The sequence below is a fragment of the Streptomyces sp. NPDC001816 genome (assembly GCF_042892235.1).
Classification (GTDB): Bacteria; Actinomycetota; Actinomycetes; order Streptomycetales; family Streptomycetaceae; genus Streptomyces.
Genome location: NZ_JBIATY010000003.1, coordinates 223610 through 278638, shown reverse-complemented (window position 1 = coordinate 278638; position 55029 = coordinate 223610). Strand labels below are relative to the sequence as shown.

General features: G+C 70.6%; 52 protein-coding genes and 4 pseudogenes (2 of these 56 only partly in view). 22 read left to right on the top strand and 34 right to left on the bottom strand.

What is annotated here, in order from left to right; genetic code table 11:
* Window positions 1-973: the 5' portion of an ABC transporter substrate-binding protein gene (locus tag ACFYZZ_RS12315; RefSeq protein WP_389174366.1), read on the bottom strand. 662 nt of this gene lie to the left of the window's left edge; 973 of the gene's 1635 nt are visible here — the first part of the coding sequence; it begins with the start codon at window positions 971-973; its stop codon lies off the left edge, out of view.
* 302 nt (window positions 974-1275) lie between these two features.
* On the opposite strand from ACFYZZ_RS12315, the gene ACFYZZ_RS12310 reads away from it, so the two are divergent.
* Genes ACFYZZ_RS12310 through ACFYZZ_RS12290 form a run of 5 tightly spaced genes read left to right on the top strand, consistent with a single transcriptional unit; the run spans window position 1276 to window position 5053 of the window.
* Window positions 1276-1491, top strand: coding sequence for a hypothetical protein (locus ACFYZZ_RS12310; protein ID WP_386571959.1), 216 nt, complete (start codon window positions 1276-1278; stop codon window positions 1489-1491).
* Between the two features lie 22 nt (window positions 1492-1513).
* The gene (gene recO, locus ACFYZZ_RS12305; protein ID WP_386571960.1) at window positions 1514-2260 is read left to right on the top strand and encodes a DNA repair protein RecO; all 747 of its coding nucleotides are present in this window, start codon (window positions 1514-1516) and stop codon (window positions 2258-2260) included.
* 20 nt (window positions 2261-2280) lie between these two features.
* Window positions 2281-3129, top strand: coding sequence for an isoprenyl transferase (locus ACFYZZ_RS12300; RefSeq protein ID WP_389175724.1), 849 nt, complete (start codon window positions 2281-2283; stop codon window positions 3127-3129).
* A gap of 40 nt (window positions 3130-3169) precedes the next feature.
* Window positions 3170-4495 carry a histidine-type phosphatase gene (locus tag ACFYZZ_RS12295; protein ID WP_389174361.1) on the top strand — a complete coding sequence of 442 codons (1326 nt, stop codon included), beginning with the start codon at window positions 3170-3172 and terminating at the stop codon, window positions 4493-4495.
* Between the two features lie 24 nt (window positions 4496-4519).
* Window positions 4520-5053, top strand: a complete 534-nt coding sequence (locus ACFYZZ_RS12290) for a YcxB family protein (protein WP_145883227.1) — start codon at window positions 4520-4522, stop codon at window positions 5051-5053.
* Window positions 5054-5056: 3 nt separating this feature from the next.
* Here ACFYZZ_RS12290 and ACFYZZ_RS12285 read toward each other — a convergent pair whose 3' ends face one another.
* From ACFYZZ_RS12285 to ACFYZZ_RS12270, 4 genes are read right to left on the bottom strand one after another with little or no spacing between them, the layout of a single operon-like run.
* Complete coding sequence (locus ACFYZZ_RS12285) at window positions 5057-5473, bottom strand: Fur family transcriptional regulator (RefSeq protein ID WP_389174358.1); 417 nt, start codon at window positions 5471-5473, stop codon at window positions 5057-5059.
* A gap of 60 nt (window positions 5474-5533) precedes the next feature.
* The gene (locus ACFYZZ_RS12280; RefSeq protein ID WP_389174355.1) at window positions 5534-6436 is read right to left on the bottom strand and encodes a metal ABC transporter permease; all 903 of its coding nucleotides are present in this window, start codon (window positions 6434-6436) and stop codon (window positions 5534-5536) included.
* The gene (locus ACFYZZ_RS12275) at window positions 6436-7203 is read right to left on the bottom strand and encodes a metal ABC transporter ATP-binding protein (RefSeq protein WP_389174353.1); all 768 of its coding nucleotides are present in this window, start codon (window positions 7201-7203) and stop codon (window positions 6436-6438) included. The genes ACFYZZ_RS12280 and ACFYZZ_RS12275 overlap by 1 nt, the downstream gene beginning before the upstream one ends.
* Before the next feature lie 20 nt (window positions 7204-7223).
* Window positions 7224-8180 carry a metal ABC transporter substrate-binding protein gene (locus ACFYZZ_RS12270; RefSeq protein WP_389174350.1) on the bottom strand — a complete coding sequence of 319 codons (957 nt, stop codon included), beginning with the start codon at window positions 8178-8180 and terminating at the stop codon, window positions 7224-7226.
* Between the two features lie 160 nt (window positions 8181-8340).
* Here ACFYZZ_RS12270 and ACFYZZ_RS12265 point away from each other — a divergent pair, with 160 nt between their 5' ends.
* Window positions 8341-9723, top strand: a complete 1383-nt coding sequence (locus ACFYZZ_RS12265; RefSeq protein WP_389174348.1) for a glycine--tRNA ligase — start codon at window positions 8341-8343, stop codon at window positions 9721-9723.
* A 58-nt stretch (window positions 9724-9781) separates the two neighbouring features.
* On the opposite strand, the gene ACFYZZ_RS12260 is transcribed toward ACFYZZ_RS12265, so the two are convergent.
* Window positions 9782-10894 (bottom strand): endonuclease/exonuclease/phosphatase family protein, encoded by a 1113-nt coding sequence (locus ACFYZZ_RS12260; protein ID WP_389174345.1) that lies wholly within the window; start codon window positions 10892-10894, stop codon window positions 9782-9784.
* Window positions 10895-11087: 193 nt separating this feature from the next.
* Between ACFYZZ_RS12260 and ACFYZZ_RS12255 the strand changes: the two genes are divergently transcribed.
* Entirely contained in the window at window positions 11088-11699 is a 612-nt protein-coding gene (locus ACFYZZ_RS12255; protein WP_389174342.1) for a LysE family translocator, read from the top strand.
* Window positions 11700-11736: 37 nt separating this feature from the next.
* Here ACFYZZ_RS12255 and ACFYZZ_RS12250 read toward each other — a convergent pair.
* Window positions 11737-11964 (bottom strand): annotated as a pseudogene (locus tag ACFYZZ_RS12250) (chitinase); the annotation flags it as partial.
* 701 nt (window positions 11965-12665) lie between these two features.
* On the bottom strand, window positions 12666-13064 hold the full coding sequence (locus tag ACFYZZ_RS12245; protein WP_389174339.1) for a hypothetical protein: 399 nt from the start codon (window positions 13062-13064) through the stop codon (window positions 12666-12668).
* 484 nt (window positions 13065-13548) lie between these two features.
* Here ACFYZZ_RS12245 and ACFYZZ_RS12240 point away from each other — a divergent pair, with 484 nt between their 5' ends.
* A complete protein-coding gene (locus ACFYZZ_RS12240) occupies window positions 13549-13902 on the top strand; it encodes a hypothetical protein (RefSeq protein ID WP_389174336.1) in 354 nt (117 codons plus the stop codon).
* A gap of 61 nt (window positions 13903-13963) precedes the next feature.
* On the opposite strand, the gene ACFYZZ_RS12235 is transcribed toward ACFYZZ_RS12240, so the two are convergent.
* Both ACFYZZ_RS12235 and ACFYZZ_RS12230 read right to left on the bottom strand, forming a co-directional pair.
* Window positions 13964-14602, bottom strand: coding sequence for a hypothetical protein (locus ACFYZZ_RS12235; protein WP_389174333.1), 639 nt, complete (start codon window positions 14600-14602; stop codon window positions 13964-13966).
* 164 nt (window positions 14603-14766) lie between these two features.
* Entirely contained in the window at window positions 14767-14964 is a 198-nt protein-coding gene (locus ACFYZZ_RS12230; RefSeq protein WP_389175722.1) for a DUF397 domain-containing protein, read from the bottom strand.
* A gap of 50 nt (window positions 14965-15014) precedes the next feature.
* On the opposite strand from ACFYZZ_RS12230, the pseudogene ACFYZZ_RS12225 reads away from it, so the two are divergent.
* Window positions 15015-15110 (top strand): annotated as a pseudogene (locus ACFYZZ_RS12225) (LysE family translocator); the annotation flags it as partial.
* A 37-nt stretch (window positions 15111-15147) separates the two neighbouring features.
* Here ACFYZZ_RS12225 and ACFYZZ_RS12220 read toward each other — a convergent pair.
* Window positions 15148-16200 (bottom strand): chitinase, encoded by a 1053-nt coding sequence (locus ACFYZZ_RS12220; RefSeq protein ID WP_389174330.1) that lies wholly within the window; start codon window positions 16198-16200, stop codon window positions 15148-15150.
* 220 nt (window positions 16201-16420) lie between these two features.
* Between ACFYZZ_RS12220 and ACFYZZ_RS12215 the strand changes: the two genes are divergently transcribed.
* Both ACFYZZ_RS12215 and ACFYZZ_RS12210 read left to right on the top strand, forming a co-directional pair.
* The gene (locus ACFYZZ_RS12215; protein ID WP_389174327.1) at window positions 16421-17431 is read left to right on the top strand and encodes an aldo/keto reductase; all 1011 of its coding nucleotides are present in this window, start codon (window positions 16421-16423) and stop codon (window positions 17429-17431) included.
* Between the two features lie 25 nt (window positions 17432-17456).
* Window positions 17457-18056, top strand: a complete 600-nt coding sequence (locus ACFYZZ_RS12210; protein ID WP_389174324.1) for a TetR family transcriptional regulator — start codon at window positions 17457-17459, stop codon at window positions 18054-18056.
* 50 nt (window positions 18057-18106) lie between these two features.
* Here ACFYZZ_RS12210 and ACFYZZ_RS12205 read toward each other — a convergent pair.
* The 3 genes and pseudogenes from ACFYZZ_RS12205 to ACFYZZ_RS12195 form a co-directional block, all read right to left on the bottom strand.
* A pseudogene (locus ACFYZZ_RS12205) lies at window positions 18107-18325 on the bottom strand (serine hydrolase); the annotation flags it as partial.
* Window positions 18326-18406: 81 nt separating this feature from the next.
* Window positions 18407-18631, bottom strand: coding sequence for a hypothetical protein (locus ACFYZZ_RS12200; protein WP_386571974.1), 225 nt, complete (start codon window positions 18629-18631; stop codon window positions 18407-18409).
* Window positions 18632-18744: 113 nt separating this feature from the next.
* A complete protein-coding gene (locus ACFYZZ_RS12195; RefSeq protein WP_389174320.1) occupies window positions 18745-20172 on the bottom strand; it encodes an MFS transporter in 1428 nt (475 codons plus the stop codon).
* Window positions 20173-20274: 102 nt separating this feature from the next.
* On the opposite strand from ACFYZZ_RS12195, the gene ACFYZZ_RS12190 reads away from it, so the two are divergent.
* Window positions 20275-21162: a helix-turn-helix transcriptional regulator gene (locus ACFYZZ_RS12190; RefSeq protein ID WP_389174317.1), complete on the top strand. Its 888-nt coding sequence runs from the start codon at window positions 20275-20277 to the stop codon at window positions 21160-21162.
* On the opposite strand, the gene ACFYZZ_RS12185 is transcribed toward ACFYZZ_RS12190, so the two are convergent.
* Window positions 21159-22610, bottom strand: coding sequence for an MFS transporter (locus tag ACFYZZ_RS12185; protein ID WP_389174314.1), 1452 nt, complete (start codon window positions 22608-22610; stop codon window positions 21159-21161). The two genes, ACFYZZ_RS12190 and ACFYZZ_RS12185, sit on opposite strands and share 4 nt — an antisense overlap.
* 82 nt (window positions 22611-22692) lie before the next feature.
* Between ACFYZZ_RS12185 and dusB the strand changes: the two genes are divergently transcribed.
* Entirely contained in the window at window positions 22693-23862 is a 1170-nt protein-coding gene (gene dusB, locus ACFYZZ_RS12180; RefSeq protein ID WP_389174312.1) for a tRNA dihydrouridine synthase DusB, read from the top strand.
* Here the strand turns inward: dusB and ACFYZZ_RS12175 are convergent, their stop codons facing one another.
* The 3 genes from ACFYZZ_RS12175 to ACFYZZ_RS12165 all read right to left on the bottom strand — a co-directional run bounded on the left by ACFYZZ_RS12175 (window position 23863) and on the right by ACFYZZ_RS12165 (window position 29506).
* Window positions 23863-25893, bottom strand: coding sequence for a sulfatase-like hydrolase/transferase (locus tag ACFYZZ_RS12175; protein WP_389174309.1), 2031 nt, complete (start codon window positions 25891-25893; stop codon window positions 23863-23865).
* Between the two features lie 194 nt (window positions 25894-26087).
* Window positions 26088-28025, bottom strand: a complete 1938-nt coding sequence (locus ACFYZZ_RS12170) for a glycogen debranching N-terminal domain-containing protein (protein ID WP_389174306.1) — start codon at window positions 28023-28025, stop codon at window positions 26088-26090.
* A complete protein-coding gene (locus tag ACFYZZ_RS12165; protein WP_389174302.1) occupies window positions 28022-29506 on the bottom strand; it encodes a hypothetical protein in 1485 nt (494 codons plus the stop codon). Before ACFYZZ_RS12165 ends, ACFYZZ_RS12170 begins: the two co-directional genes overlap by 4 nt.
* 120 nt (window positions 29507-29626) lie before the next feature.
* On the opposite strand from ACFYZZ_RS12165, the gene ACFYZZ_RS12160 reads away from it, so the two are divergent.
* From ACFYZZ_RS12160 to ACFYZZ_RS12150, 3 genes are all read left to right on the top strand, one after another.
* Window positions 29627-30847: an ROK family protein gene (locus tag ACFYZZ_RS12160; RefSeq protein ID WP_389174299.1), complete on the top strand. Its 1221-nt coding sequence runs from the start codon at window positions 29627-29629 to the stop codon at window positions 30845-30847.
* Window positions 30848-31288: 441 nt separating this feature from the next.
* Window positions 31289-34009 (top strand): pyruvate, phosphate dikinase, encoded by a 2721-nt coding sequence (gene ppdK / locus ACFYZZ_RS12155; protein ID WP_389174296.1) that lies wholly within the window; start codon window positions 31289-31291, stop codon window positions 34007-34009.
* A gap of 221 nt (window positions 34010-34230) precedes the next feature.
* Complete coding sequence (locus ACFYZZ_RS12150) at window positions 34231-34509, top strand: hypothetical protein (RefSeq protein WP_389174293.1); 279 nt, start codon at window positions 34231-34233, stop codon at window positions 34507-34509.
* On the opposite strand, the gene ACFYZZ_RS12145 is transcribed toward ACFYZZ_RS12150, so the two are convergent.
* Complete coding sequence (locus ACFYZZ_RS12145; RefSeq protein WP_389174291.1) at window positions 34487-35020, bottom strand: DUF4232 domain-containing protein; 534 nt, start codon at window positions 35018-35020, stop codon at window positions 34487-34489. The two genes, ACFYZZ_RS12150 and ACFYZZ_RS12145, sit on opposite strands and share 23 nt — an antisense overlap.
* A gap of 161 nt (window positions 35021-35181) precedes the next feature.
* Window positions 35182-35652 carry a hypothetical protein gene (locus tag ACFYZZ_RS12140; protein WP_389174288.1) on the bottom strand — a complete coding sequence of 157 codons (471 nt, stop codon included), beginning with the start codon at window positions 35650-35652 and terminating at the stop codon, window positions 35182-35184.
* 111 nt (window positions 35653-35763) lie between these two features.
* Here ACFYZZ_RS12140 and ACFYZZ_RS12135 point away from each other — a divergent pair.
* The 3 genes and pseudogenes from ACFYZZ_RS12135 to ACFYZZ_RS12125 form a co-directional block, all read left to right on the top strand.
* Window positions 35764-36057 (top strand): annotated as a pseudogene (locus tag ACFYZZ_RS12135) (SulP family inorganic anion transporter); the annotation flags it as partial.
* A 103-nt stretch (window positions 36058-36160) separates the two neighbouring features.
* Window positions 36161-37087 carry an oxidoreductase gene (locus tag ACFYZZ_RS12130; RefSeq protein WP_389174285.1) on the top strand — a complete coding sequence of 309 codons (927 nt, stop codon included), beginning with the start codon at window positions 36161-36163 and terminating at the stop codon, window positions 37085-37087.
* A 117-nt stretch (window positions 37088-37204) separates the two neighbouring features.
* Entirely contained in the window at window positions 37205-37492 is a 288-nt protein-coding gene (locus tag ACFYZZ_RS12125; protein ID WP_389174282.1) for a hypothetical protein, read from the top strand.
* A gap of 10 nt (window positions 37493-37502) precedes the next feature.
* Here ACFYZZ_RS12125 and ACFYZZ_RS12120 read toward each other — a convergent pair whose 3' ends face one another.
* The 8 genes from ACFYZZ_RS12120 to ACFYZZ_RS12085 all read right to left on the bottom strand — a co-directional run bounded on the left by ACFYZZ_RS12120 (window position 37503) and on the right by ACFYZZ_RS12085 (window position 45719).
* Window positions 37503-38270 carry an SDR family NAD(P)-dependent oxidoreductase gene (locus ACFYZZ_RS12120; RefSeq protein ID WP_389174279.1) on the bottom strand — a complete coding sequence of 256 codons (768 nt, stop codon included), beginning with the start codon at window positions 38268-38270 and terminating at the stop codon, window positions 37503-37505.
* Between the two features lie 73 nt (window positions 38271-38343).
* Complete coding sequence (locus ACFYZZ_RS12115) at window positions 38344-38928, bottom strand: TetR/AcrR family transcriptional regulator (RefSeq protein WP_389174276.1); 585 nt, start codon at window positions 38926-38928, stop codon at window positions 38344-38346.
* 81 nt (window positions 38929-39009) lie between these two features.
* On the bottom strand, window positions 39010-39360 hold the full coding sequence (gene nirD, locus ACFYZZ_RS12110; protein WP_389174273.1) for a nitrite reductase small subunit NirD: 351 nt from the start codon (window positions 39358-39360) through the stop codon (window positions 39010-39012).
* Entirely contained in the window at window positions 39357-41954 is a 2598-nt protein-coding gene (nirB, locus tag ACFYZZ_RS12105; RefSeq protein WP_389174270.1) for a nitrite reductase large subunit NirB, read from the bottom strand. Before nirB ends, nirD begins: the two co-directional genes overlap by 4 nt.
* A complete protein-coding gene (locus ACFYZZ_RS12100; protein ID WP_389174267.1) occupies window positions 41955-43169 on the bottom strand; it encodes an NAD(P)/FAD-dependent oxidoreductase in 1215 nt (404 codons plus the stop codon).
* Between the two features lie 129 nt (window positions 43170-43298).
* Entirely contained in the window at window positions 43299-43919 is a 621-nt protein-coding gene (locus ACFYZZ_RS12095; protein WP_389174264.1) for a class F sortase, read from the bottom strand.
* Between the two features lie 204 nt (window positions 43920-44123).
* The gene (locus ACFYZZ_RS12090) at window positions 44124-44642 is read right to left on the bottom strand and encodes a hypothetical protein (RefSeq protein WP_386572004.1); all 519 of its coding nucleotides are present in this window, start codon (window positions 44640-44642) and stop codon (window positions 44124-44126) included.
* A gap of 345 nt (window positions 44643-44987) precedes the next feature.
* Window positions 44988-45719, bottom strand: a complete 732-nt coding sequence (locus tag ACFYZZ_RS12085) for a TetR/AcrR family transcriptional regulator C-terminal domain-containing protein (protein ID WP_389174261.1) — start codon at window positions 45717-45719, stop codon at window positions 44988-44990.
* 168 nt (window positions 45720-45887) lie between these two features.
* Between ACFYZZ_RS12085 and ACFYZZ_RS12080 the strand changes: the two genes are divergently transcribed.
* Window positions 45888-47384, top strand: a complete 1497-nt coding sequence (locus ACFYZZ_RS12080; RefSeq protein WP_389174258.1) for an MFS transporter — start codon at window positions 45888-45890, stop codon at window positions 47382-47384.
* 62 nt (window positions 47385-47446) lie between these two features.
* Here the strand turns inward: ACFYZZ_RS12080 and ACFYZZ_RS12075 are convergent, their stop codons facing one another.
* A complete protein-coding gene (locus ACFYZZ_RS12075; protein WP_389174255.1) occupies window positions 47447-49096 on the bottom strand; it encodes a M4 family metallopeptidase in 1650 nt (549 codons plus the stop codon).
* Window positions 49097-49247: 151 nt separating this feature from the next.
* Between ACFYZZ_RS12075 and ACFYZZ_RS12070 the strand changes: the two genes are divergently transcribed.
* Entirely contained in the window at window positions 49248-49679 is a 432-nt protein-coding gene (locus ACFYZZ_RS12070) for a gamma-glutamylcyclotransferase family protein (protein ID WP_389174253.1), read from the top strand.
* Between the two features lies 1 nt (window position 49680).
* Here ACFYZZ_RS12070 and ACFYZZ_RS12065 read toward each other — a convergent pair whose 3' ends face one another.
* Window positions 49681-49857 (bottom strand): hypothetical protein, encoded by a 177-nt coding sequence (locus ACFYZZ_RS12065; RefSeq protein WP_389174251.1) that lies wholly within the window; start codon window positions 49855-49857, stop codon window positions 49681-49683.
* A 77-nt stretch (window positions 49858-49934) separates the two neighbouring features.
* Here ACFYZZ_RS12065 and ACFYZZ_RS12060 point away from each other — a divergent pair, with 77 nt between their 5' ends.
* Window positions 49935-51563: an IS200/IS605 family accessory protein TnpB-related protein gene (locus tag ACFYZZ_RS12060; RefSeq protein ID WP_389174248.1), complete on the top strand. Its 1629-nt coding sequence runs from the start codon at window positions 49935-49937 to the stop codon at window positions 51561-51563.
* Between the two features lie 31 nt (window positions 51564-51594).
* Here ACFYZZ_RS12060 and ACFYZZ_RS12055 read toward each other — a convergent pair whose 3' ends face one another.
* The 4 genes from ACFYZZ_RS12055 to ACFYZZ_RS12040 form a co-directional block, all read right to left on the bottom strand.
* A complete protein-coding gene (locus ACFYZZ_RS12055; protein ID WP_389174245.1) occupies window positions 51595-51819 on the bottom strand; it encodes a hypothetical protein in 225 nt (74 codons plus the stop codon).
* Window positions 51820-51905: 86 nt separating this feature from the next.
* Entirely contained in the window at window positions 51906-52163 is a 258-nt protein-coding gene (locus tag ACFYZZ_RS12050; RefSeq protein ID WP_389174242.1) for a hypothetical protein, read from the bottom strand.
* Between the two features lie 150 nt (window positions 52164-52313).
* Window positions 52314-54677 (bottom strand): molybdopterin-dependent oxidoreductase, encoded by a 2364-nt coding sequence (locus tag ACFYZZ_RS12045; RefSeq protein WP_389174240.1) that lies wholly within the window; start codon window positions 54675-54677, stop codon window positions 52314-52316.
* Between the two features lie 103 nt (window positions 54678-54780).
* Window positions 54781-55029: the 3' portion of a vancomycin high temperature exclusion protein gene (locus tag ACFYZZ_RS12040; RefSeq protein ID WP_389174237.1), read on the bottom strand. It continues 429 nt past the right edge of the window; only the last 249 of its 678 coding nucleotides appear in the window; its start codon lies beyond the right edge, outside the window — the gene reads right to left on this strand; its stop codon occupies window positions 54781-54783.

The window sequence follows — 55029 nt, the reverse complement described above, 5'->3', positions numbered from 1 at the left end:
CGTAGTGCAGTGCCTGCCGCACCCGCACGTCGTCGAAGGGCTTGTGCCTGGTGTTGAACATCAGGAACAGGTTGTTCATCCCGGCGCCGCCCGCGACCTTCAGACCGCCCTGCTCCAGGCGGGGGATGTTGGCGTAGGGGATGTTGTCGGCGATCTGCGCGCCCGCGCCGGTGCCGGAGATCTTCGCCACGCGCGGGGCCGCGTCCACGATCGTCAGCCAGTTCATCCGCTTGAAGGCGGGCTTGCGTGGGCCGTTGTAGGCCGCGAACGCCTCGAAGGTGGTGTTCGACTTCGGGTGGTGCGCGGTCTGCCGGTACGGCCCCGAGCCCACCGCGAGCCCCTTGATCGCGTCGTCCCAGGCGCCCGGCCTGGAGAACACGTGCTTGGGCATGATCTTGGCCAGCGTCAGCCGGGCGAGCCCGTCCGGGAAGGGGAACTTCAGGACCAGCTCGACGGTCTTCGCGTCGACCTTGCGCGCCTCCTGCAGCCAGCTCACGAAGAAGCCCTTGGCGAGGGTCTGGGTCTTCGGGTCCAGGATCCGGTCGAAGACGAAGACGACGTCGTCGGCGGTGACGGGCTTCCCGTCGTGGAACGTCGCACCGGAGCGCAGCGTGAACCGCCAGGTCGTGGCGTTCGGGTCCTTCGGCACCTCGGTGGCGAGCGCCGGGTACGGCACCCGGGAGATCGGGTCGGTGTCGAGCAGCCCCTCGTAGATGTGGTTGTTCGCGGCCATGGCGAACGCCGACGCAGTCTGCGTCGGATCCCAGCTGCCGTCGTTGCCGTACCCGATCACCGCGGTCAGCGTGCGGTCCTTGCCGCCGCCCCCGCTCCCGGTGTCGTTCGTGGACTCCGGGCCCGAGGAGCAGCCCGCCAGCACCGGCGGAAGAGCGGCGGCCGCGCCCAGCGCCCCCGTGTACTTCAGGAACGACCGGCGGCGCGGTGCCGGCACGTCGTGGGTCACGTCGTCGCGCACGGTTCCTCCAGCGGGGTCGGGGGGAGGGGGAGGTACGACGTCCTACGTCCGATCGGTCAGCGTGACCATAAGAGCGCCTGTGGGGGTGGTCAAGAGATCGCACACGAATGGCGTAGCTGCCACAGGTCGCACCAATGACAGGGTGAAATGCCCTCGGCAGGGGGTGAGTTGACGCAGCTCACCGGGCAGCGCCAAGCGCGCTGCACAGGGCAGACTCCGGCCGAGTGTAGGCACGCTGGGCCACCAGTGGCATGCGAAGCGTGAAATTGCCGGGGGCAGGGGAGCCACCGGAGGTGGACGCGATGAAACTCCCCGTCGGCTCCTGTGCCGTCGACACCCGTACCGGACGCCTCGGCATCGTCATGGGGCACGAAGGGCCGTACGTCCAGCTGCGACCGTACGGCGGCGGGCGGGAGTGGGACGCGAGACCGGAGGCCGTCCGCCAGGCCACCCAGGCCGAGCGACTGAGCGCGGCGACGGCCCACGCCAATGCGCGCAGCCGGGGCGAGGTGCCTTGAAGAGAGCGGGCAGAATGGAGCCATGAGTCTGTTCCGGGACGACGGCATCGTCCTGCGCACCCAGAAGCTCGGAGAAGCGGACCGCATCATCACGCTGCTCACGCGCGGTCACGGGCGGGTGCGTGCCGTGGCGCGCGGGGTGCGGCGGACCAAGTCGAAGTTCGGGGCCAGGCTGGAGCCGTTCTCCCACGTCGACGTGCAGTTCTTCGCACGGGGCAGTGAGCTGGTCGGGCGCGGGCTGCCGCTGTGCACGCAGAGCGAGACCATCGCTCCGTACGGTGGCGGGATCGTGACCGACTACGCGCGCTACACCGCCGGCACGGCCATGCTGGAGACCGCCGAGCGGTTCACGGACCACGAGGGCGAGCCGGCCGTGCAGCAGTACCTGCTGCTGGTGGGCGCCCTGCGCACCCTCGCCCGGGGCGAGCACGCCCCGAACCTCGTCCTCGACGCCTTCCTGCTGCGCTCGCTGGCCGTCAACGGCTACGCGCCCAGCTTCGGCGACTGCGCCAAGTGCGGAATGCCCGGTCCGAACCGCTTCTTCTCGGTGGCCTCCGGCGGCTCCGTCTGCGTCGACTGCCGGGTGCCCGGCAGCGTCGTACCCTCGCCGCAGACCCTGGTACTCCTCGGCGCGCTGCTTACGGGAGACTGGGAGACGGCGGACGCGTGCGAGGCGCGCTACGTCCGGGAGGGCAGCGGGCTGGTGTCCGCCTACCTGCACTGGCATCTGGAGCGCGGACTGCGCTCCCTCCGCTACGTGGAACAGTGAGCAAGGGAGACGAGAAGCACATGGTCGTACGCGGGATCCTGGGCCGCCAGCGCCGCGAGTACAAGTCGCCGGAGCCGCACCCGTCCGGTGCCCGCGCGCCGAAGCTCCCGGGCGAGCTGGTGCCGAACCATGTGGCGATCGTCATGGACGGCAACGGCCGCTGGGCCAAGGAGCGCGGGCTGCCCCGCACCGAGGGCCACAAGGTCGGCGCCGAGCGGGTGCTCGACGTGCTGCAGGGCTCCATCGAGATCGGCGTCCGCAACATCTCCCTGTACGCCTTCTCCACCGAGAACTGGAAGCGCTCGCCCGACGAGGTCCGCTTCCTGATGAACTTCAACCGCGACTTCATCCGCAAGACCCGCGACCAGCTCGACGAGCTGGGCATCCGGGTGCGCTGGGTGGGCCGTATGCCCAAGCTGTGGAAGTCGGTCGCCAAGGAGCTGCAGGTCGCCCAGGAGCAGACCAAGGGCAACGACCTGCTCACGCTCTACTTCTGCATGAACTACGGTGGCCGTGCCGAGATCGCCGACGCCGCGCAGGCGCTCGCCGAGGACGTGAAGGCGGGCCGCCTCGACCCCTCCAAGGTCAACGAGAAGACCCTCCAGAAGTACCTGTACTACCCGGACATGCCGGACGTGGACCTGTTCCTGCGCCCCAGCGGCGAGCAGCGCACCTCCAACTACCTGCTCTGGCAGAGCGCGTACGCCGAGATGGTCTTCCAGGACGTCCTGTGGCCCGACTTCGACCGCCGTGACCTGTGGCGGGCCTGCATGGAGTTCGCCTCCCGCGACCGCCGCTTCGGCGGAGCCGTCCCGAACGAGGAACTCCTCGCCATGGAAGCCGCGATGAAGGGTGACGCCACCTCCTAGCCATCGGCGGTTCACGCGGGCCGCCGAGGATGCGGGACTCATGAGACGTCTCACGCCTGTCCTCGCCCTCGGCGCCCTGCTGCTCACCGCGCTGCCGGCCCACGCGTCCGACGGTCCCGCGCACCGGGACTCCTACGGCACCAAGGCGCCCTACACGCCCGAGCAGAACCCGCGCACCTACCAGCGGACCCCCGCCGGCTACACCCCCGTCTTCACCGAGAACGTCTCCCGGCACGGCTCCCGTTCCGCCACCGACAGCGAGGACGGCGACCTGATCCTCGCCCTGTGGGACAAGGCGCAGGAGCAGGGACAACTCACCCGCAAGGGCGAGGAGTTCGGGCCGACGGTACGGGCCCTGCTCGACGCCATGTCGAAGGTCGGCTACGGCAACCTCAGCGGACGCGGCAAGCAGGAGATGAAGGACACGGCCGCGCGCCTGCAGCAGCGGCTGCCCTCCCTGTTCGGGAAGATCGCCGCGGACGGCGAGAAGATCGACGTGGTCAGCTCCGGCCAGGGCCGGGCCGTCGACAGCGGCACCGCCTTCACGGGCGCGCTCGCCGAGGCCGACCCGGCGCTGGGGCCGCTGATCGGGCCCACCCGCACCGACAAGGACCTGCTGTACTTCCACAAGGCGCCGGGCGGCGCGGCCTACCGCGACTACATCGCGCACGACCGGCGCCTCGCGGACACCCTGAAGTCGATCACCGACCAGCCCCGGACGCACGAGGCCGCCCGCAGCGTCCTGCGCAGGATCTTCAAGGACGACTTCGTCGACCAGATCGCCGACCAGGTCACGGCCGCCCAGGCCGTCTACAACCTGTACGCCATCGCGCCCGCGATGAGCGAGGAGAGCCCCGACGGGCAGGGCTGGGGCATGGAGCGGTACATCTCCCGCTCGGACGCGGCCTGGTTCGGGTACCTCGGTGACGCCGAGGACTTCTACGAGAAGGGTCCCGGCTTCGCCGACAGCGACATCACCTACAAGATGGCCGGCGTCCTGCTGGACGACTTCTTCAAGCAGGTGGAGGCCAAGCGGGACGGCACCAGCGACCTCGGCGCCGAACTGCGCTTCACCCACGCCGAGGAGATCATCCCGCTGGCCGCGCTGATGGGCCTGCCCGGCAGCACCGAGCCGGCGACGCCCGGGGAGCCGTACACCTACGCCGACAACCCCTGGCGGGGTGCCTCCGTGTCCCCGCTGGGCGCCAACATCCAGTGGGACGTCTTCCAGAGCGGCGACGACTACCTGGTCCGCATGCTCTACAACGAGAAGGAGACGGCCTTCAAGGCGGGCTGCCGCCCGATCGCCGAGGGCAGCAAGTTCTACGACCTGGACGAGCTGGAGCGCTGCTTCGGGCGTGGCTGAAAGCTGCCTGTACGATCCCGCCTCATGGTCATGGACATGGGGCGGGACGCCGAACAGGGCGTGGTCGAGCTGGCGTACCAGCCGGTCGCGGGGGATTTCGCGGGGGCACTGCGGGAGCGCAAGCGGTTCAACCGGGTGGGGCGGATCCGGAAGTCGGCCCTGGTCGTGCTGGCCGTCACCTGGGTGCTGAACGTCGCGCTCGCGCTCCCCGACGGCGACCCCGACTGGTTCCTGCTGATCTACCTGCCTCTGGCCGTGGGGCTGCTGCTCCTCATACCTCGGTTGCAGGCCCGCCAGCTCATGAAGGTCGTCGCCCGCAACGGGGTGCACCGCGTGACCGTCACGGACGCCGGGCTGACGATGACCACCGACAACAGCACGACGTCGGTCAACTGGGCCGCCCAGCCGTGCTACCGCGAGACCAAGGACGCCTTCTTCACCTTCAGCGACGACAAGAACGCCACCTGCTTCACCGTGCTGCCCAAGCGCGGCCTGCGGAACCCCGCCGACGCGGACAGGCTGCGGGAGATACTCGACCGCAACCTGACTCGGGCCTGAGCGTCAGTTCCCGGCGGAGGCGCAGTCCGCGCACGTACCGAAGATCTCCACGGTGTGCGCCACGTTGACGTAGCCGTGTTCCGCCGCGATGGCCTCGGCCCACTTCTCCACCGCGGGGCCCTCGACCTCGACCGCCTTGCCGCAGCCGCGGCAGACGAGGTGGTGGTGGTGTTCGCCGGAGGAGCAGCGGCGGTAGACGGACTCGCCGTCGGAGGTGCGCAGGACGTCGACCTCACCGGCGTCGGCGAGGGACTGCAGGGTGCGGTAGACCGTCGTCAGGCCGACCGAATCGCCCTTGTGCTTGAGCATGTCGTGCAGTTCCTGCGCGCTGCGGAACTCGTCGACCTCGTCGAGGGCCGCCGCCACGGCTGCGCGCTGCCGGGTGGAGCGGCCCTTCACGGGCGGTCCAGCGGTCGTCACCGTCGTCTCCTCACGTCTCGCGTCTGCCCGGGCCATTGTGCCAGCCCGGGCTGTGCGCGGTCAGACGCCGACCTCGTCGCCCGCCCCTCGCGTGGCCGGAATCGAGCACTCCGCGGGGTCGCCCGCGGGCTGTGCCGCGGCGGCCGCGCGGGCGCGTCGGCGGGCCAGTGGGGTGGCCAGGGCGGTGAGGACGACGAACGCCCCGATGGTCAGCAGGACGATCGTCGCACCGGGCGGAACGTCCTGGTAGAACGAGGTGACCGTGCCGCCGATCGACACGGTGACACCGATGGCGACGGCGATCGCGAAGGTCGCGGCGAAGCTGCGGGTGAGCTGCTGCGCGGCGGCGACCGGTACGACCATGAGCGCGGAGACCAGGATCAGGCCGACCACCCGCATGGCGACGGTCACCGTGACCGCCGCCGTGACGGCGGTGAGCAGGTTCAGGGCGCGCACCGGCAGCCCGGTGACCCGCGCGAACTCCTCGTCCTGACTGACCGCGAACAGCTGGCGGCGCAGTCCGAGGGTCACGGCGACCACGAACGCGGCGAGGATCATGATCGCGGTCACGTCCGAGGGGGCGACCGTCGACAGCGAGCCGAACAGGTACGACATCAGGTTGGCGGTGGAGCCGCCGGGAGCGATGTTCACGAACATCACGCCGCCGGCCATGCCGCCGTAGAACAGCATCGCGAGCGCGATGTCGCCGCGGGTCCTGCCGTACCAGCGGATCAGTTCCATCAGCACCGAGCCGAGCACGGAGACGGCCGTGGCCATCCACACCGGCGACTGGTTCAGCAGGAAGCCGAGGCCGACGCCGGTCATCGCCACGTGCCCGATGCCGTCGCCCATCAGGGGCTGGCGGCGCTGGACGAGGTAGATGCCGATCGCGGGCGCGGTGATGCCGACCAGGACGGCGGCGATGAGCGCCCGCTGCATGAAGGCGTAGTCGAGGAGGTCCATCAGCTCAGCAGTCCCGTGCGGAGAGGTTCGGTGCCCGCGGGTGCGTGCGGGTGTACGTGGTCGTGGCCGGGCAGCGCGTGCTGGCCGACCGCCTGCGGGGGCGGGCCGTCGTGCAGCACACAGCCGTCGCGCAGGACGACCGCCCGGTCGATCAGGGGCTCCAGCGGGCCCAGTTCGTGCAGGACCAGCAGGACCGTCGTACCGGCCGCGACCTGCTCGCGGAGCGTGTGGGCGAGCACCTCCTGGCTGGCCAGGTCGACGCCCGCCATCGGCTCGTCCATGATCAGCAACTGGGGCTCGGCGACCAGGGCCCGGGCGATCAGTACCCGCTGGTGCTGGCCGCCGGAGAGCGCGGTCACCGAGTCCCTGGCCCGGTCCGCCATGCCGACCAGCTCCAGGGCGCGCTGTACGGCCGCCCGGTCCGCCTTGCGGAAGAAGCCGAAGCGGGTGCGGGCCAGGCGGCCCGAGGAGACGATCTCGGCCACCGTGGCCGGGACGCCGCCCGCGGCCGTGGTGCGCTGCGGTACGTACCCCACGCGCGCCCAGTCCCTGAAACTCCGACGCGGGGTGCCGAACAGCTCGATCGTGCCGCCGCTGACCGGCACCTGGCCGATGACGCTGCGCACCGCCGTGGACTTGCCGGAACCGTTCGCGCCGAGCAGCGCGACGACCTCGCCGCGGCGCACGGTGAGATCGATGCCGCGCAGGACCGGGCGCGAGCCGAGTTCCGCGCTCACGCCGCGCATGGCGATGACGGGCTCGCCCATGGTGGTCTCCTCCGTGCCGGTCACTTGGCGCCCAGGGCCTGCTGGAGGGCCTTGAGGTTGGCCTCCTGGACCGCGAAGTAGTCGGTGCCCCGGGACTTCTTCGTGATGCCCTCGATCGGGTCGAGGACGTCCGTCCTCAGGCCCGCGTCACCCGCGACGGTCTTCGCGGTCTTGTCGCTGACGAGCGTCTCGTAGAAGACGGTGGTGACGCCGTCGGCCTTGGCCATCGTCTCCAGGTCCTTCACGCGCGCGGCGCTGGGCTCCGACTCGGGGTCGAGGCCGCTGATGGCCTCCTCGGTGAGGCCGTAGCGCTCGGCGAGGTAGCCGAAGGCGGCGTGCGTGGTGATGAAGACCTTCGTCTTGGTGTGCGCGAGGCTCTGCTTGAACGCGAAGTTCAGGGCGTCCAGCTTCCCGACCAGGTTCGCGGTGTTCTTCTGGTAGTCGGCCGCGTGCTTCGGGTCGGCCTTGGCGAAGGCGTTGCCGACACCCTCGGCGACCTGGGCGTAGCGCACCGGGTCGAGCCAGATGTGCGGGTCCTTGCCGCCGGACTCCTCGCCCTCGTGCGTGTCGTGCGCGGCCGCGTGGCCGCCGACCTCGTTGCCGTGCTCCTCCAGCGTGGTCAGCGAGGCCGCGTCGATCTTCGTCCGCACCGGGGACTGGGCCACCGCGTCGTCGACGGAGGGCTGGAGGTTCTTCAGGTACAGGACCGCGTCGGACTCCCCGAGCCCGGCGATCTGCTGCGGGCTGATCTCCAGGTCGTGCGGCTCCTGGCCGGGGGAGGTCAGCGTGGTGACGTGGACGTGGCTGCCGCCGATCTGCTCGGCGAGGAAGGCCATCGGATAGAACGACGCGACGACGTCGAACTTGCTCGTGTTGCCCGCGGCGCTCGCGCCGGAGCAGGCGGAGAGGGTGGCGAGGCCCAGGGCGGTGACCGCGGTCGTCGCCACCGCGGGTATGAGCTGTCGTCGTACGTTCATGACAGTCATTTTCAACAAACATGGAAACCGTTGTCAACAAGGCTGGTGAGGGGCCCAAGGAGGGGGCCGATTTGGTCGTGGGGGAGCCTGCGCCGGTAACCTGAATCATTCGCTGGAAGCATCTCGCTTCAACGCCCGTCGTCGTAATGAAGAGAGCACCGTGGCCGCCGACAAGATCGACACCATCGTCAGCCTGAGCAAGCGCCGTGGCTTCGTTTTCCCCTGCAGTGAGATCTACGGCGGACAGCGTGCCGCCTGGGACTACGGACCGCTGGGTGTCGAGCTCAAGGAGAACATCAAGCGCCAGTGGTGGCGCTACATGGTGACGTCGCGCGAGGACGTCGTCGGTATCGACTCGTCCGTCATCCTGGCCCCCGAGGTCTGGCAGGCCTCCGGCCACGTCGCCACCTTCACGGACCCGCTGACCGAGTGCACCTCGTGTCACAAGCGGTTCCGCGCCGACCACCTGGAAGAGGCCTACGAGGAGAAGAAGGGCCACGCCCCGGCGAACGGCCTGGCCGACATCAACTGCCCGAACTGCGGCAACAAGGGCCAGTTCACCGAGCCCAAGCAGTTCTCGGGTCTCCTCTCCACCCACCTCGGCCCGACCCAGGACTCCGGCTCCGTCGCCTACCTGCGCCCCGAGACCGCCCAGGGCATCTTCACCAACTTCGGCCAGGTGCAGACCACCTCGCGCAAGAAGCCCCCGTTCGGCATCGCCCAGATGGGCAAGTCCTTCCGCAACGAGATCACGCCCGGCAACTTCATCTTCCGCACCCGCGAGTTCGAGCAGATGGAGATGGAGTTCTTCGTCAAGCCCGGCGAGGACGAGACGTGGCAGGAATACTGGATGGAGCAGCGCTGGAACTGGTACACCGGCCTGGGTCTCCGTGAGGAGAACATGCGCTGGTACGAGCACCCGCAGGAGAAGCTCTCCCACTACTCCAAGCGCACCGCCGACATCGAGTACCGCTTCCAGTTCGGCGGCAGCGAGTGGGGCGAGCTGGAGGGTGTCGCCAACCGCACCGACTACGACCTCACCGCGCACTCCAAGGCCTCCGGCCAGGACCTCTTCTACTTCGACCAGGAGGCCGGCGAGCGCTGGACTCCGTACGTCATCGAGCCCGCGGCCGGTGTCGGCCGCACCATGCTGGCCTTCCTCCTCGACGCCTACGTCGAGGACGAGGCGCCCAACGCCAAGGGCAAGATGGAGAAGCGCACGGTGCTGCGCCTGGACCACCGCCTGGCCCCGGTGAAGGTCGCGGTGCTCCCACTGTCCCGCAACCCCGAGCTGTCCCCGAAGGCCAAGGGTCTCGCCCAGGCGCTGCGCCAGCACTGGAACATCGAGTTCGACGACGCCGGCGCCATCGGCCGCCGCTACCGCCGCCAGGACGAGATCGGTACGCCGTACTGCGTCACCGTCGACTTCGACACGCTCGAGGACAACGCGGTGACGGTCCGCGAGCGCGACACGATGAAGCAGGAGCGTGTCTCGCTGGAGCAGATCGAGGGCTACCTCGCCAGCCGCCTGCTGGGCTGCTGACCCAACAGCTCCTCCCGGTGCCGGACCCCTGTCCACAGGGGCCCGGCACCCCTGTGTTTCACAGGTCCAGGTCCACGAACAGCGCCGCGTGGTCGGAGGCCGCGTTGCCCTTCGACGTGACGGTGTCGAAGGACTTGATGCCCTCCGCGAACAGGCCGCGGGTCTCCAGCCCGACGTGCTGCACCTCGGGCCACAGCGGCGGCGGGAGCAGCAGGTAGTCGAGCTTGTCGCGCTCGCTCTTGCAGTCCCCGTGGGTGCCGGGCAGCCCACGATAGACGTGGTGCGTCATCACGTCCCGCAGATCGGTCTCCCCCAGCTCCACGGCCGGTGCACTGTTCGGGGCGTCATTGAGGTCCCCGGCGACCACGACGTGCGGGGTACGCTCCAGCGCTGCGCGATAGATCTCCACGACCCGCCTCGCCTGCGCCAACCGCAGCTCCGGGTCGTCATGGGACTTGCTCTTGAGGTGATTGCCGAGGATCACGAGCGGCGTGCCGTCGAGCTGGATCTCGAACTCGGGGCAGTCACGGCTGAAGAGGCGCTGGTCGGGACGTTCCGGGTTCGTGTCGAAGACGTGGGTCCGGACGGACGTGATCGGATGCCGGCTGAGGATCCCGACGTCGATGCCACGGGGGTCGTTGCCGTCGATCAGCAGGTTGTAGGGGTACGGCCGCCTGCCAAGCGCCCCCTCCAGCACCTGCGTGTTGAAACGCTCCAGGGCGAGCCGGTCCTCGACCTCCACGGTGAGCAGGATGTCGGCGTCGACCTCCGACACCACCCGGCCGGTGTTGCGCACCGCGTCCAGGTCCAGGTCGTCCTGCCCCAGCTCGGCCCAACCGGCCCATGCGGCACGCCCCTTGGCGGTGACCTCGACCGTGGCGTTCTTCCCCGACCCGGACGTCTTGAACAACCCCGAGCCCTTGCCCGGGCGAGACTGGTTGATGAAGATCAGCGGCGGGTTCTGCGGGTCGATGCCGAACGCCCGGTACTTCGTGATGAGCCGGGCGATCTCCCCCTTGTCGGCGTCCTGATAGACCGGCAGGTCGAGGAGAGTGACCAACTTGGCGAAGTCGCCGAGGACGTCCTCGCGTTCGGCCGGGTTCGAGAGGCGGAAGGCCGTGGGCCGGCGGAAGAGGTTCTCCATGTTGAAGGTGGCGATACGGATGCTCATCGCGGGCCTCCCCGGCGGCGCATGAGCACCGCACGGCCGACGGCAGGCGCCGCCTGAGAGACTGCGCGCCGGCACTCCCATTCTCCGAGCCCCGCCGAACCGTGTCCAACGGAGCCGGTCCTTCGAATTGGTCCTCCATGAAGGCCCGGGATTGGCCCTGTCCGGGGATCACCCGGGTCACCAGGGTGGCCTCATGAGCCTTGCCTTTCTGCTGACCACCCTGGTGGTCGTCGCCACCCCCGGTACCGGCGTCGTCTACACCCTCGCCGCCGCCCTGTCCCATGGCCGCCGGGCGAGCGTGGTCGCCGCGTTCGCCTGTGCGCTCGGGATCGTGCCACACGTCCTCGCCACCGTCACCGGGCTCGCTGCGCTGCTGAACACGAGCGCGGCCGCCTTCCAGATCCTCAAGTACGCCGGTGTGGCCTATCTGCTGTACATGGCGTGGGCGACGCTGCGGGACAAGGAGGCGATCGTCGTCGAACGGGACAGCGGGCCCCGGTCGGCGGCGCAGGTGATCGTCCGGGGCGTGCTGATCAATCTGCTCAACCCCAAGCTGACGATCTTCTTCTTCGCCTTCCTGCCCCAGTTCGTCAGCCCCGACGAGCCGCACGCGCTCCCGCGCATGCTGGGCCTGAGCGGCGTCTTCATGCTGCTGACCTTCGTCGTCTTCGCCCTGTACGGGGTGCTGGCCGCCTCCGTGCGCCGTCACGTCACGTCCCGGCCCAGGGCCATGGCCTGGCTGCGACGGAGCTTCGCCGGGTCCTTCCTCGCACTCGGCGCCAAACTCGCCCTCACCGCCCGCTGAAAGACGGCTGCCCGGAGCTGATGGCGCAGCAGGGTCGTCAACGGCCCTGAAGCGCCTTCACGTTGTCGCCGAAGGTCCAGTTCTTCGAGCCGTCCCAGTTGACCGACCAGGTCATCAGGCCCTTGAGCGAACTGCCGTAGTGCTTCCAGGCCTGGGAGACCAGGGACGGTGACATGTAGCCGCCGCCCGCCCCCGACTGCGCGGGCAGCCCCGGGACCTGCTTGTCGTACGGCACCCTGACGGTCGTGCCCTGCACCACCAGGCCCTAACGTCCATACGAACCACCGGCTATCCGAACTTTCCCTTGGAGTAGCTGACGGAGGAGTCAGCCTGCAGGAAGTTCCGCGACGCACTGGCCTGGTATCGCGAACTGGTCAGGAGCCGCAGTCTGGCCCCTTCCAAGCCCTCGTCCTGTAGGGTCGTCTGCGCGCCCCTGGTCTCTCCCTGGCCATGCTGGCCGACCTCCTCCGGGGCGAAGAGCCCAAGGCGCCAGCCCTCTTCGACGAGTTGCTGGAGGAATTGGAGCTGCTCTTCCACCCGCCGGCTGACCACCGTTCCTGCCCCAAGCCACATGAAGACACGGCCAATACGGACCACCTCCGGCAATGCCCAACGCCCTGTACCGTCAACCGCATGGACGCACAGTTATTGGACCGGGTCGGGGAAGCGGTGTTGGAGTGGGCTGTCGAATGGGGGGAGCAGGAACCACGCAACGTCCGGATGGTTGTCACAACACATGAAGCGGCAACCCAATGGCTTCACGGTCCTCAGACTTGGTCCAGGCCAGATCGGGTCTACTTCGCCATAGTTCAAGGAACGTTCCAACAGCGCGGTAGGTCAGGCGAGTGGGCGGCTTTGTTCGTCGATCCGATTACCTTCCGGGTCGTGACATTCACCGTCCGCCCATTGGAAGCGGTCCCGAACCGACCACTCGGACAACTCGGGATCGTCCATCGATTGTGACGTCTACGGGCACCCTCCCTTCGCACCGATGCGAAGGATCATTGCCATCTTGAGATCGTGGTCCGTGATCTTCCGCGCGGAGCCCGGCGGGATGCACTTCTTCTCACCCGACTTGTCGAGATTGGCGTACAGCCACACGCGTCGGTGGCACTGGGTGGTGTTGATCAGGTCGATGGGCCAGCTTGGATTCCGATAGTCGTGCGAGGTGTCCAGCTCACACGGATACGCCCCATTGAGGTACCACTTCTTGTCGAACCGATCCCAATAGTAGGTGTGAGCAGATAAGTCGCCGGAGCGGGGTGCAGGCGACTCGGTGGCATGGGCGACAGTGGAACCGCCAAGGATGGCACCGAGAGCGGCGATCATGGCGAACGTGCGTAATCTGGCGCTGCGGATTGACATGAACCGAACGTTAATCATCCAGCTGCTGTGCCGAAACACCAGTTTCAGCCGACATATGCGTCACAGAGGTCACGCTGCCGGAGCGCCGCGACGATAAACCCGCGGACCCTCACGAACCGCCCCTTTGAGCTGCCTGCAACATCACATGGGCTTCATGAGCCCCTCCCGTCAAAGGAGGTGAGGGCGGTCTGCGGGCCCCGCTCATGTGTCATCACAGAAAGCACTACGAGGGGTACGACCTGTTCGGCCTGCCGCTCGTCCGCGATCAGCGGCACGAGGGGTCGTACCGTCAGGGAGTGCTTGCCGGGGAAGCAAGGCCGGCAGCAGGGGCAGGGAAGTGACCGTCCAGTAGGGGCGCTACGGGCGTTCGTACTACTGGATGTGCTGAAGAGTTTTCCGCTGGTGCGGCCGGTCCCAGATGTCGGCTTATCCCAAAAACGACGAACACCTCACCCCCGGCTGATGGCTCGGCGACCATGTCTCCATGGACGAACGCACTCTTGCCGAGAGTACGAGGCAGTTCGCGCTCTGCCTGTCCGAGCTCCAGTCGCGCCTCGACCCCGACTCGTACGCACTGCTCCTGCGCATCCTCAAGGCGACGAACGACGCGATCGTCACCCACTCCGACGGCATTGACGTCCTCTTCTCCGAGCACGACCAGGAACTTCTCGCCCCCGAGTTCACCGATTCGCTGCGCCGACTGCTCAGCTGTCTCGGGCCACTCGGCATGAACCTGATCACGGACATCGATCTCCCGCAGCAACCCAGTCCGAGCCAGCGGGAGCAGGACAGGCGGGAGATCGACGGGATCGCGAGAGTCAGCGGAATGGGGCCGTAGCGACAGACAGCCACCGCGGTTGGCGAGGGGTGTCCACTGCGCGCATGCATGGTCTTGGACGTCACCTACGCAGCTGCACCGGCGCCACCTGGGGCGGCATTGCCGGCTCGTCCAGACTGTTCAGAGGCGTGCCTGACGGGTATCGGGCGCAGTCGGCGGTGCGCGCGGCGACCTCGAGGCGGTTGGCGGGGTATGCCTCGATCCAGACGCCGTCGTCGCTGTCCGAGGGCTTCAAGGCCAGCCAGAGCCGGATTCGGGAGTTCTCGTAGCCGGTGACTTCCCAGCCCCGCCGTGTCAGTTGCTTGCGCGCCCGCTGCAGCGCGGAGACCGCCTGAGCGCGTGAGACGCCTTTCAGCGCCCATTCGTCGCTGACGTTGACCACACCCGGAGGAATCGGCGGGGAATCGCTCAGCTGCTCGGACAGGTGGCTCAGCCCGCTGTAGGAGCAGCCGTAGCCGTCGGCTTCCATGCCGCGTCCGGGCCGGTCTGTGTCCAGCTCCGCGTTCGGTAGGTCGAGGGCGTCATACACGGCCTGTGTGTAACCGTCCAACCGCGTGGCTGTGGTGGCCGGGTCCGCGACGGGATACGGCTCCCCGTTCCAGAGCCGTACGAAGCCCACCGTCCCGGCCACGGCCAGCCCCATCGCCGAGGCGGCGACGATCTTCCGGCGCCATCCACGGCGGCTGTGTTCCTGTGTCATGCGCAGCATCGTGCTGCGCGCGCCCCGAGGGCGGCATGAGTAGGTGTACTCATCCGCTCGTGTGGCTCATCTCAGGGTGGCACGCACGGCGTTGGGGCCCCTGGCTCAGTCATGGGCCAGCCAGGGGCCACTTCCTTCGGTTGGAGCTGAGCCGAACGCGTCGTCTACCGTTCGTATTGCCCGTTCCGGATTCCCTGAACGAACGACGAGAACGAGCCCGGAGCGAGGAGAAGTGCCGACCCCTCCGGGTACTTGCTGTCGCGGACAGCGACGCCGACATGCGCCCTGCCCCTCAGGTCAGCTATCTCGACGCAGTTGTTCCCGGCGCCGTCGGAGTACGACGACTTCGACTTCGGTGCCAGCTGTGAGTACGAGTGTCTCTTGGGTCTTCGGGTCGGTGACGAAGACCGTCGTCACGTCCCGGCCCAGGGTCATGGCCTGGCTGCGACGGAGCTTCGCCGGGTCCTTCCTCGCACTCGGCGCCAAACTCGCCCTCACCGCCCGCTGAAAGAGGGCTGGCTGGAGCTGATGGCGCAGCACGGTTGTCAGCGGCCCTGAAGCGCCTTCACGTTGTCGCCGAAGGTCCAGTTCTTCGAGCCGTCCCAGTTGACCGACCAGGTCATCAGGCCCTTGAGCGAACTGCCGTAGTGCTTCCAGGCCTGGGAGACCAGGGACGGTGACATGTAGCCGCCGCCCGCGCCCGACTGCGCGGGCAGCCCCGGCACCTGCTTGTCGTACGGCACCTTGACGGTCGTGCCCTGCACCACCAGGCCCTTGTCGAGGCAGTCGGTCTGGGCGGTGAAGCCCGCGACGGTGCCCGCCGAGTAGGAGTCGCCCGAGCAGCCGTACATGCTGCCGTTGTAGTACTGCATGTTCAGCCACCACAGCCGGCCGTTGTCCGCGTATTTCTTGATGACCGGCAGGTACGCGCCCCAGATCGAGCCGTAGGTGATGCTGCCGCCGGTGACATAGGCGGTCTCCGGGGCCATCGTCAGGCCGAAGTTGGACGGCATCCGGGCGAGAACGCCGTCGATGATGCGGATCAGGTTGGCCTGGGACGTGGACGGCTGGGCGATGTTCCCGCTGCCGACCAGGCCGGTCTCGATGTCGATGTCGATGCCGTCGAAGTTGTACTTCTTCAGGATCGGGACGATGGTCGCCACGAACCGGTCGGCGACCGCGCTGGAGGAGAGGTCGATGCCGGCCGCCGCGCCGCCGATCGACAGCAGGATGGTCTGGCCGGACGCCTTGGCCGCGCACATCTCGGCGGGCGTGGCCACCTTCACGCCGCTGTCCATGCCGTCCTCCCACAGGGCCGTACCGTCCGAACGGATCACCGGGAAGGCCGCGTTGACGACGTTGTAGCCGTGTGCGGGGATGCGGGAGTCGGTGATGGGGGTCCAACCGAAGGGCGGGTGGACGCCGCCTGCCGAGCCGTCCCAGTTCTCCCAGTAGCCCTGGAGCACCTTTCCGGCCGGGCGGGACTTCACGGCGCAGGTGTCGGCGGCCGAGGCCGTGGGGGCGGCGGCGATCGCGAGGGGGGCGAGGACGGCCGTGGTGAGCGCTGCGGTGAGCAGCCTGAGTGTGCGGCGGAGCATGCGGATCCTCCCGGTGGGGGTGCGGTGAGGTGTCGTAGGCATGTCAGTGCGTCGTGCGTGGGGATGCGCTGTCCATGACAGTGCATGTGGTCCAGACCTCTCGTCAATAGGTCTGGACCAACCCGGGGTCAACCGGCGATCCGGGGAGGGCTGGCGAGGGCTGACAAGTATGGACTGACAGATATTGAAATCTGTCACCTGTCATGGCAAGGTGGAGGGCATGACGATGCGAACCCGAACCCTCGGAACCACCGGCCCCCAGGTCTCCGCCCTCGGCCTCGGCTGCATGGGCATGTCCGCGCTGTACGGCGACGCCGACCGCGCGGAGTCCGTCGCGACCATCCACGCCGCCCTGGAGGCCGGCGTGACACTGCTGGACACCGGCGACTTCTACGGCATGGGCCACAACGAGATGCTGATCGGCGAGGCCCTGCGCTCCGCGCCCGCCGCCCGGCGCGAGCAGGCTCTGGTCAGCGTGAAGTTCGGCGCCCTGCGCGGCCCCGACGGCGACTGGACCGGCTACGACGGCCGCCCCGCCGCGGTGAAGAACTTCGCCGCCTACTCCCTGCAGCGCCTCGGCGTCGACCACATCGACGTCTACCGGATCGCCCGGCTCGACCCGGACGTGCCGATCGAGGAGACCGTCGGCGCGATCGCCGAACTGATCGAGCAGGGATACGTCCGACACGTCGGCCTGAGCGAGGTCGGCGCCGAGACCGTCCGGCGGGCCGCCGCCACCGCGCCGATCGTGGACCTGCAGATCGAGTACTCCCTCATCTCCCGCGGGATCGAGGCGTCGATCCTGCCGGTCACCCGTGAGCTGGGCATCTCCGTCACCGCGTACGGAGTCCTCTCCCGCGGCCTGATCTCCGGCCACTTCCCCCGCGACCGGCAGCTGGCGGCGAACGACTTCCGTGCCTACTCGCCCCGCTTCCAGGGCGACAACCTCCAGCACAACCTGAACCTGGTCGACGCGCTCCGCAAGATCGCCGAGCAGAAGGGCGTGACGGTCGCACAGATCGCCATCGCCTGGGTGCTCTCCCGCGGCGAGGACATCGTGCCACTGATCGGCGCCCGCACCCGCGAGCGGCTGAGCGAGTCGCTGGGCGCGCTGGACGTGACCCTGGACGAGGCCGACCTGACGGCGATCGAGCAGGCCGTACCGGCGGACGCCGCGGCCGGCGACCGCTACCCGGCCGCCGCCATGGCCCACCTCGACAGCGAGCGCTGACGGTGGCGCCCGGTACGGTCTAGGCATGGCACCGCCCACCGAGACCCTGACCGCCGAGCGCATCCTCGCAGCGACCGAGGAGGTGCTGCGCCGGCACGGCCCGGCCAAGGCCACCGTGGTCGACGTGGCCCGCGCGCTCGGCGTCAGCCACGGCAGCGTCTACCGGCACTTCCGTACCAAGGCGGCGCTGCGCGAGGCGGTGACCAAGCGGTGGCTGGACCGGACTTCGCAGAAGCTCGCCGGCATCGTCTCCGGGGACGGCACTCCCGAGGACCGGCTGCGGGCCTGGCTCGCGGCCCTGTTCGAGGCCAAGCGGCACAAGGCGGGCGACGACCCGGAGCTGTTCGCCACCTACACGGCGCTGACCGACGAGGTCGGCCTGTCGGTCGGTGAGCACATCGCCGACCTGACCGCACAGCTGGCCCGGATCATCGAGGCGGGTGCCGCATCGGGTGCCTTCACCGCCCCCGACCCGGCCGCTACGGCCCGCGCCGTCTTCCAGGCCACGGGCCGCTTCCACGACCCCTGCCACGCACGCGAGTGGCAGCAGCCCGGCGTCCAGGAGGAGTTCGAGGCGGTCGTGGATCTGCTGGTGCGGGGGCTGAGGGCCGACGTCACGCCGTGACCCGCCAGAAGTCCCGCATCAGCGGTGTCGGTGTCGGGTCGGCCATGCCCACCTGGGTCAGCCAGCATCAGCACCGCCGCCGCGGTCACCGGCTTGGTGATCGAGGCGATCCGGAAGAGGGAGTCCCGGGCCATCGGGGCCGAACCGCCGACGTCGGCGTGGCCGACGGTCACCACCTCGACCTCGTCCCCGCGGGCGACCAGGGCCACCGCGCCGGGCACGGTCCCGTCGTCCATGTACCGGCGCAGGGTGTCGTGCAGTGCGGTCATGGCTCTCGGTCCTCCGGTCAGTCGTCGCAGTCGTACGTACGACTCCTGCCGCCGCCGGAAGTCATCGCCCGTGCCCGGCCGTCAGCGGGACGGCTGCCCGCTGCCCGCCGGGTCCACCGTCGCCTGATGGGCCTCGGCCAGATGTTCCTCCGCCTTCAGCCAGGGCAGGAACTGGGCGCTCTTGCGCCAGCCGCAGGTGTCGCATCTGATCGTGCGCTGCACGCCCGTGCGCTGCACCCGGACCACGTGCTCCCGGCCGTGCTGGTCCCAGCGGCTGACCTTGCTCGTGCTGTTGTCCTGCGGCATGACGCCTCCCCGCGTCCGGCACACCTCGACCACACCTCGACGGCAGGAGTGTGCAGCAGGACCAACATCGACAGGGAGAGGTTCACGGCGAGTTGGCCAAGCCGTGTCCCGGCTCAGCCGACCGTGCGGGGCAGCCGCAGGCTGAGCAGGCCGGTCAGGACGATCCCGGCCAGTTGCACCAGCAGGGTGATGACCAGCGCGTCCCGCATGCCCTGGTGCGGTACGAGGGTGAGGAAGAGGGTGCCGAGGGTGGCCACGCCCAGGGCGAGCGCGGACTGCTGGGTGGTCACCATCACACCACTGCCGACGCCCGCCCGGGCCGGCGGCATCTCGGACATCACGATCCGCATCAGGTTGGGGAGTTGGAGCGCCTGCCCGGCCCCGGCGACGGCCACGCCCGGCAGTAGCGAGCCGAGGTCGAGGTGCGGCCAGTCCCGCCAGGCGGCCAGGACGATCAGCAGCACGCCCATGCCCTGTACGACGGAGCCGGCGGTGACCACCCGGGTGCCGAACCGGGCGATGAGGCGCGGCCCGGCGAGCGAGACGAACAGGAACACCACGGCCATCGGCGCGAGCGCGAGCCCGGCCTGCACCGGCCCGAGCCCGGCCCCCTGTTGCAGCGCCAGCGCGATGACGAACATGAACCCGCTGAACCCGATCGAGAACGGCAGCATCAGCACCAGCCCCCGCCGCAGCGACGCATGCGCGAACAGGCTCGGCGGCACCAGTGGGGTCCGCCCCTGCCGGTCCGCCCGCCGTTCCACCGCGTAGAACGCGGCCGCGGCGAGCGGGAACGTGGCCAGCGACAGCCATGTCCACAGTGGCCAGCCCGCCGCCCGTCCCTCGGTGAGCGGAGCCAGCAGCGTCAGCAGGGACACCGCGAGCAGGACGGTGCCGGGGCCGTCGACGGGCTCCGGGCGCTGTGACCGGGTCTCCGGTACGAACCGCACGGCCAGCACCAGCCCCAGCAGCACCACCGGCACGTTGACGAGGAAGATCGACCGCCATCCGCTCCCGGCGATGTCGGCGGCGACCAGCACGCCACCGAGGATCTGCCCCGCCACCATCGACAGCCCGGCGGTGGCGCCGTACAGACTCATGGCCCTGGCCCGTCGGCCGCCGCTCGTGGCGGCCTGGATGGTGGCGAGCACTTGCGGCAGCATGGCGGCCGCCGAAGCGCCCTGCGCGACCCGCGCCGCGACCAGGGTCCAGGCACCCGGGGCCAGCCCGCACGCCAGCGAGGTCAGCCCGAAGGCGGCCATGCCGCCGAGGAACAGCCGTCGCCGCCCGAACAGGTCCCCGAGCCGCCCGCCGAGCACGAGCAGCACGGCGTAGGCGACCCCGTACCCGGCCACGACCAGTTCGAGCACGGACTCGCCCGCGGCGAGATCGGCGCCGATGGTGGGCAGGGCGACATTGACGATGAAGAAGTCGACCAGCGGCAGCGCCGCGGCCAGCAGAACGGTGAACAGCCCCGGCCCGCTCAGCACGGGGGATTCCGCCCGGGTACGGACGGCGGGAGTCGTGACGGTCTCTGTCATGCCTCCGAGCCTGGCGCGCGCCCCTAGACTGGTACCAGAGTCTTCTTGTCCTGGTACAAGAACCACCTGGAAACAGTTTCCGCGCGGCGGCACCCTGGAGGTATGACCACGATGGCCCAGGAGACCGCCGTCCCGGTGACGCGGGGTTCGGAGATCCGCCGGCACGAGCTGGCCGCCTTTTTGCGCAGCAGGCGTGAGCGCATCACGCCCGAGCAGGTCGGGCTGCCCCGAGGCAGCCGGCGCCGCACCCCCGGTCTGCGCCGGGAGGAGGTCGCCCAGCTCTCCGCGGTCGGCGTCACCTGGTACACCTGGCTGGAGCAGGCCCGCGACATCCAGGTCTCCGTGCAGGTCCTGGACGCCCTGGCCCGCACCCTGATGCTGGACGCCAGCGAGCGCGCCCACCTCTTCCAGCTGGCTGGCACCACCGACCCGACCCCCGCCGCGAGCTGCCCCAGCGTCACCCCGGCCCTGCGCGAGGTACTCCGCGCTCTGGAGCCGATTCCGGCCTGCGTCCAGAACAGCCGCTACGACATCCTCGCCTACAACCGCACCTACGCCCGCCTCATGGGCGACCTGGACGCGATCCCGCCCGAGGACCGCAACTGCATGCTCCTCGTGCACACCAACAGCGACTGGCGCGCGGCCATCGTGCACCTGGAGGACACCCAGCGACTGATGGCCGCCCGCCTGCGCGCCTCCATGGCCGGCCACCTGGGCGAGCCCGCCTGGAAGATGCTCCTCAGGCGCCTGGAGACGGAGTCTCCCGAGTTCCGCGAGAACTGGGAGCGCTACGAGGTGGTGGGCACCCGCACCAAGACGAAGGAGTTCCTCAACCCGTATGTGGGCCACCTGACCTTGGAGCACACGGATCTGTGGCTGGGGCCGGAGGTGGGGGCAAGGATGGTGACCTACTCCCCGAAGAACGAGGAGACGCGAGAGCGCCTGGAGAAGCTGTACGAGATGGCAAAGGGGAGCACCATCCGCAGCTAGGCGCGCTCTGCAGCCCCCACAACCTGCCGCACCTCGGCCGACTCCAGCATCTGGGCCGTACGCTCAGCAGTCCTACGGGCCCAGCGCCCGCTGCTCACCCACCCAAGGACAAGCACGGCCACCCCGCACGCCGTCAGAATCCACCAGCCGGGCCGGGCCGCCGACACGAACATGTCCTTGTACGACGACGAGCCGACCCCCGCGGCGAGCACCGCTCCCACTGTCGCCACGCCCAGCGTCTGCCCCAACTGCCTGCTGGTGGAGGCAACCGCAGCCGCGACCCCCGCCTGAGCCCGCGGCATACCGGACACCGCCGTGTTCGTGATCGGTGCGTTCACGAACCCGAACCCGATGCCGAACAGCACATACGCGGCGACCAACATGGCATCGGAGGTCTCCGCCTCGAACGCGGCGAACAGCACTCCGCTCGCGGTCATCGCGGCGCCGGCCACCAGCAACGGCACCCGCGGCCCCCGGCTGCCCACCAGCCGGCCGGACAGCGGCGCGCACAGGAACGTCGGCCCGGCCATCGGCAGCATCCACAGGCCCGCGTGCAGCGCGTCGAGGCCGCGCACGTTCTGCAGGTACAGCGTGGACAGGAACAGGAAGCCGCCGAGCGCGGCGAAGGCGCTGATCGCGATCACGGTGGCCCCGCTGAACGGAGCGGAGCGGAAGAAGCGCAGGTCGATGAGGGGTTCGGCGCGCCGGGGTTCGTAGCGGAGCAGTGCCAGCAGCGCGGCACAGGCCACCGCGGCGAAGGGGAGGACCGTGCCGGGCCCGGAGTCCGGTGCCTCGATGATCGCGTACGTCAGCGAGCCGAACAGCGCGATCACCAGCACCTGGCCGACCGGGTCGGGGCGGCGGGCCTTGGGCGCGCGGGACTCGGGGACGAAGCGCAGGGTGAGCAGCAGGGCCGCGAGGCCGACCGGGAGGTTGACCCAGAAGATCGAGCGCCAGCCGACCGACTCCACCAGCAGACCGCCGGCGAGGGGTCCGGCCGCCATGGAGATGCCGACGACGCCGCCCCAGACGCCTATCGCGCGGGCGCGTTCGCGTGCGTCGGTGAAGGTGTTGGTGATGATCGACATGGCGACGGGGTTGAGCATCGAGCCGCCGACCGCCTGAACCATGCGGAAGGCGACCAGCAGGTCCAGGCTCGGCGCGAGCGAGCACAGCAGGGAGCCGATCGAGAAGAGGACCAGGCCCGCCATGAACACCTTCCGGCGGCCGATCCGGTCGGCCGTGGAGCCCGCGAGCATCAGCAGCGAGGCCAGCACCAGCGTGTAGGCGTCGATCGTCCACTGCAGGCCGGAGGTGGGGGCGTCCAGGTCCCGCTGCAGCGAGGGCAGCGCCACGTTCAGGACGGTGTTGTCGAGGCTCACGATCAGCAGGCTCATGCAGCAGATCGCGAGGATGAGCAGACGTCGGCGGTGGCTCAGCTCCGGCATGCGGCCCATCGTACGCCGATTTCAATAGTGCGGCTAACTAATGACCGTTACATGATCTTCGCCGATACGCGACAATGGGGCAATGCCCACTCCCGAGTCGCCCTTGCAGATCGGCCCGCACGCCGTCGTACCGCCCGTTGTGCTCGCACCCATGGCGGGGATCACCAACGCGCCCTTCCGCACCCTGTGCAGGCACTTCGCCGGAGGCGAATCAAAGGATGGAGCCAGCGGCGGCAAGGGCCTGTTCGTGAGCGAGATGATCACGACCCGGGCGCTGGTCGAGCGTAACGAGAAGACCATGCAGCTGATCCACTTCGACGCGACTGAGAAGCCGCGCTCGATCCAGCTGTACGGCGTCGACCCGGCGACCGTCGGCAAGGCCGTCCGCATGATCGCGGAGGAGGACCTCGCCGACCACATCGACCTGAACTTCGGCTGCCCGGTCCCGAAGGTGACGCGCAAGGGCGGCGGCTCGGCTCTGCCGTACAAGCGGAACCTGCTGCGGGCCATCCTCCGCGAGGCCGTCACCGGCGCCGGGGACCTCCCCGTCACCATGAAGATGCGCAAGGGCATCGACGACGACCACATCACCTACCTCGACGCCGGCCGCATCGCCGTAGAGGAGGGGGTCACGGCGATCGCCCTGCACGGTCGCACGGCCGCCCAGCACTACGGCGGCACCGCCGACTGGGACGCCATCGCCCGCCTGAAGGAGCACGTCCCGGAGATCCCGGTGCTCGGCAACGGCGACATCTGGACGGCCGAGGACGCGCTGCGGATGGTGCGGGAGACGGGCTGCGACGGGGTGGTCGTGGGGCGCGGCTGCCTGGGCCGGCCCTGGCTCTTCTCCGACCTGGTGGCCGCGTTCGAAGGCCGTACGGAGGACATCGAGCGGCCCACCCTCCGCGAGGTGGCCGACATCATGGTCCGGCACGCCACCCTCCTCGGCGAGTGGATCGGCGACGAGCCGAAGGGCGTCGTCGACTTCCGCAAGCACGTGGCCTGGTACCTGAAGGGCTTCGCGGTCGGCTCGGAGATGCGTAAGCGCCTCGCGATCACGTCCTCGCTGGAGGAGCTGCGGGCCGGCCTGGACGAGCTGGACCTCGACCAGCCCTGGCCGACCGGCGCGGACGGCCCCCGCGGCCGCACGTCCGGCAACAACCGAGTGGTGCTGCCGGACGGCTGGCTGAAGGACCCGTACGACTGCGCGGGCGTCAGCGAGGACGCCGAGCTGGATACTTCGGGAGGCTGATCAACCCCGCTTCGGGTGCGGGGTGGATCCGTACGCCGTCAGGAAGCGGTCGCGGAACGCGCTCATCTTCCAGACCGGGGCGCTGTGCGCGGGGCGCAGGCCGTCCGTCCAGCCCCAGCCGGCGATCTTGTCCAGGACCTTCGGGTCCTTGGCGACGATCGAGATCGGCACGTCACGGCTGGCGTGGTTGCCGCTGACCCGGGCGATCGGCTGGTGGTCGCCGAGGAAGACGAGCACGGTGTCGTCGGTGCCGTAGCGCTCCAGCCACTCGGTCAGCGCGGTCACCGAGTACTGGATCGACTTGCCGTACTCCTCGCGGGACTTGGTGGTGTCGGCGATGACGTCCGCCGGCTTGTTGCCCGCCGCCTGGATGCCCTTGAAGACCGAGCCGTCGCCCAGCTGGTCCCAGCCGACCATCTTCGGGATCGGCGCCCACGGCTGGTGGCTGGAGGTCAGGATGACCTCCGACATCATCGGCTTGTCGTGCTTCTGGCCGTGCACCCGCTGCTGGAACTGCTCCAGCGCATACTGGTCCGGCATGGTCGACCAGCTGAACTTCGGTCCCTTGTAGCCGAGTTCGAAGGCGTTGTAGACCTTGTCGAGGCCGTAGAAGCTCTGCTCCGGCCAGGCCTTCTGCACGCCCGGCATCACACCGACCGTGTTCCACGCGCCGGTCTTCTTGAAGGCCTTGGTGAGGCTGAGGTGGTCGCTCGCCATGACGGTCCGGTAGCGCTGCTGGTTGTTGATCCACAGTCCGGACAGCGTGGTGGAGTGGCCGAGCCAGCTGCTGCCGCCGTAGGTCGCCGAGGTCAGCCAGCCGCTCTTGGCGTGGTAGCCGGCCTTGGCGAGGGCCTTGGTGCGCGCGTCCAGGGTGCTGTCGACGCCGGGCGCCATGATCGGGTCCTCGACGGCGCTGCGGCCGTAGCTCTCGATGAACGTGAAGATCATGTCCTTGCCGCGCAGGTCGGGCACGAGCTGGGAGGGCGGGGTGTTGCCGAAGGCGTCCACCTTGGCCACCTTCCGGAACTCCGCCTCGTCCCGCAGGGTGTCCGCCACCCGGCGGGCCTGGATCTTCACGGCGGTGGCGGTGCGGTCCGAGGCGATCGGCACACCGGAGATCTGCAGGCCGAGCGAGGAGCAGGTGATCCAGACGACGCCCGCGATCAGCGTGCCGCGGGTCGCGGTACCGGTGTGCCGGGCGAGGAGGTTGCTCAGCCGGACCGTGGACAGCGCCAGCAGCACGAACAGCAGCAGGATCACGGCGATCAGACCGGCGGTGGCGGCGAGGGTGGCCGTACGGCCCAGCGAGTCCTCCAGGTACGACTGCGCGTCGCCGAGCAGGCTCCAGTCGAGGACGAGGTTGAAGCTGCGGCCGAGGTACTGGTTGAACCCCATGTCGAGCAGGTTCAGCACGGTCATCGCGCCGAGCGCGACCCCGGACACGGCGGCCAGCACGATCCGGGGCCGGCGGGGCAGAGCGAGCATCAGCGCGGCGCCGATGACGGCCTCGCCGGGTATGCGCAGGAACTTCTCGGGCCCGAGCCGGACGACGCTGTTGGGCATCACGAGCGCGGCGACGACGAGGAGCGTGGCCAGCACGTTGACGCTCACGGAGAGGACCTGGGCGGCGGTGGGGTGCGCCTCCCGCCAGCGCCGCGTCCGCGCGGACCAGGCTGGCCAACTGCGGCGAGTGGGGCTGGGGGTGGCTGCTTCGACGGGCTCTTCGGGCGCTTCTGCGAGGGGCTCCGGGGTGGGTTCCGCGGGCGCTTCCACGAGGGTTTCCGCTGTGGGTTCCTCGGCGATTTCCCCGGAGGCTTCCTCGGGTGCCCCCTCGGCTATGGAATCCGCGACCTCGACCACCGGTGCGGCCCCTTCGGAGCTGTCCTCCGGGGCCTCCGCGGCCTCCGTGGTGCCGACGGCTTTCGCCGCCGGCGTTCGCTCCTCGTCCCGTTCGTCGTCCCGTTTGTCGAGGACAGCCTCGGCTCCCCCTGCCGTACCCGATGACTGGCGCGTGCTCGTGTGCTGAGGCAACCCGGAGGTCCTTCCGTGCGAGACCCTTGACGGAGTCGGCGGGCCACGCTGGGGAGGCTGGGCAGGGCCGGAGAAACCCCGGCCCGCCTGGCCCGCCGACATCCGGTACGGCCCGCCCGAGTCCGCTGTTCACGGCCCTCGGCAAACACCGGGCAAACGCCCGGTCAAAGGCCCTCCTCCTGCCGCGACATGGCCTAGGCCCCTCCGACCGCCGTGAGCAGCGCGAGCGGTGCCGCCGCCGAGCGGGATTCGCGGATGCACGCGTGCGGGTAGGGGACCGGCTCGGGATGGGTGTCGCGGCCGTAGCCCGCCAGCACCTCGGGCAGCCGGTGTCCGGCGGCCGTCGCCGCGTCGACCAGGGCGTGCGCCACCGTACGGGCCTCGTCGTGCAGGCCGTAGCGGGCCAGGCCCAGCGTGATCAGCGCGTTGTCGTGCGGCCAGACCGAGCCCCGGTGGTAGGAGAGCGGGTGGTACGCCGGCTGGCCGGAGGCGAGGGTGCGCACTCCCCAGCCGGAGAAGAAGTCCGGTTCCAGCAGCCGCCGGCCGACGACCTCGCCGTACTCCTTGTCCAGCAGCCCCGACCACAGCAGATGCCCCGCGTCCGACGCCAGCGCGTCGACCTGGTGGCCCTCCCCGTCCAGCGCGAGTGCAGGGAAGGACCGATCCTCCATCCAGAAGTCCCGCTGGAAGCGGTCCCGGAGGTCGGCCGCCGCCTGTTCCAGCAGGGCGGCGTACGTCTCGTCGCCCCACACCGTGCGCGCCACCCACGCCGTGCGGCGCAGTGCGTCGTACGCGTAGCCCTGGGCGCCCGCCGCCATCACCGCGCCGGTGGGCCGGGTGCCGTCGGACCAGCAGATCGCGCCGGGGGAGTCCTTCCAGTTCTGGTTGGCGAGGCCGCCCTCGTCGGCGCGGTAGACGAGATAGCCGCGCGAGGTCAGCCCGCCGTGGTCCAGCATCCAGCCGATCGCCGCGCGGGCGTGCGGTTCGAGGCGGCGGGCCAGGACGGCGTCCCCGGTCTGTTCGACGTACGCCCCGAGCAGGATCAGGAACAGCGGGGTGGCGTCCACCGAGCCGTAGTACCGCCCGAACGGCACCTGCCCGAAGTGCGCCAGCTCGCCGTGCCGCACCTCGTGCACGATCTTGCCGGGCTGGGCGACCCTGGACACGCCGGTCCCGGTCGCCTGGGTGGCGGCCAGCGCGGGCAGCACGGCCGCGGCCAGCTGAGGGCGGTACTGCAGGGTGAACAGGGCGGTGAGCAGGGCGTCCCGGCCGAGCAGGGTGAGGAACCAGGGGGCGCCCGCCGCCGGGACGCGCAGCTCCTCGCCGTCCGGTCCGGTCGCCGGGACCTGCAGTGCGGCCAGGTCGGACAGGCCGCGGGCACAGGCCGCCGCCAGCTCCGGCCAGCCGGTCGGGAAGGCCACGCCCTCCACGAACCTCTCCTCCAGCGCGAGGACCTGCTCGTTCACGGAGGCGGGGGAGCGCGGCACGCGCAGGGCCCGCTTGTCGCCGTGCGGGCGGGCCATGACGCGCAGTATCAGCTCGGTCGTGCCGTGGGGTTCCAGGTCCAGGGTCCACACCAGGCGGCGGGCGCCGGTGCCGGTCTCCTCGACGGCGTCGGGCGCCGGGTCGGCCGTGATGCTCGTACAAGAGCGCCACTCCGCTCGCCGGTAGGCGAACTCGATGCCGTCGTCGAGGACGTGGCGGGAGCGTACGGCGCCGGCCTTGACGTAGGTGCGGTGGTCGGAGCGCAGCTCGAACTGGTCGGTGAAGTCGGCGTCGGCGGTGATGGCGAGCCGGACGGTGGTGGGCGTGGGGCGGTTGCTGGTCACCCGCAGGGACTCGACGAACGAGCTGTCGCCGACGGCCTGTTCACGGAAGAGGGTGTGTGCGGGCGGCTCCTGCCGGCCGCCGCGCGGCACCAGCACACACCGGGTCGTGTCGCCGTCCGTGACCGGTGTGAGCACCTCGGGCACCGCGCCGTCGACGGTGAGCTGCCAGCGGCTGAGGTGCCGGGCGTCCCGTACGAATAACCCGTCCGGGGCGCCGCCGCCCCGCACTCCGCTGATGTCGCCCCGGTCGCCCACGGCGGCGAACGTCGCCCCGTGCACGAGCAGATGATGCCGGTCCGTCATGCCCGGTCCCCTCCCTTGTCACTTCTGTCGAACGTGCCGGGGCCCGTGGGGGACACGCCGTTTCCCACGGGTTGGTGGAGCAGGTCGAGTGCGAGTGCGGCGGTCCAGCCGAAGCCGGTCGCGCCGCATGCCTCGCCGGTGTACGGGTCGACGTACTCGGCGAAGTCGGTGGCTCCGGCGAGGCTCAGCACCGCCTCCCGCAGCGCGTCGGCCCGCTCCCGGTCGCCGTGTGTGCGCAGCCCGCGCTCCAGCAGCCAGCTCGTGTTGAACCACGCCGGGCCGCGCCAGTACCGGTGCGGGTCGAAGGCCTCGCCGAGGAGGTCGTAGCTCGGCACCAGCCTGGTGTCACTGCCGAGCCCGAAGTGCGGGCCGCCGAGGGTGCGGACGAGGGTCGCGACCAGGTCGCGCGGAAGGCCGGGGAGGAGGAGCGGGACGAGGCCGGAGACGCTGCGCTCGGGAACCAGCCCGCCGCCGCGCAGGTCCCGGCACAGGAACATCCCGCTTCCCGGGTCCCACAGCCGGTCGACCAGGGCCGCCGTCAGCCGTTCGGCGCGCGCGTGGCGGGCGGTGCCGGGCGCGCCCAGTTCCCCGGCGATCCGGGCCAGCGCGTGCTCGGAGGCGATGAGGAGGGCGTTGAACGCGGGGTCCTCCACGGCGAACTCGTCCGCCCGTCGCCCACCGCCGCCCTCGACCGAGGCCCTGCGGGCCGCCCCCCTGTCCGCCCCGTCGGCATACCCGGCGTCCCGGTAGTCCGCGGCCAGCCGCACGTACCGCCCGTAGTCCAGATCCGTCGGCCGGTCCTCGGCGGCGCCGTGGTCGAGGTCGGCGCGCCGGAAGGAGCGGGCCGGGGCCGGGGTGACGCGGGCGAGCGGGGCGTCCCAGCAGGGGCTGTTGTCCATGCCCTGTTCCCAGGGGTGCACGACGGACACCAGACCGCCCCCGCCCAGGTCCCGCCGGTGCAGCAGATACCGGTGCCAGGCGGCCAGTCGCGGATACACCCCCGCGAGGAAGCCGCGCGCCCGCGACAGGCCGGGGTCGGCGCAGTGCACCAGCCAGGCCGCCAGCGCGTGCACCGGTGGCTGCACGATGCCGGAGGTCTGTACGGTGCGCGGGGCGCCCGCAGCACGCCCCGCGGTCGAGGAGCGCCAGAAGTCGGGGCTCGGGAAGTACGCGTCGAGCGGTACAGAGGGGTTGAAGACGATGTGCGGGACGCGCCCGTCGCCCCACTGGGCCGCCAGCAGCGTCTCCAGCTCCGTCTGCGCCCGCAGCGGCGAGAGGTGCCTGAGGCCGATCGCGATGAACGCCGAGTCCCACGACCACTGGTGCGGATACAGGCTCCGGGAGGGCACGGTCGAGCTGCCCGTCCAACTCGCCTCCAGCACCCCGGCCGCCCTGACGTGCAGGGACGTGTACGCGGCCGGCGGATCGTATGCGATCTCGCGCTCCGTGACACGGGCAGTGAGCTGGGCAGTGCGATCCACTCGGGGCTCCCCGAAGACGTCCGGCCGACCTGGTTTGGTTGGTGCTACCGCAGGGTTACGTCTATTTAACACGCAAAACTCAATATGTAAGGCAAACTTGAGAAACACAAGGGGGTGCGCATGACCGGACGGCCCGGCAGGGCAGGCAAGAGTGGCAGTCAGGCCAGCGCCGGCGATCTGCTCGAACTGGTGCGCAGCGGACGGGCCGTGACCCGCGGCGCGCTCCAGCAGGCCACCGGACTCTCCCGCGCCACCGTCGGCCAGCGCCTCGACCGGCTGTTCCGGGCCGGCTGGCTGCGCGAGGGCGCCGGCGGCCCGGTCGACTCACCGCTCGGCGGGCGCCCCTCCATCACCCTGGAGTTCGACGACGCGCACGCGGTCGTGCTCGGCGCCGACCTCGACACCCGGCACGCCCGGGCGGCCGTCCTCACCCTGACCGGCGAGATCCTCGCCGAACACTCCGGCACCCTGGTCGTCGAGGACGGACCCGAGGTCGTCCTGGGTGAACTCGGCCGCTGGTTCGGCGAGTTGCTGATCAAGGCGGGGCACCGGGCGGAGGAGGTGTGCGGCATAGGGCTCGCGGTGCCGGGGCCGGTGGACAGCGAGACCGGCCGGGTGGTGCAGCCGCCGATCATGCCGGGCTGGGACGGCTACGACATACGGGGCCGCCTCTCCCGCGCCTTCACCGAGCACACCGGCGCCCCCGCGGTGCCGGTCCTGGTGGACAACGACGCCAACCTCATGGCCTACGGCGAACAGCGCACCGGATACCCCGACTGCTCGGCGTTCGTGCTGGTCAAGGTCTCCACGGGTATCGGCGCCGGAGTCGTGGTCGACGGCTCGATCTTCCGGGGCGTCGACGGCGGGGCGGGCGACATCGGACACATCCGGGTGGGCGCCGAGGCGCTGTGCCGGTGCGGTTCGTACGGCTGTCTCGCCGCCGTCGCCAGCGGCGGCGCCGTGGCCCGGCGGCTGGCCGAGTCCGGGGTGCCGGCCGCGTCCGGCTCGGACGTACGGGACCTGCTGGCCTCCGGGCACCCGGAGGCGGCCGCGCTGGCCCGGGAGGCCGGCCGCCAGGTCGGGGACGTGCTGGCGACGGTCGTGACCCTGCTCAATCCGGGCGTCCTGATGATCGCCGGGGATCTGGCCGGAACCCCCTTCCTCACCGGTGTCCGAGAGCTGCTCTACCAGCGGGCCCTGCCCCGCTCCACGGCCCACCTGGACGTCGTGACGTCCCGGCTGGGCGAGCGGGCCGGGCTGCTGGGGGCCGGGGCGATGGTCGTGGAGCATCTGTACGCGCCGGAGCGGGTGGAGGCGCGGCTTCTCGCGCTGGGCGTGTGACGTGTGTCCGCGGCGGAGCCGCATATGGATGCAGCCCATCGGTTTTCGGTCTCAGAAGCCGTCCGCATGGTGAAATCCGGCCTGCTGTGGCAGCGTGATTCTCGCCACCCTTGATAAGGGTTGCGCTCAGATGAGCGGATCATGGGCGACTGCACTTCTCCAAGGGGTGGCACTCGGTGCCACCCCTTGATCGTTCATCGATCGAAATCAGATGTGCTGTGCTCGCGCTCATCTGAGCGGAAAACCGGCCCTGTGGGCCTTGCTGCCTTCAAGAAGTGAAAACATCAGCTGCGTTTAGCTTGTCAAGCTTTGACTTTCGATCCGCTGGCGGACGACTGGTTACAGGCCCATGACGCACAAGTGGACGTACCCAGACGCCTTCGATCTGGGTATGTTCCTCGCCGTCAGGGCAGCCACCGCGGCCTCAAGGAGTCGAGACCCGTGTCGGAAAACAAAGAACCCCACGTAGCGAAGTTCGTTTACGACTTCACCGAGGGCAACAAGGACCTCAAGGACCTCCTCGGCGGCAAGGGTGCCAACCTCGCCGAGATGACCAACCTGGGTCTTCCGGTCCCTCCCGGCTTCACCATCACCACGGAGGCCTGCAAGGTCTACCTGGAGAGCGGCGAGGAGCCCGCGGCACTGCGTGACGAGGTGAGTGCGCACCTCGACGCCCTTGAGCAGAACATGGGCAAGAAGCTCGGCCAGGCCGACAACCCGCTGCTGGTCTCCGTCCGCTCCGGCGCGAAGTTCTCCATGCCCGGCATGATGGACACCGTCCTGAACATCGGCCTCTCCGACAAGTCGGTGCAGGGCCTGGCCAAGCAGGCCGGCGACGACCGGTTCGCGTGGGACTCCTACCGCCGTCTCATCCAGATGTTCGGCAAGACCGTTCTCGGCGTCGACGGCGAGCTGTTCGAGGAGGCCCTCGAGGCGGCCAAGGCGGCCAAGAAGGTCACCGTGGACACGGACCTCGAAGCGGCCGACTGGAAGAAGCTGGTCACCAAGTTCAAGAAGATCGTCAAGGCCGAGGCCGGCCGGGACTTCCCGCAGGACCCGCGCGAGCAGATGGACCTCGCCATCGAGGCGGTCTTCAACTCGTGGAACACCGACCGCGCCAAGCTGTACCGCCGCCAGGAGCGCATCCCCGGCGACCTCGGCACGGCCGTCAACGTCTGCTCGATGGTCTTCGGCAACCTGGGCCCGGACTCCGGCACGGGCGTCGCCTTCACCCGCGACCCCGCCTCGGGCCACCAGGGCGTCTACGGCGACTACCTCCAGAACGCCCAGGGCGAGGACGTGGTCGCGGGCATCCGCAACACGGTCCCGCTCGCGGAGCTGGAGTCGATCGACAAGAAGTCGTACGACCAGCTCATGCAGATCATGGAGACCCTGGAGAACCACTACAAGGATCTCTGCGACATCGAGTTCACCATCGAGCGCGGCCAGCTCTGGATGCTCCAGACCCGCGTGGGCAAGCGCACCGCCGGTGCCGCCTTCCGCATCGCCACCCAGCTGGTGGATCAGGGCCTGATCGACGAGACCGAGGCGCTCCAGCGCGTCACCGGCGCCCAGCTGGCGCAGCTGATGTTCCCGCGCTTCGACGAGCACGCCAAGGCCGAGCAGGTCGGCCGGGGCATCGCGGCCTCGCCGGGCGCCGCGGTCGGCAAGGCGGTCTTCGACTCGTACACCGCCGTGAAGTGGTCCCGCTCGGGCGAGAAGGTCATCCTGGTCCGCCGGGAAACCAACCCCGACGACCTCGACGGCATGATCGCGGCCGAGGGCATCCTGACCTCCCGTGGCGGCAAGACCTCCCACGCGGCCGTCGTCGCGCGCGGCATGGGCAAGACCTGTGTGTGTGGCGCCGAGGAGCTCGAGGTCGACACCAAGCGCCGCCGGATGACGGTCCCGGGCGGTCACGTCGTCGAGGAGGGCGACGTGATCTCCATCGACGGGTCGAGCGGCAAGGTGTACCTCGGTGAGGTCCCGGTGGTCCCGTCCCCCGTGGTGGAGTACTTCGAGGGCCGGATGCACCCGGGCGCCGACGACGCCGACGAGCTGGTCGAGGCCGTGCACCGCATGATGGCCTTCGCCGACCGCAAGCGCCGCCTGCGGGTGCGCGCCAACGCGGACAACGCCGAGGACGCGCTGCGCGCCCGTCGCTTCGGCGCCCAGGGCATCGGCCTGTGCCGCACCGAGCACATGTTCCTCGGTGAGCGCCGCGAGATGGTCGAGAAGCTGATCCTCGCGGACACCGAGGAGGTGCGCGAGGCCGCCCTGCAGGAGCTGCTGCCCCTGCAGAAGAAGGACTTCGTCGAGCTGTTCGAGGCGATGGACGGCCTGCCTGTGACCATCCGTCTCCTCGACCCGCCGCTGCACGAGTTCCTGCCCGACATCACGGAGCTGTCGGTCCGCGTGGCTCTGGCCGAGTCCCGCCAGGAGCCGCACGAGAACGACCTGCGTCTGCTCCAGGCGGTCCACCGCCTGCACGAGCAGAACCCGATGCTCGGCCTGCGCGGTGTCCGCCTCGGCCTGGTCATCCCCGGCCTGTTCACGATGCAGGTCCGCGCCATCGCCGAGGCCGCGGCCGCGCGCAAGAACGGCAAGGGCGACCCGCGCGCCGAGATCATGATCCCGCTCGTCGGCACCGTCCAGGAGCTGGAGATCGTCCGCGAGGAGGCGGACCAGGTCATCGCCGAGGTCGAGGCGGCCACCGGCACCCAGCTGAAGCTGGCGATCGGCACCATGATCGAGCTGCCGCGAGCGGCCCTCACGGCCGGCCAGATCGCGGAGGCGGCGGAGTTCTTCTCCTTCGGCACGAACGACCTGACCCAGACGGTGTGGGGCTTCAGCCGCGACGACGTGGAGGCCTCGTTCTTCACGGCCTACCTGGAGAAGGGCATCTTCGGCGTCAGCCCCTTCGAGACGATCGACAAGGACGGCGTCGGCTCCCTCGTGAAGGCGGCGGCGAAGGCGGGCCGCGAGACCCGTCCCGACCTGAAGCTCGGCGTCTGCGGCGAGCACGGCGGCGACCCCGAGTCGGTCCACTTCTTCCACGAGGCCGGCCTGGACTACGTCTCCTGCTCCCCGTTCCGCATCCCGGTCGCCCGCCTGGAGGCAGGCCGCGCGGCCACCCAGTCGGAGGGCAGCGACCACCGCTGACCTCCACCGGAGGCCCGGCCCCGGCGCCCGGCCTCCCCAGACCCCGGAGCCGCCGTCGGTCCCCGACCCTCAGACCGATCGGCGGCGGCTCCGGCGCACGAAAGGAGGGGCGCCACCCTGTGCGGGGGTGGCGCCCCTCCGGCGTTTTTGAAGCAGCTTGCTAGGGTTTGCGGCTCGAACGGCCTGCACGTCGGCGGCCCTTGGACTGTGGGGAGGGCCGGATGGCGGTGAAGTTCGCGTACGAGAACCTGGCGGCGCAGGACCTGGATCGACGCGGCCTGAGGCCCGAGACGGCGCCCACGGCCCTCCTCCTCGTGGACATCGAAGCCGACCTGACCATCCGGGACGAGGACCGTGTGGTGATGGCGGAGGGGCTGTTCCCGGTGGCCGAGCTGGCGCGAAGCCTGGTGGGCTGGCTGCGGCGGCCCGTGCGCGGGTGCCGCCCGTTTCCGCTGCCCGACGGCACTGTCAGAAGGTTCAGAAGGTGCCGTCGGTGTTGACCGGGCCGACCTGGAAGGTGCTGGAGCAGATGGTCCAGCGAGCCGGCACGAGGACCGCGGTGTGCGAGGCCGGCGGGTAGATCCGCAGGTAGGTGCCGGTGCGCAGGCAGGGCCCGCCGACGGGGCCGTTGGTGGTGCGGATGACCGCGAAGCCGGCGTGGGCGGGGGCGAGCGTCACCGTCGAGTAGGACTCGCCGGTGCGGGTGGCGGCGGGTCCTGTCTGCCGGTGTGCGGTGTCCAGGGCACTGACGCCCGGGAAGCCGCGCAGCGCGCACTTGGTGGTGCTGGTGTTGGTGAACCGGATGGTCCAGTAGAGAGAACCGGCCGCACCCTCCTTGCGGCCCATGGAGAGATAGAGATCGCTCGTGGAGCAGGTACGGACCCCGGCCGACGCCTGCGCCGCCGTCGAGGTCACGCCCCAGGCGGCCCCGCCGGCCGTGATCCCGGCGAGCGCCGCGGTCAGCAGGGCGACCGTGCCGCGACGGGACAAGTGGTGAGAGAACAGAGACATGGCGCATCCGCCTCCATCGGGCGAATGGGTGGATGAAGGTCATTGTGTTGGATGCACCCTCGCCCCGAAAAGTTGTGCCGTTCACCGGGAAAAGTCCCGCCCGGCCGGAGGTGCCCCCGGCCGGAGGTGCCTCCCGGGCGGTGTTGCCGCGCGGTCGGGGCTCACCATCCCTCGACGCCCTTCGCGAGACGCCGGCGCCACCAAGGCTCCGTCCGTGCCGCCAGTGGGTCGGGAAGTGTGAGGCGCAGGTAGCGGCGGTCCAGCGGTGTCACCGCGCGACGCAGTTCGGCTCGGGCGCGGGGAGGGAGTAGGAGCAGGATGTCGGACAGGGCGTCGCGGGCCTGGCGTACGTCGTCGAGGGCGCAGCCCGGGCAGCTGGCGCAGTAGGACTCGCGGGGGTAGCGAGGGCGGCGTCCCGGTGGGTGGAGAAACGCGCGGTAGCGGCGGAGGGCGGTCTCGGTCGCGCCGTGTGGGAACCAGAAGCCGGGCGAGAGGCGCTCTGCGCGGTGGATGGCGAGGCTGGTGCGGTGGGACAGGCCGGGTATGCGGGGCGGAGGGGGCTCTTTCCAGATGCGGGGGGACGGAGTGGTCCGGTGGGCGTCGCGCAGGGCGGCGGGCCGGTTACGCGGCATGGGCCTTTCGGGGTGTGGTCATGAACTCCATGATGCCTTGGGGGAGTTTGTGACGTCACTGCGCGGGTGTCACCCTCCCCTCCGGTCTCATGCGGGCAACGCCGGTGCCTATCCTCGGGGCGTCCCCGCATCCGCCTCGACCTGCTCGGGGTCACCCACCTGGACCACGCGTGCCGCACCCAGATCGACGAGTTCGTGGCGCAGCAGCGGGGGGCGGGCCTGAGGGTGGAACTGCTGATGCCGGATGCGACGGGGCCGGCGGCCGAGGCGCCGTCACCCGGCGCGGAGCCCGTGGCGGCGCCCGCGGCGGAGTCGGCACCGGTACCAGGACCCACGGCCGAGTGGTTCTACCTGGACACACAGCCCGTGCCGAGCACGCCCGAGGCGCGGCCGCCCCTGCACTGAAGCCGTGACGTTCCCGGAGTGTGATCATGCCGGCCGTCGGGCCGGGCGTGACAATGCTGGCGACGGTGCTTTCACGGCGCCCCGATGCGGAAGGACTCGCCCCATGCCCGGCTGGACCGCGACCGACATCCCTGACCAGACCGGCCGCCTGGCCATCGTCACCGGCGCCAACAGCGGCCTCGGCTACGTCACCGCGCGGGAACTGGCCCGCAAGGGAGCCCGGGTCGTGCTCGCGTGCCGGAGCGAGGCGCGGGGGCGTGACGCCGGGGAGCGGATCGTGGCTCAGGTGCCGGGGGCCGAGGTCGAGGTGGAGCGGCTGGATCTCGGGGATCTGGCGTCCGTGCGGGACTTCGCGGACCGGGTGCCGTACGAGCGGATCGACCTGCTCGTCAACAACGCGGGTGTGATGGCGCCGCCGTACGGGACGACCGAGGACGGGTTCGAGACGCAGTTCGGGGTCAATCATCTCGGGCACTTCGCCCTCACCGGGCTGCTGTTGCCCGCCCTGCTCGCCACCCCGGGTGCCCGCGTCGTGACCGTCTCCAGCATGATGCACGCCCTCGCCAACATCGACATCAACGACCTCAACAGCGAGCGCCGGTACCGGCGTTGGATCGCCTACGCCCGGTCCAAGACCGCGAACCTCCTGTTCACACACGAGTTGGCGTGGCGGCTGACCAGACAGCACGCCGACCTCGTCGCGGCCGCCGCCCATCCGGGTTACGCCGCCACCAACCTCCAGACCGCCGGGCCGCGCGCCGAGGGGCGCAGGGGTGCCGAGCGGGCCATGGAGATCGGCAACCGGATCTTCGCCCAGCCGGCGGAGGCGGGCGCGCTGCCCACGCTGTACGCGGCGACCGCGCCCGGCGTACGACCGGACGCCTTCTTCGGGCCCTCGTTCGCGAACTGGCGGGGTGCGCCCGCGCCGTCCTGGCGGGCGCCCTGGACGCTCAACGACGAGGTGGCGAGCATGCTCTGGGACGCCTCGGTGCAGCTGACAGGCGTGGAGTTCGGCGCTCTCAAGGCGTGAACACACCGCCGCACCCCCCCCTCGTAATCCCGGCGCATGGTTGATTGTTGGGCCGTGCAGGTTGCGCTGTCCTCCTTCACAACGTCCCAGGTGACCCGGCTGCGTATGGTTCCCGGTATGCGTTGCTGGATATGCGGCTCGGACCGGCTGAGTCCGGTCGGGGAACTCATCTCGACTGAGCGATGGAAGGAACGCCTTCAGCTCAGGTTCCGCCGCCCGGGAATCCTGAAACCGCGGCCGACGTTCGGCGCCGGATTCGCGCGGGCCTGCCGGGACTGCGGAGCCCTGTTTCCGTTCCTCGACGAGTACGCCCGGCAGGAACTGGACGCGGTGGCCGATGACCTGACCGATGTCGAGGGGGCCCAGGCGCGCCACTACCGGGGGTCCGACGGCTCCGGCCCGTGAACCCGGTTGCTCACAGCGAGCCGCCGCTGTCCACCACCAGGTCGGTGCCGACGACCGAGGCCGCGTCGTCGGAGGCCAGGTAGAGGACGGCTGCGGCGACTTCCTCGGTGGCGGAGATCCGGCCGAGCGGGAGAGTGGCCTTCGCGCGCTCGGTGCGGTCGGCGTCCGTCTCGCCGGGGCGCAGCGACATCGAGGTGGCGGTGGCGCCCGGGCTGACCACGTTGATGCGGACGCCGTCGCCGATGTGGTCCAGGGCGGCACCCCGGCTGAGGGCGGTCACGGCGGCCTTGGTCGCCGCGTAGGCGGCGGCTCCGGCGGAGGTGGCGTGCAGGCCGAACGTGGAGGACACGTTCACGATCGCGCCGCCCGACGGCTGGGCGCGCATCCGGCGGATCTGGGCCTGCAGGGCCAGGTGGACGCCGGTGACGTTGATCGCGAGCTGGGTGTGCCAGTCGTCCTCCGGCAGCTCGGCGAGCGGCTGTCCGCCCCGGAAGACGCCGGCGTTGTTGACGGCCACGTCGAGTGAGCCGAAGTGCTCGACGGCGGCCCGGACCAGCGCCTCCGCGTCGCCGGACCGGGAGACGTCGGCGGTCACCGCGAGGGCCTTGCCGCCCTGCTCCTCGATCAGCCGGACGGTCTCGTCCAGGGGCTCTGGCCTGCGCCCGGCGACGACGACGTGCGCGCCCTGCGCGGCGAACGCGAGGGCGACGGCCCGTCCGATGCCGGAGCCGGCGCCGGTGACGAGGGCGGTCCTGCCGGTGAAACGGGTGGTGGTCATGATCTCCCCTTTTTCTAGACCGATCGGTTCAGTATGAGGGCCGCAAAGAGGCCCTCGCGTGGAGGGCGGTACATCAGTCCAGCAGGGTCAGCGCCTGCTCCGCCGCGTCCCGCACTCGGGCCGGGTCCGAGGACGCCTTGCCGACGACCCGCAGGCCCTGCATCAGCACCAGCAGCGTGCGGGACAGGGCGAGCGGGTCGCGGTCGGGCGGCAGCTCGCCTTGCGCCCGGGCGCGCACCAGGGTGGTGTGCAGGACCGTCTCCAGGTGGTCCCAGTTGCGCTCCACGCGCCGGGCGGCGGCCGGATCGTGCGGGGCCAGCTCGGCCGCCGTGTTCGTGACCAGGCAGCCGCTGCGGCGCAGTTCCCCGTGGGCCGCCTCGTCCGCATAGCGGCGTACGACCGCTCGCACGGCCGGCAGGGCAGGGCCCGGCTGGGACAGCTCGTGCACGATCCGCGCGAGTCCGGACTGCTCGTACCGGTCGAACGCCTTCAGGTACAGCTGGTGCTTGTTGCCGAACGTCGCGTACAGGCTCGCCCTGCCGATGCCCAGGTGCTCGACCAGGTCGCTCATCGACGTCGCCTCGTAGCCGCGCCGCCAGAACAGCTCCAGGGCCGACTGCAGCGCGGCGTCGGGGTCGAATTCCTTGGTCCTGGCCATGTGACGCAGCCTAGGTATTTCTGGAACGATCGGTCAAGCAGATTCCGTGCTGCTCCAGTCAGGTGCTGCGCACTGCACTCGTCAGGTGCTGCGCACCTGGTAAGCCGCCACCCGCACCGACTCGTCGTCCAGGCACTGCCCGGACTCCAGGTCGAAGCGCTGCTTGAGCAGCGGGGACGCCACGAACGGGCGGCCCTGGTGGGTGCCGGTCAGGCCGCGGGAGAGGACCGCCGCGCCGCCGAACGGGTCGCGGTTGTCGATGGCGTAAAGCTGGTCGGCGCGGTCGCGGAAGACGGCCACCTGGCGGCCGTCCGGCAGCAGGGCCGCAACGCCCCGGCCGGGCACCAGCCGGTGCAGGTCGCAGACCGTGAACCAGCCGTCCTCCAGTCGCAGTTGAACCTTCAGGTCGGTCGTCTCGGGTGCCAGGGTCATCGCTGGGCGCTTCCTTCCAGGGGGCGGTGGCCGATGGTCAGCAGCGGCAGGTCGGGCTTGATCTGGTCGCGCTCGGGCACGAAGCCGACGACCGGGTCGGGGGTGTCCGGCGCGTTGACGAAGGACACGAACCGGGCGAGCTTCTCCGGGTCGTTGATGGTGGTCGCCCACTCGTCGGCGTAGTGGGCCACGTGGTCCGCCATCAGGGACTCCAGCTCCTCGCAGATGCCGAGGGAGTCCTCCACGACCACCTCGCGCACATGGTCCAGGCCGCCGGGGATCCGCTCCAGCCAGGTCGAGGTGCGCTCCAGCCGGTCGGCGGTGCGGATGTAGAACATCAGGAACCGGTCGATCAGACGGACGAGTTCGGCGTCGGACAGGTCCTGCGCGAGCAGGTCCGCGTGGCGCGGGGTGGCGCCGCCGTTGCCGCCGACGTACAGGTTCCAGCCGTTGGAGGTGGCGATCACGCCGAAGTCCTTCGACTGGGCCTCCGCGCACTCGCGGGCGCAGCCGGAGACCGCCGACTTGAGCTTGTGCGGGGAGCGCAGGCCCCGGTAGCGCAGCTCCAGGTCGATCGCCATGCGGACCGAGTCCTGGACGCCGTAGCGGCACCAGGTCTGCCCGACACAGGACTTCACCGTGCGCAGCGCCTTGCCGTAGGCGTGGCCGGACTCGAAGCCGGCGTCCACCAGGCGGGTCCAGATCAGCGGGAGCTGCTCGACCCGCGCGCCGAACATGTCGATCCGCTGACCGCCGGTGATCTTCGTGTAGAGACCGAAGTCGCGGGCGATCTCACCGATCACGATCAGGCCCTCGGGGGTGATCTCACCGCCGGGGATGCGCGGGACGACCGAGTACGATCCGTTCTTCTGCAGGTTGGCGAGGAAGTGGTCGTTGCTGTCCTGAAGGGCCGCCTGCTCACCGTCCAGGACGTAGCCGCTCACGCCGATCGTCGGGGCGAGGGAGGCGATGATCGAGCCCACCGCCGGCTTGCAGATCTCGCAGCCGTCGCCGCCCCGGGCCTCCTCGCGGCCGTAACGGTCGAGCAGGTCCTGGTACGTGTTGATACGGAGCGCGAGGACGATCTCGTACAGCTCCTCGCGGGTCTGCGAGAAGCAGCCGCACAGGCCCTTGTCGACTTCGACGCCGGAGGCCTCCAGTTCGGCGGTGACCAGCTGGCCGAGCACCTTGACGCAACTGCCGCAGCCCGTACCGGCCTTGGTGCACTTCTTCACCTCGGGCACGGTCGTGCACCGGTGGTCGTTGACCGCGCCGCGGATCGTGCCCTTGGACACGTTGTGGCAGGAGCAGATGATCGCCTCGTCCGGCAGGGCGGACGGGCCGAGCTGGGCCCCCGAGCCCGCTCCGGCGGGCAGGACGAGCGACTCGGGGGAGATGGGTGGGACGGAGCCGGTCAGGGCGCGCAGGGTGCCGTAGGCGTCCGCGTCGCCGACCAGGATGCCGCCCAGCAGCGTGCCGTCCCGGCCGATGACCAGCTTCTTGTAGAGGCCCGCGCGGGAGTCGGAGTAGACGACGTCCAGGCAGTCCTCGGTGGTGCCGTGCGCGTCGCCGAAGGAGGCCACGTCCACGCCGAGCAGCTTCAGCTTGGTGGACAGGTCGGCGCCGGTGAAGGACGCTTCATCGGCGGCGATCGTGGCCGCCGCGGTCTCCGCCTGCTCGTAGCCCGGCGCGACCAGGCCGTACACCCGGCCGTCCGCCGCCTGCGCGCACTCGCCGATCGCGAACACGTGCGGGTCGGCGACGGTACGGCACTGCTCGTCGACCGTGATGCCGCCGCGCTCGCCGACGGTCAGGCCGCACTCGCGGGCCAGCTGGTCGCGGGGGCGGACACCGGCGCTGAACACCACAAGGTCGGTGGCCAGCTCGGAGCCGTCGGACAGCTTCATGCCGGTGACGGCACCGGCCTCGTCGACCACGATCTCCTGGGTGCCCACGCCCGTGTGGACGGTCAGGCCCATGTCCTCGATGGTGCGCAGGAGAGCCGCGCCGCCGCCCTCGTCGACCTGCACCGGCATCAGGCGGGGCGCGAACTCCACGATGTGGGAGGTGAGTCCGAGACCCTTGAGCGCGCCGGCCGCCTCAAGTCCCAGCAGACCGCCGCCGACCACGGCGCCCACCTGGGCCTTCGCCTTCGCGTACGCCTCGATCGCGAGCAGGTCCTCGATCGTGCGGTAGACGAAGCAGCCCTCGGCGTCCTTGCCCGGCACCGGCGGCACGAAGGGGTAGGAGCCGGTGGCGAGGACGAGCGTGTCGTACGCGAAGACCTGGCCGGACTTCGCCGTGACCGTCTTCGCCGCGCGGTCGATCGTCTCCGCGGGGTCGCCGACGTACAGCTCGATGCCGTGCGTCTCGATGAACTCCATGTCGGTCATGGAGAGTTCCTCGGGTGTCCTGCCCGAGAAGTACGAGGTGAGGGCGACGCGGTCGTACGCGGGACGCGGCTCCTCGCACAGCACGACCACGCGGTGCGTGGCGGTCAGGCCGCGCTCGGCGAGCGCTTCGAGGAAGCGCTGGCCGACCATGCCGTGGCCGACGAGCACGATCGTGGGGGTGGCCCCCAGGGTGGCGGTCATTCAGGAGCCTCCATCGTTGGTGAGCAGGTGGAGCAGAGGGCCGTCGTCGGGGAGCGGCTCTGCTCCCTCCCAGGCGCGGGCGAGCGCGCCGACGGTGCCGAGTTCGCCGACGAGGACCCCGCCGACCAGGCGGTCGTCGCGGACGACGACCTTGCGGTAGGTGCCCCGGGTGGCGTCGGTGAGCTGCACGACGTCGTCGCCGGGGCGGGGCTCGGTCTCGCCGAACGCGGCGAGGTCGAAGGGGGAGTCGGGACCGGTGAGGGTCAGCCGGGTCAGCGCGCGGGTGCCGGTGTACCGGGCGTTCGCGTCGCCCGCGAGCAGCTCGGCGAGCAGGTCGGCCTGTTCGAGGGCAGGGGCGGCGAGGCCATAGACCGTGCCGTCGTGCTGGGCGCAGTCGCCGATGGCGTGGATGTGCGGGTCGGAGGTGCGCAGCTGGTCGTCGACGAGGACGCCGCCCCGGACGGCGAGGCCCGCCTGCTCCGCCAGACCCGCGCGCGGCCGCACCCCGCAGGCGAGGACCACCAGGTCGGCGTCGAGGGCGTACCCGTCGGCCATCTCCACCGAGCGGACCGCGCCGCCGACGCAGCGCACGTCGCGCACCCGGCACTCGGTGTGCACCTCGACGCCCAGGTCCAACAGGTGCCGCAGCACCAGCCGGGACGCGTTCGGGTCGAGTTGGCGTTCCATGAGCCGCTCGGCCTGCTGGGCGAGGACCACCTGTGCGCCGCGCACGGCCAGCGCACGGGCCGCGGAGACCCCGAGCAGCCCGCCGCCGATGACGACCGCCCGCACACCCGGGCGTACCGCCTTGGACAGGCCCAGGCAGTCGTCCATCGTGCGGAACGCGTGGACGCCCTCCGGCAGCTGGTGGTCCGGAGCGAACAGGCCGCGCAGCGGCGGCAGCACGGGGTTGGAGCCGGTGGCCAGCACCAGCGTGTCGTATGCGATCGACGAGCCGTCGGCGCAGTGCAACTGCCGCGCTGTGCGGTCGATGCCGGTGACCCGGGTGCGCACCAGGCCGCCGGGCGTCGGGAGGGAGATCACCTCCGGGGCGTACCGGCCGGCCAGCACCTCGGCGAGCAGCACCCGGTTGTACGGCCGGTGCTCCTCATCGCCGACGAGCAGCGCGGGCATGCCCAGCTCGCCGAGCCGCCGGGCGAGCCGTACGCCCGCGAGGCCGGCGCCGATCACCACCACACGCGTATTCGAGGTCATGCAAAGGAGCGTGCGGCCCCGACGTTACCCGGCCGCATCACTCCTGTTTCCCACGAGGAACGCTGCCCTCAGCAGGGGCGGACCGGTGGTGTGAGAGTCCCGTACGCGCACCTCGGAGCGCTGTGAGGGTCAGCGGCTGCCCGTCAGATGGGCGAAGACCACCACGTTGCCCTGGTAGCCGGTGGCCCTCGAATAGGCGCCGCCGCAGGTGATGACCCGCAGCTCGGGGCGCCTGGCCGCGCCGTACACCTTCTCGTCGGGGAAGTTGCGGGCCGCGTACACCTCCACCGCGTCCACGGTGAACACGGCGGTGCTGCCGTCCTCGCGGTCCACCTCGACGACGGCACCCCGCTTCAGGCCGCCGAGGTTGTAGAAGACGGCGGGGCCCTCGGTGTTGTCGACGTGGCCCGCGACGATCGCGGTGCCCGTCTCGCCGGGCGTGGTGCCGGCCTCGTACCAGCCGGCGAGGTTCTTCTCCGCGGCGGGCGGCACGTCCAGGCTTCCGGAGCCGGTGAGCGCGAGGCCCATGAGCGGGGCGTTCACCTTGATCGCGGGGATGCGGATCCGGGTGGGCGGGGACGGGTCGAGCGCGGGGGCCGTGAGCCGTTCCTCGCCTGGGTCGGGGCGGCCCTCGGCGGCCGTCGGCTGCGGCGGCGCGTGCGTCGCGGCCCCCGTGCCGAGCAGCCACACCGCCGAGCCGAGGGCTACGACGGTGACCACGGTTATGGCGGTGTCCCCGATCCTTCGCATACGAACCCTCTCCGGAGGCGAACCTAGGCGAACCTCCCGCGAGGCGGGACTTGGGTGGATCCCTGAAACCTGGGTGGATCCCTGAGACTTGGGTGGATCCCTGAAAGGGACCCGGACCCCCGTCCCCCTCCGGGCCACGAGGGGCATCGGACCCGGAGGGGGTGGGGCTTGCGGTACCGGCGGACGGACAGCGGAGGGTGTCCGTCAGATCCCGTCGCCTCTCGCCCGGCGATGCAGGAGCCAGGTACCGCCCGCGGCGGCGACGGCCAGAGCCGCCACACCCGCCGTGGTATGCACGGGGTCGGTGCCGAGTGCGCCGCCGACCCCCGTCTTCACGCTTCCCCGCGGCTGCACCTGCTCGTGCGCCGCGCCCAACGCCACGACCAGGTCGCCCGTGACCTGCTTGGTGCCCTCCGCGCACTGCGCGACGATCTCGTACGTTCCCGGCTGCGCGCTCGGCGGCACCCGGAACTGCCCGATCGCCTCGCCCTCGTGCGTGCTGGGCGCCAGCGTGAAGGTGCCGGCGCCGACCGCGCCCGCGTCACCGACCGCCGTGCCCTTGTCCCCGCACGCCGCCGTGTTCACCGTGACCTGGCTGCCGGGCATGGTGGTGGACGGGTACACCTGCAGACTGCCGGTCCCGCCGTAGGCCGGTGCCGTGGCGAGTCCCGCCGCGGCGACGGCGAGCGCAGTACCGGTCAGCAGACGGGCGGTGCGTCGCATGGTGCTCCCCAGGGCTGGTCCGACTCGTTGATCCGACTCGTACAGGGGGCGCGGCCCCTGCCCTTTTGAGGAAAGTCGCACTCGAGCCCGTCCGCTTCCTGACGGATTGTCAGAAATGCGGTGAACGGGTGGCGCCCGTGGCCCCCGCACGGCCTAGCCGGGCCGAATTCCGGCAGGTCATGGACGTGCGTGAGGATCAGTATGAAAAGAACACAAATGGCGCCCTGGTCGGGTGTGAACGGGTGACCCGGCGGCGACCGCCGCACCCCGCCCTACGGATCGTCAGGTCTCCCCAACCACCCCCGGAGCGCGGACACCTGACTCCGCGGGACTGGTGCCGGGGTGCTAGCGGGGCAGGCGCTGGGCCAGTCCGTCGAGGACGACGTCCAGCCCGTAGTCGAACTTGGCGTCGCGCTGCCGTGCGGGGTCCGTGGCGGCGGCGTCGGTGGAGGCGTAGGAGGCGGCGAGGTTGGTGTGGTCGGCCGCGGCCTGCTGGGCGGCGGGCAGCAGGCTGGCGACGAACTCGGTCTCGGTCTGCCCCGAGCGGGCGACCGTGGTGAGCCAGGCGGCCTCGGTGGTGCTCATGCCGATCACGTACGCCAGCAGCGCGCTGATCGCCCCCTCGGGGTCGGGGAAGCCGGTACCGATGAACAGGGCGGCGAGCCGCTCGTTGAGGGCCATCAGGTTGGGGCCCAGATAGGCGAGACCCGCCTGGCCCATGACCGTGGACAGCCAGGGGTGCCGCAGGGCGGTGGCGCGGAAGGAGTGTGCGGTCTCGGCGGCGGCCACCCGCCAGTCGGGGCTGTCGGCCGGCGGGACCTGGATCTCTGCGGCGACCTCGTCCACGGCCAGCTCCATCAGCTCGTCCTTGGTGGCCACGTGCCGGTACAGGGAGGTCGCGCCGGCGTTCAGCCGGGCGCCGAGCTTGCGCATGCTGAGCGCCTCGATGCCGTCGGTGTCCAGCATGGCGATGGCCTCGCGGACGATCGCGTCCCGGCTGAGGGAGGGCTGGTCGGGCTCGCGCCGCTGCCGGGCCCAGACGGAGGGGATCGGGTTCGGCTCGGTCCTTGCGGCCATCGGCGGACTCCTCTGCGTGCGTACGACGTTCGCATCCAGCGTACAGAGTTCAAGGGTTGCGCACACTGTTCCAAGCTGCGTACAGTGTTCGCATCGCAAGGAACACTGTACGCAAGGCCGGAACGCCGTACGCAGCACCGCGTAACGACGACACAAGGGGGAACTCCCATGGAAACCCGCAACCCACGTCGCTGGTGGATCCTCGTCGTGCTCTGCCTGAGCACGCTGGTCCTGGTGATCGACAGCATGGCGCTCACCGTGGCGGTGCCCGCGATGACCGAGGACCTCGGCGCGAGCGCCCAGGCCGTCCAGTGGATCCTCGACTCCTACGTCCTGGTCTTCGCCGGCCTGCTGCTCACCTCCGGCAGCCTCGGTGACCGCTTCGGCCGCCGGAAGGTGATGCTGATCGGCCTGCTGCTGTTCGGCGCGGCCTCACTGGCCGGCACGTTCGCCGCAGACCCGGCTCAGGTGATCGCCGTACGCGTGGCGATGGGTGTCGGCGGGGCGCTGATCATGCCGTCCACCCTCTCCATCCTCATCACCGTCTTCGACGAGGAGGAGCGCGGCAGGGCGATGGCGGCCTGGGGTTCGGTGTCGATGCTCGGCCTGGTCGGCAGCCCGGTGCTGGGCGGTGTGCTGGTCGACCACTTCTCCTGGCACTCGATCTTCTTCCTCAACGTCCCCGTGGTCGTGCTGGCCGTCCTCGCCGGCGTGACCCTGATGCCGGAGTCGAAGGCCCCCTGGCAGAAGGCCGATCCGCTGGGTGCGGTGCTGTCCGCGGCCGGGATGACCGCGCTGGTCTGGTGGATCATCGAGATCCCGCAGCACGGCGCCTTCGCCGGCCGTTCCCTCATCAGCCTGACGATCGCGGTCGCAGCGCTCGCCGCCTTCATCATCTGGGAGAACGTCACCGAGTCCCCGATGGTCCCGCTGGTCCTCTTCAAGCACCGCAACTTCACCGGCGGTTCGCTCTCCCTGGCCCTGGTCCAGATCGGCAACGGCGGCCTGCTGCTGGTCCTCACCCAGTACCTGCAGTTCGTCCTCGGCTACTCGGCCATCGAGGCGGGCCTGGCCTTCCTGCCGCTGGCCGTGACCGCGATCATCGGCAACACCGCGGGCGTGAAGCTGGCCGCGAAGATCGGCAACCGCTTCGTGATCCTCACCGGCATGCTGATCATGGTGGCCTGCTTCGCCCTGCTCACCACGGTCGACGCCGGCTCCGGCCTCACCGTCCCGGCGATCGCCCTCGGCCTGCTCGGCCTCGGCGCCGGTGCCGCGATGCCGGCCGCGGTCGGCGCCCTCATGGGCACGATCCCGCCCGAGAAGGCGGGCGTCGGCTCGGCCCTCAACGACACCGTCCAGCAGGCCGGCACCGCCCTCGGCATCGCGATCCTCGGCTCGCTGCTCTCCAGCGGCTACACCGACCGGATGCCCGCCGACGCCCCCGCCCAGGCTCGCCAGTCCATCGCCGGCGCCGTCGCCGCGACCCACCCGGCCCTCCTGCGCTCCGCCCGCGAGGCCTTCACCTCGTCGATGTCCACCACCTTCGCACTCAGCGCCCTCGGCGTCCTCGCGGCGGCGGTCCTGGCCACGGTGGTGATGCGGGACGGCGAGCCGGAGCGGGTCGAGGAAACTGCGGCTCGGGAGGCGGAGTTGGCGGCCTGAGCGGAGCGCACACCAGAAGGCCGGTGCCTGAACAGGCACCGGCCTAGTGACGTTCTAGGGGCTCAGTTCACGTTCACCGCGCTCCAAGCCGCCCCCACCGCGTTGTACTCCGCACTCCCCGCGCCGTAGAGGTCCTTGGCCGCGTTGAGGGTGGCCGTGCGGGCGGCCTTGTAGTTCGTGGAGGACGTCATGTAGACCGTCAGCGCCCGGTACCAGATCTTGCCGACCTTGTCCCGGCCGATGCCGGTGACCGTCGAGCCGTTGTAGGTCGGTGAGTCGTAGCTGACCCCGTTGATGGTCTTCGCGCCGCTGCCCTCGGAGAGCAGGTACGCGAAGTGGTTCGCGACGCCCGACGAGTAGTGGACGTCCAGATTCCCCACCGACGAACTCCAGTAGTCCGCCGAGTTCCCGTCCTTGGACGGCTTGTCCATGAAGCGCAGGGCGGGCTTGCCGAAGCCGGACTTCACGATCTTCTCGCCGATGAGGTAGTCACCGGGGTCGGACGGGTTGTTGGCGTACCACTCGACCATCGTGCCGAGGATGTCGGAGGTGGCCTCGTTGAGTCCGCCGGACTCGCCCGAGTAGGTCAGCGCGGCCGTCTTCGAGGTCACGCCGTGGGACATCTCGTGCCCGGCCACGTCCAGCGCGACCAGCGGCCCGAAGGTGCTGCCGTCACCGTCGCCGTACGTCATGCAGAAGCAACTGTCGTCCCAGAAGGCGTTGTTGTAGCTGTTGCCGTAGTGGACGCGGTTGTACGAGCCCTTGCCGTCGCCCGCGATGCCGCTGCGGCCGTGGACGTTCTTGTAGTAGTCCCAGGTCTCGTTGGTGCCGTACTGGGCGTCGACGGCGGCCGAGGAGCGGTCGGCGGTGGTGCCCGTGCCCCAGTGGTTGTCGGCGTCGGTGAACAGCACTGCGGGGGCCCGGCTGAAGCAGATGCCGAAGAAGCACAGGTCGGTCTTGTTCTGCGCGTCACCGGTGTAGGTGTTGCCGCGGGTCGGGTCCTTCAGCTGGTACGAGGAGCCGGACTGGGTCGTCTCCAGCGGGACCGTTCCGCCGTACAGCGACTTGCCGTCGCCGGTGGCCGTCTCGATGCTGTCCCAGGCGTCGATCTGGGCGCCGGTACGGGCGTCGGTCAGCACGGTCCGGGCGACCGGGTTGCCGAGCGAGTCCTGGCCGACGGCGTTGGTGCGCCAGGCGAGCTTCGGCGCGCCGTGCAGGGCGTCGACGACCAGCTCGGACTTGGCCTTCAGGTTCTTCAGCATGTCACCGAGGTTGACGGCGCGCAGCGCGTTCACCGCGAGGTCGGCGGCCTTGGGGGCCGACACCTTGGGGACGATCGAGGACAGGGTGATACGGCTCCGGGTCGCCCGGTCGGCGCTGCGGAAGGTGCCGCTCGGAGCGAGGTGGACCACGAAGTCGCCGCCGAGCACCGGGAGTTGGTGGTAGGTGCGGTCGTAGCGGACGTGCTGGGTGCCGTTCCGGTCGACGATCACGTCCCGGACGCTGGTGTCCTGGGCGGAGGTCAGGCCCAGGCTCGCGGCGTGCGCCACGAGGGCCGAGGCCGCGTTCTCGATGGCTCCGGCCCGGGTCGGCCGGCCGTCGGCGTGGGCGGCGGGGGAGAGGGCGGCGGCCAGCAGGGTCGCGGTGGTGGCGGCGACGCCGGCGGTGGCGAGACGACGGGTTCCTCGGACGTGCAGACGTATCCGACTCATCTGTCTCCTTGGGGAGGCGCCTTCGAGGCGTGGGGGTGAGGCGTGGGGGTGGCGCTGAGTTCGAATGAGATTTAAGGGCGCATGACATGTCATGTCCATAGCGGTGTCATGGAGATGTGTGCGGAGTCGGAGGGGGTAGAGAATCGTTTCCGTGATCGCTCCGGACCATCGAGACCCGCTGCCGTTCTTCGTCTACGGCACGCTTCGCCCCGGCGAGCCCAACCACGACCTGTTCCTGCGCGGCCGCACGCACACGGAGGAACCGGCCCGGCTCCCGGACGCGGTGCTCTACGACGGCCCCGGCTACCCCTACGCCGTCGAGGCCCCCGGGGAAGTGGTCAGCGGCGACCTGGTCACCGCGCTCCCGGAGGCCTACGGCCTGCTGCTCGCGGAACTCGACCGGCTGGAGGAGTACGCCCCGGGCGACCCGCGCAACCTGTACGAGCGCGTCGCCAGGGACGTCGTACGCGCCGACGGCACGGCCGTCCGGGCCTGGGTCTACGTGGCCGCGCCGCGCATCGCCGGCCGGCTGCGGGCCCGGGGGCGGCTGATAGCGGGCGGGGACTGGCTCGCCCGCCGCTGACTCAGCCCAGCAGCGTGACCCCCTCGGGCACGGCGATCCCGAACTCCTCCTCCACCACGCGCCGCGCCTCCGCCTCGTCGGCGAGCCTGCGCTCGGTCACCGTGCCGTCGGCCCGGGTCTCGACCAGCCGGTCGCCGTCGAGGGCGAATGGCGTCCGGGGGAACGGGAGTTCTTGCATCGAATGCGTGACCTTAGCGGAAGCTGCTCGTTGGGTGCCGTGACGGGATCTTCGGCACCTGGCAGGGGGTGGGGGAAGTGGGCGGGCTGCGCGAGGTGGCGGCGTCGTTCGTCGCCCTCGGCCCCTCCGGGGTCGCCATCCGTACCCGGCTCAAGCACCTCACGCCCGGGGATGAGGAGGTGCTCAGGCTGGTCGGTGACCACCTCGGCACGCTGGCCGGGCGGGATCTCAGGGCCCGCTGCGCCGCCGGTCTGGATCACGACACGGATGCGTGGGCCGCGCGCAAGCGGGCCCTGACCCGCGAGTCCTCCTCCCGCTGGGCCGGGTCGATCACGAAGGCGACGCACGACCAGTGGGCGCTGGGCCGGCGCGCTCAGGAGGCGCACATCCAGCACCTTGAGGTCGGGGTACGGACGATCGCACACCGGCTGTCGCTGCCGGTAGGTGAGCCGGGGACCAAGCGGGCTCCGGGCGGATACCGCACCCGGCAGGAGTGGCATGCGAAGTCCCGGCGGCTGCATGTGCTTGCCGACCGGCTGGAGTGTGAGCGGGCCGACCGGGACGCCGGCCGGGTGCGTGTGGTGCGCGGTGGGAAGCGGCTGTTGAACAGTCGGCATCACCTCGAAGAGGCCGGGCTGAGCGAGGACGCCTGGCGCCTGCGGTGGGAAGCTTCGCGCCGGTTCCTTCAGGCGGACGGGGAGTCGGGGAAGCGGTTTGGGAACGAGACGATCCGGGTCACCCCGGACGGCGAGGTCAGCATCAAACTGCCCGCCCCGCTGGCCCATCTGGCCAACGCCCCGCACGGCCGGTACGTGCTCGCCTCCCACGTCGCCTTCCACCACCGGGGCGATCAGTGGGCCGACCGCATCACCACCAACCGAGCCACGGCCTACCGCATCCACGAAGACACCCAGCGCGGCCGCTGGTACCTCACCGCCTCCTGGCAGATCCCGCCGGTCAAAACCGTGTCGCTCGCCCATGCACGGGCCGGTGGACTCGTCGGCGTCGACACCAACGCCGACCATCTCGCCGCCTGGCGACTCGATGTCCACGGCAACCCGGTCGGCAAGCCGCACCGTTTCGACTACGACCTGTCCGGCACCGCCCAGCACCGAGACGCCCAGGTCCGCCACGCACTCATCCGGCTCCTGCACTTCGCCCAACGCCACGACCTCGCCCTCGCCATCGAGGACCTGGACTTCACTGCGGAGAAGACTCGGGAGAAACACGGGCGCCGCAAACGGTTCCGGAAGCTGATCTCCGGCATGCCGGTGGCCAGACTGCGGGCGCGGCTGGTGTCGATGGCCGCCGAACTGGGCATCACCGTCGTCGCCGTTGACCCCGCCTACACCAGCAAGTGGGGCGCCCAGCACTGGCAAAAGCCCCTCACCACGAAGAATAGGAAGACCACTCGCCACGACGCGGCAGCCGTGGCGATCGGAAGGCGCGCCCTGGGGCATCCGATCCGGCGACGGACGGCACCGCCCCGCACCCACCAGAGCGATGGATGCGGGCATCGGACCGGCCAGGCCCGACCAGGCGCCCCGGGGCGTGAGGAAACCCGCCCCCGTATCCCCGGACCACGGACACGATCCGTGCGTGCCGGATACGGCGAGAAAACGGGGGACCAGTGTGCCCAACACCGTCCGGGGCACACGGCTGAGCATGACTCCTGGCAACAGGATCCACTCCCGCTCAGTCCCTAGGAACGGTTGGTGCCGACGTGCCAGTTGTGACTCAAGGGCGCAAACGCACAAGTTCGTCCGCGCGACGGTGGTCCTTGGGGCGGCCGAGGGAGCGCCGCATGTGGATCAGGTCATCCAAAGTGGTGTAGCGGATGGTGAAGCCCGCCGGGTTGCGAGCGCTCACCGCCCGGGCCAGGCAGGGGGCTATATCCATGTCGCCCCAGGGCAGGGCGGGTGTGCACAGGTCGCCGTTGACGCCGGCCACCTGGTAGGCCACCTGAGGACGGCCGAGGTCGGGCAGATCTGTGCAGCCCGTGGCAGTCAGGGCATTGCGCAGCGCGTGAGCTGCTCAGGCGTGCCGTCCTACAGCAGATCGAGGTCGCCGGTCAGCTCTATCGAGCCGTGCATGATGCCAGCGACCTGGCCTATGACCACCGCGTGCGAACGGGCCTCACACAGAGCCCGAAGGAAAGGGATCGGGTCGAAGCCGAGCGCACCGTCCGTGGCGAACGTGCCAGCGACGTCATCGGCTTCCTCCAAGCCGCCCCGTGGTGACACGTTCACGGGTGACGTCCTGGGTACGCCTGACGGCCTGACGAAGTCGAAGAGCTGCAGCCTCATTCACTCGGCTCATTCAACAGCAACCGCAGCAGCCTAACTCGCTACTTCCCCTGACCCGACCGCTTCACGGCGGAACGCATCGATACTGAGAAGCGACCAACCATACCCAGCACGAGGACCCCTGAGGCCAAAAGACAAGCTAAGGCACATTCACCCCTGTGGCCTCACTGTCTCCACCCGCACCGCACACGTCTTGAACTCCGGCATCCGCGAAGTCGGGTCCAGGGCCGGGTTGGTGAGGGTGTTGGCGCGGCCCTCGCCCGGCCAGTGGAAGGGCATGAAGACGGTGTCCGGGCGGATGGTGGTGGTGATGCGGGCGGGTGCCACGGCCCGGCCACGCCGGGAGACCACCGCCAGCGGATCGCCCTCGGCCGCCCCGAGCCGGGCGGCCAGGCGCGGGTGCAGCTCCACGAACGGGCCGGGTGCGGCCGCGTTCAGCTCCGCGACCCGCCGCGTCTGCGCGCCTGACTGGTACTGCGACACCACGCGGCCGGTCGTCAGCAGCAGTGGATACTCCGCGTCCGGCTCCTCCGCACTCGCCCGGTGCGTCACGGGCACGAACCGCGCCCGCCCGTCAGCGGTCGCAAAACGGTCGAGGAAGAGGCGGGGGGTTCCCGGGTGTACGTCGGACAGGGCGACGGGGGAGGCCACGGCGGCTTCGGCGGCCTCGGCGTCTGCAGCCTCGACTTCGGCAGTCTCGGCGTCGCCGGCCGGATCCTCCGGCAGCGCGTCGAGCCGCGCGTCCTCGCCGTCGTCGGCGCCGGATGCGGTCCGGCTGTCGGTGTCCGTCCGGCTGTCGGCGTCCGTCCTGCTGCCGGTGTCCGTCCTGCTGCTGGTGTCCACCTGGCCGTCTGCGGCCGTCCGGCTCCCGGTGTCCGTTCCGGCTTCGCCCTCGCCGGGGCCCGCAGGGCTTGCCGGACACGGCCAGAACACCCCGTTCTCCTCCGCCAGCCGCCGGTAGGTGATCCCCGAGTAGTCCGCCGGGCCGCCCGCGCTGGCCAGGCGCAGCTCCTCGAAGACCTCCTCCGGGTCCGTCGGGAAGCCCTTCTCCACGCCGAGGCGAGCGGCCAGGCCGTGCAGTACCTCCAGGTCGCTGCGGACGCCGACCGGCGGGGCGATCGCCTGCTGGCGCAGCAGCACCCTGCCCTCCAGACTGGTCGTCGTGCCCGTCTCCTCGGCCCACTGGGTGACCGGCAGAACGACGTCCGCCAGCTCCGCCGTCTCCGACAGCACGACGTCCGCCACCGCGAGGAAGTCCAGCGAACGAAGCCGCTCCTCGACGTGGGCCGCGCGCGGCGCCGACACCACCGGGTTGGACCCCATCAGCAGCAGCGTCCGGATGTCCGTGCCGAGCGCGTCCAGCAGCTCGTACGCACTGCGCCCCGGCCCGGGCAGCGCGTCGGGGTCCACACCCCACACCTCGGCCACGTGCCGCCGCGCCGCCGGGTCGTCCAGCTTGCGGTAGCCGGGCAACTGGTCGGCCTTCTGGCCGTGTTCCCGCCCGCCCTGCCCGTTGCCCTGCCCGGTCAGACAGCCGTACCCGGACAGCGGACGGCCCGCCCGGCCGGTCGCCAGGCACAGGTTGATCCACGCGCCCACCGTGTCCGTCCCCTTGGCCTGCTGCTCCGGCCCGCGTGCCGTCAGCACCATCGCCGACTCCGGCTCGCAGAACAGCCGCACCGCCTCCCGCAGCTGTGGCACGGACACCCCCGTGATCCGCTCCACGTACTCCGGCCAGTGCGCCATCGCCGCCGCCCGCGCCTCCTCCCAGCCGGACGTGCGCTCCTGGATGTACGCCTCGTCCGTACGGCCCTCCGCCACCACCAGGTGCAACAGGCCGAGCGCCAGCGCCAGATCCGTCCCCGGACGGGGCGCCAGGTGCAGGTCCGCCTGCTCGGCGGTCCGCGTGCGGCGCGGGTCCACGACGATCAGCGTGCCGCCGTTCTCCCGCAGCTCGCTGAAGAACCGCAGCGACGGCGGCATGGTCTCGGCGAGGTTGGAACCGACGAGGATCACGCACCCGGTCTTCGGGACGTCCTCCAGCGGGAACGGCAGCCCCCGGTCCAGACCGAACGCCTTCGTGCCGGCGGCCGCCGCCGACGACATGCAGAAGCGGCCGTTGTAGTCGATCTGCGAGGTGCCCAGCACCACCCGCGCGAACTTGCCGAGCGTGTACGCCTTCTCGTTCGTCAGCCCGCCCCCGCCGAACACCCCCAGCGCATCGGGGCCGTACCGCTCCCGCGCCGTCCCGAGCCGCTCGGCGATCAGGTCCAGCGCCTCCTCCCAGGAGGCGGGCACCAGCCGGCCGCCGGACCGCACCAGCGGCGAGGTCAGGCGAACGCTCGATGCCAGCACCGCCGGGGCCGTACGACCCTTGCCGCACAGTGCGCCCCGGTTCACCGGGAAGTCCGCGCGCTCGGTCACCTCGACGCCACCCTGCGGCAGGGGCGTGATGTTCATCCCGCACTGCAGGGCGCAGTACGGGCAGTGGGTGGGCGTCGAGGTGGTCTCCATGCCGACCAGCGTGCTTCGGGCGTGTTACGTCCCGTGACGGCTCCCTGTTACACGGCCGGGAAGCCGACCTCCCCGCGCCGGTGCGAGCACCGTGAGGCGGCCCTCAGCGTCCCGCGGCGAGCGCCCGCGCCACCCCGGGCTCCTTCGGCCCGAGGAACGTCGGATCCGGGTGGAACACCGCGTCCAGCGCCGCCTTGCCCGCCGCGAACACCTCGCGCGTGCCGCCGTAGTACCAGGTCGCATCGTGTTTGGCGTCGACCCCGATCCCGTACGAGTCCACCCCCGCGGCCTCGCACAGTGCCACCGCCCGCCGGATGTGGAACCCCTGGCTGATCAGCACCGCCCGGTCCAC

Coding starts and splice junctions, on each gene's coding strand:
- ACFYZZ_RS12310 (WP_386571959.1), top strand. CDS start 1,276: ATGAAACTCCCCGTCGGCTCCTGTGCCGTCGACACCCGTACCGGACGC.
- recO (WP_386571960.1), top strand. CDS start 1,514: ATGAGTCTGTTCCGGGACGACGGCATCGTCCTGCGCACCCAGAAGCTC.
- ACFYZZ_RS12300 (WP_389175724.1), top strand. CDS start 2,281: ATGGTCGTACGCGGGATCCTGGGCCGCCAGCGCCGCGAGTACAAGTCG.
- ACFYZZ_RS12295 (WP_389174361.1), top strand. CDS start 3,170: ATGAGACGTCTCACGCCTGTCCTCGCCCTCGGCGCCCTGCTGCTCACC.
- ACFYZZ_RS12290 (WP_145883227.1), top strand. CDS start 4,520: ATGGTCATGGACATGGGGCGGGACGCCGAACAGGGCGTGGTCGAGCTG.
- ACFYZZ_RS12280 (WP_389174355.1), bottom strand. CDS start 6,436: ATGGACCTCCTCGACTACGCCTTCATGCAGCGGGCGCTCATCGCCGCC.
- ACFYZZ_RS12275 (WP_389174353.1), bottom strand. CDS start 7,203: ATGGGCGAGCCCGTCATCGCCATGCGCGGCGTGAGCGCGGAACTCGGC.
- ACFYZZ_RS12270 (WP_389174350.1), bottom strand. CDS start 8,180: ATGAACGTACGACGACAGCTCATACCCGCGGTGGCGACGACCGCGGTC.
- ACFYZZ_RS12260 (WP_389174345.1), bottom strand. CDS start 10,894: ATGAGCATCCGTATCGCCACCTTCAACATGGAGAACCTCTTCCGCCGG.
- ACFYZZ_RS12255 (WP_389174342.1), top strand. CDS start 11,088: ATGAGCCTTGCCTTTCTGCTGACCACCCTGGTGGTCGTCGCCACCCCC.
- ACFYZZ_RS12245 (WP_389174339.1), bottom strand. CDS start 13,064: ATGTCAATCCGCAGCGCCAGATTACGCACGTTCGCCATGATCGCCGCT.
- ACFYZZ_RS12240 (WP_389174336.1), top strand. CDS start 13,549: ATGGACGAACGCACTCTTGCCGAGAGTACGAGGCAGTTCGCGCTCTGC.
- ACFYZZ_RS12235 (WP_389174333.1), bottom strand. CDS start 14,602: ATGACACAGGAACACAGCCGCCGTGGATGGCGCCGGAAGATCGTCGCC.
- ACFYZZ_RS12220 (WP_389174330.1), bottom strand. CDS start 16,200: ATGCTCCGCCGCACACTCAGGCTGCTCACCGCAGCGCTCACCACGGCC.
- ACFYZZ_RS12215 (WP_389174327.1), top strand. CDS start 16,421: ATGACGATGCGAACCCGAACCCTCGGAACCACCGGCCCCCAGGTCTCC.
- ACFYZZ_RS12210 (WP_389174324.1), top strand. CDS start 17,457: ATGGCACCGCCCACCGAGACCCTGACCGCCGAGCGCATCCTCGCAGCG.
- ACFYZZ_RS12200 (WP_386571974.1), bottom strand. CDS start 18,631: ATGCCGCAGGACAACAGCACGAGCAAGGTCAGCCGCTGGGACCAGCAC.
- ACFYZZ_RS12195 (WP_389174320.1), bottom strand. CDS start 20,172: ATGACAGAGACCGTCACGACTCCCGCCGTCCGTACCCGGGCGGAATCC.
- ACFYZZ_RS12190 (WP_389174317.1), top strand. CDS start 20,275: ATGACCACGATGGCCCAGGAGACCGCCGTCCCGGTGACGCGGGGTTCG.
- ACFYZZ_RS12185 (WP_389174314.1), bottom strand. CDS start 22,610: ATGCCGGAGCTGAGCCACCGCCGACGTCTGCTCATCCTCGCGATCTGC.
- dusB (WP_389174312.1), top strand. CDS start 22,693: ATGCCCACTCCCGAGTCGCCCTTGCAGATCGGCCCGCACGCCGTCGTA.
- ACFYZZ_RS12170 (WP_389174306.1), bottom strand. CDS start 28,025: ATGACGGACCGGCATCATCTGCTCGTGCACGGGGCGACGTTCGCCGCC.
- ACFYZZ_RS12160 (WP_389174299.1), top strand. CDS start 29,627: ATGACCGGACGGCCCGGCAGGGCAGGCAAGAGTGGCAGTCAGGCCAGC.
- ACFYZZ_RS12150 (WP_389174293.1), top strand. CDS start 34,231: ATGGCGGTGAAGTTCGCGTACGAGAACCTGGCGGCGCAGGACCTGGAT.
- ACFYZZ_RS12145 (WP_389174291.1), bottom strand. CDS start 35,020: ATGTCTCTGTTCTCTCACCACTTGTCCCGTCGCGGCACGGTCGCCCTG.
- ACFYZZ_RS12140 (WP_389174288.1), bottom strand. CDS start 35,652: ATGCCGCGTAACCGGCCCGCCGCCCTGCGCGACGCCCACCGGACCACT.
- ACFYZZ_RS12130 (WP_389174285.1), top strand. CDS start 36,161: ATGCCCGGCTGGACCGCGACCGACATCCCTGACCAGACCGGCCGCCTG.
- ACFYZZ_RS12125 (WP_389174282.1), top strand. CDS start 37,205: ATGCGTTGCTGGATATGCGGCTCGGACCGGCTGAGTCCGGTCGGGGAA.
- ACFYZZ_RS12120 (WP_389174279.1), bottom strand. CDS start 38,270: ATGACCACCACCCGTTTCACCGGCAGGACCGCCCTCGTCACCGGCGCC.
- ACFYZZ_RS12115 (WP_389174276.1), bottom strand. CDS start 38,928: ATGGCCAGGACCAAGGAATTCGACCCCGACGCCGCGCTGCAGTCGGCC.
- nirD (WP_389174273.1), bottom strand. CDS start 39,360: ATGACCCTGGCACCCGAGACGACCGACCTGAAGGTTCAACTGCGACTG.
- nirB (WP_389174270.1), bottom strand. CDS start 41,954: ATGACCGCCACCCTGGGGGCCACCCCCACGATCGTGCTCGTCGGCCAC.
- ACFYZZ_RS12100 (WP_389174267.1), bottom strand. CDS start 43,169: ATGACCTCGAATACGCGTGTGGTGGTGATCGGCGCCGGCCTCGCGGGC.
- ACFYZZ_RS12095 (WP_389174264.1), bottom strand. CDS start 43,919: ATGCGAAGGATCGGGGACACCGCCATAACCGTGGTCACCGTCGTAGCC.
- ACFYZZ_RS12090 (WP_386572004.1), bottom strand. CDS start 44,642: ATGCGACGCACCGCCCGTCTGCTGACCGGTACTGCGCTCGCCGTCGCC.
- ACFYZZ_RS12085 (WP_389174261.1), bottom strand. CDS start 45,719: ATGGCCGCAAGGACCGAGCCGAACCCGATCCCCTCCGTCTGGGCCCGG.
- ACFYZZ_RS12080 (WP_389174258.1), top strand. CDS start 45,888: ATGGAAACCCGCAACCCACGTCGCTGGTGGATCCTCGTCGTGCTCTGC.
- ACFYZZ_RS12075 (WP_389174255.1), bottom strand. CDS start 49,096: ATGAGTCGGATACGTCTGCACGTCCGAGGAACCCGTCGTCTCGCCACC.
- ACFYZZ_RS12065 (WP_389174251.1), bottom strand. CDS start 49,857: ATGCAAGAACTCCCGTTCCCCCGGACGCCATTCGCCCTCGACGGCGAC.
- ACFYZZ_RS12050 (WP_389174242.1), bottom strand. CDS start 52,163: ATGAGGCTGCAGCTCTTCGACTTCGTCAGGCCGTCAGGCGTACCCAGG.
- ACFYZZ_RS12045 (WP_389174240.1), bottom strand. CDS start 54,677: ATGGAGACCACCTCGACGCCCACCCACTGCCCGTACTGCGCCCTGCAG.